This is a genomic window from Parashewanella tropica (genome assembly GCF_004358445.1).
Lineage (GTDB): Bacteria > Pseudomonadota > Gammaproteobacteria > Enterobacterales > Shewanellaceae > Parashewanella > Parashewanella tropica.
The window spans coordinates 585,647-643,317 of sequence record NZ_CP037951.1 but is presented as its reverse complement, the minus strand read 5'-3'; the positions used below and the strand labels follow the sequence as shown (position 1 = coordinate 643,317).

The 57,671-nt window shown below is 41.6% G+C and carries 44 protein-coding genes (2 of these 44 running past the window's edge); 14 read left to right on the top strand and 30 right to left on the bottom strand.

Translation table 11 applies throughout. The features are described 5' to 3' along the window. The 8 genes from E2H97_RS02700 to prpF form a co-directional block, all read left to right on the top strand. A protein-coding gene (locus E2H97_RS02700; protein ID WP_133405702.1) for a YifB family Mg chelatase-like AAA ATPase crosses the window boundary here: on the top strand, positions 1–1,441 show its 3' portion. Its footprint begins 86 nt before the window's first position; the window shows 1,441 of its 1,527 coding nt (coding positions 87–1,527); the start codon falls outside the window, past its left edge; it ends in the stop codon at positions 1,439–1,441. A 93-nt stretch (positions 1,442–1,534) separates the two neighbouring features. Further along, positions 1,535–2,410 (top strand): acyltransferase, encoded by an 876-nt coding sequence (locus E2H97_RS02695; RefSeq protein WP_425466797.1) that lies wholly within the window; start codon positions 1,535–1,537, stop codon positions 2,408–2,410. Positions 2,411–2,427: 17 nt separating this feature from the next. Next, on the top strand, positions 2,428–3,327 hold the full coding sequence (locus E2H97_RS02690; RefSeq protein ID WP_133405700.1) for an acyltransferase: 900 nt from the start codon (positions 2,428–2,430) through the stop codon (positions 3,325–3,327). A 268-nt stretch (positions 3,328–3,595) separates the two neighbouring features. Then, positions 3,596–4,300: a GntR family transcriptional regulator gene (locus tag E2H97_RS02685; protein WP_133405699.1), complete on the top strand. Its 705-nt coding sequence runs from the start codon at positions 3,596–3,598 to the stop codon at positions 4,298–4,300. Next, positions 4,297–5,175, top strand: coding sequence for a methylisocitrate lyase (prpB, locus tag E2H97_RS02680; RefSeq protein ID WP_133405698.1), 879 nt, complete (start codon positions 4,297–4,299; stop codon positions 5,173–5,175). Before E2H97_RS02685 ends, prpB begins: the two co-directional genes overlap by 4 nt. Before the next feature lie 116 nt (positions 5,176–5,291). Beyond that, a complete protein-coding gene (gene prpC, locus E2H97_RS02675) occupies positions 5,292–6,416 on the top strand; it encodes a bifunctional 2-methylcitrate synthase/citrate synthase (protein ID WP_133405697.1) in 1,125 nt (374 codons plus the stop codon). A gap of 258 nt (positions 6,417–6,674) precedes the next feature. Continuing rightward, positions 6,675–9,263, top strand: coding sequence for a Fe/S-dependent 2-methylisocitrate dehydratase AcnD (gene acnD, locus E2H97_RS02670; RefSeq protein ID WP_133405696.1), 2,589 nt, complete (start codon positions 6,675–6,677; stop codon positions 9,261–9,263). 351 nt (positions 9,264–9,614) lie between these two features. Further along, positions 9,615–10,784, top strand: coding sequence for a 2-methylaconitate cis-trans isomerase PrpF (prpF, locus tag E2H97_RS02665; RefSeq protein ID WP_133405695.1), 1,170 nt, complete (start codon positions 9,615–9,617; stop codon positions 10,782–10,784). On the opposite strand, the gene E2H97_RS02660 is transcribed toward prpF, so the two are convergent. The 3 genes from E2H97_RS02660 to E2H97_RS02650 all read right to left on the bottom strand — a co-directional run bounded on the left by E2H97_RS02660 (position 10,781) and on the right by E2H97_RS02650 (position 17,799). After that, positions 10,781–11,986, bottom strand: a complete 1,206-nt coding sequence (locus E2H97_RS02660) for a hypothetical protein (protein ID WP_133405694.1) — start codon at positions 11,984–11,986, stop codon at positions 10,781–10,783. The genes prpF and E2H97_RS02660 overlap by 4 nt on opposite strands. Before the next feature lie 289 nt (positions 11,987–12,275). After that, positions 12,276–14,396, bottom strand: a complete 2,121-nt coding sequence (locus E2H97_RS02655; protein WP_133405693.1) for a hypothetical protein — start codon at positions 14,394–14,396, stop codon at positions 12,276–12,278. Between the two features lie 70 nt (positions 14,397–14,466). Further along, a complete protein-coding gene (locus E2H97_RS02650; protein ID WP_170308229.1) occupies positions 14,467–17,799 on the bottom strand; it encodes an ankyrin repeat domain-containing protein in 3,333 nt (1,110 codons plus the stop codon). Between the two features lie 155 nt (positions 17,800–17,954). Here E2H97_RS02650 and E2H97_RS02645 point away from each other — a divergent pair, with 155 nt between their 5' ends. The 3 genes from E2H97_RS02645 to E2H97_RS02635 all read left to right on the top strand — a co-directional run bounded on the left by E2H97_RS02645 (position 17,955) and on the right by E2H97_RS02635 (position 21,098). Further along, complete coding sequence (locus E2H97_RS02645) at positions 17,955–18,515, top strand: isochorismatase family protein (protein WP_133405691.1); 561 nt, start codon at positions 17,955–17,957, stop codon at positions 18,513–18,515. A 36-nt stretch (positions 18,516–18,551) separates the two neighbouring features. Then, a complete protein-coding gene (locus tag E2H97_RS02640; protein ID WP_133405690.1) occupies positions 18,552–19,676 on the top strand; it encodes a PQQ-dependent sugar dehydrogenase in 1,125 nt (374 codons plus the stop codon). 276 nt (positions 19,677–19,952) lie between these two features. Further along, positions 19,953–21,098 carry an ankyrin repeat domain-containing protein gene (locus E2H97_RS02635; RefSeq protein ID WP_170308228.1) on the top strand — a complete coding sequence of 382 codons (1,146 nt, stop codon included), beginning with the start codon at positions 19,953–19,955 and terminating at the stop codon, positions 21,096–21,098. On the opposite strand, the gene E2H97_RS02630 is transcribed toward E2H97_RS02635, so the two are convergent. Together E2H97_RS02630 and pmbA are read right to left on the bottom strand one after the other, a co-directional pair. Beyond that, the gene (locus E2H97_RS02630) at positions 21,095–22,258 is read right to left on the bottom strand and encodes an ankyrin repeat domain-containing protein (protein WP_133405688.1); all 1,164 of its coding nucleotides are present in this window, start codon (positions 22,256–22,258) and stop codon (positions 21,095–21,097) included. The two genes, E2H97_RS02635 and E2H97_RS02630, sit on opposite strands and share 4 nt — an antisense overlap. Before the next feature lie 82 nt (positions 22,259–22,340). Next, entirely contained in the window at positions 22,341–23,684 is a 1,344-nt protein-coding gene (gene pmbA / locus E2H97_RS02625; protein ID WP_133405687.1) for a metalloprotease PmbA, read from the bottom strand. A gap of 112 nt (positions 23,685–23,796) precedes the next feature. Between pmbA and yjgA the strand changes: the two genes are divergently transcribed. Beyond that, complete coding sequence (gene yjgA / locus E2H97_RS02620) at positions 23,797–24,330, top strand: ribosome biogenesis factor YjgA (protein WP_133405686.1); 534 nt, start codon at positions 23,797–23,799, stop codon at positions 24,328–24,330. 37 nt (positions 24,331–24,367) lie between these two features. Here the strand turns inward: yjgA and E2H97_RS02615 are convergent, their stop codons facing one another. Both E2H97_RS02615 and E2H97_RS02610 read right to left on the bottom strand, forming a co-directional pair. Beyond that, positions 24,368–25,927, bottom strand: coding sequence for a PepSY-associated TM helix domain-containing protein (locus E2H97_RS02615; protein WP_133405685.1), 1,560 nt, complete (start codon positions 25,925–25,927; stop codon positions 24,368–24,370). Further along, positions 25,927–26,220 carry a hypothetical protein gene (locus E2H97_RS02610; RefSeq protein ID WP_133405684.1) on the bottom strand — a complete coding sequence of 98 codons (294 nt, stop codon included), beginning with the start codon at positions 26,218–26,220 and terminating at the stop codon, positions 25,927–25,929. Before E2H97_RS02610 ends, E2H97_RS02615 begins: the two co-directional genes overlap by 1 nt. A 452-nt stretch (positions 26,221–26,672) precedes the next feature. Here E2H97_RS02610 and E2H97_RS02605 point away from each other — a divergent pair, with 452 nt between their 5' ends. Continuing rightward, on the top strand, positions 26,673–28,739 hold the full coding sequence (locus E2H97_RS02605) for a TonB-dependent receptor (protein WP_133405683.1): 2,067 nt from the start codon (positions 26,673–26,675) through the stop codon (positions 28,737–28,739). 67 nt (positions 28,740–28,806) lie between these two features. Here the strand turns inward: E2H97_RS02605 and E2H97_RS02600 are convergent, their stop codons facing one another. The 9 genes from E2H97_RS02600 to E2H97_RS02560 form a co-directional block, all read right to left on the bottom strand. Then, on the bottom strand, positions 28,807–31,101 hold the full coding sequence (locus E2H97_RS02600) for a hypothetical protein (protein WP_133405682.1): 2,295 nt from the start codon (positions 31,099–31,101) through the stop codon (positions 28,807–28,809). A 328-nt stretch (positions 31,102–31,429) separates the two neighbouring features. Continuing rightward, positions 31,430–32,872, bottom strand: a complete 1,443-nt coding sequence (gene tldD / locus E2H97_RS02595) for a metalloprotease TldD (RefSeq protein ID WP_133405681.1) — start codon at positions 32,870–32,872, stop codon at positions 31,430–31,432. Between the two features lie 5 nt (positions 32,873–32,877). Then, entirely contained in the window at positions 32,878–33,714 is an 837-nt protein-coding gene (locus tag E2H97_RS02590; protein WP_133405680.1) for a carbon-nitrogen hydrolase family protein, read from the bottom strand. A 1-nt stretch (position 33,715) separates the two neighbouring features. Continuing rightward, positions 33,716–37,816 carry a YhdP family protein gene (locus tag E2H97_RS02585; protein ID WP_133405679.1) on the bottom strand — a complete coding sequence of 1,367 codons (4,101 nt, stop codon included), beginning with the start codon at positions 37,814–37,816 and terminating at the stop codon, positions 33,716–33,718. 14 nt (positions 37,817–37,830) lie between these two features. After that, positions 37,831–39,336 (bottom strand): ribonuclease G, encoded by a 1,506-nt coding sequence (gene rng / locus E2H97_RS02580; protein WP_133405678.1) that lies wholly within the window; start codon positions 39,334–39,336, stop codon positions 37,831–37,833. Between the two features lie 89 nt (positions 39,337–39,425). Continuing rightward, positions 39,426–40,004, bottom strand: a complete 579-nt coding sequence (locus E2H97_RS02575) for a Maf family protein (RefSeq protein WP_133405677.1) — start codon at positions 40,002–40,004, stop codon at positions 39,426–39,428. Then, positions 40,004–40,492 carry a rod shape-determining protein MreD gene (mreD, locus tag E2H97_RS02570; RefSeq protein ID WP_133405676.1) on the bottom strand — a complete coding sequence of 163 codons (489 nt, stop codon included), beginning with the start codon at positions 40,490–40,492 and terminating at the stop codon, positions 40,004–40,006. Before mreD ends, E2H97_RS02575 begins: the two co-directional genes overlap by 1 nt. Further along, on the bottom strand, positions 40,489–41,346 hold the full coding sequence (mreC, locus tag E2H97_RS02565; RefSeq protein ID WP_133405675.1) for a rod shape-determining protein MreC: 858 nt from the start codon (positions 41,344–41,346) through the stop codon (positions 40,489–40,491). Before mreC ends, mreD begins: the two co-directional genes overlap by 4 nt. A 73-nt stretch (positions 41,347–41,419) precedes the next feature. Next, positions 41,420–42,472 (bottom strand): rod shape-determining protein, encoded by a 1,053-nt coding sequence (locus E2H97_RS02560; RefSeq protein WP_133405674.1) that lies wholly within the window; start codon positions 42,470–42,472, stop codon positions 41,420–41,422. A 346-nt stretch (positions 42,473–42,818) separates the two neighbouring features. On the opposite strand from E2H97_RS02560, the gene E2H97_RS02555 reads away from it, so the two are divergent. Further along, complete coding sequence (locus tag E2H97_RS02555; protein WP_133405673.1) at positions 42,819–43,343, top strand: hypothetical protein; 525 nt, start codon at positions 42,819–42,821, stop codon at positions 43,341–43,343. Between the two features lie 50 nt (positions 43,344–43,393). Here the strand turns inward: E2H97_RS02555 and E2H97_RS02550 are convergent, their stop codons facing one another. The 14 genes from E2H97_RS02550 to mshL form a co-directional block, all read right to left on the bottom strand. Beyond that, a complete protein-coding gene (locus E2H97_RS02550) occupies positions 43,394–46,552 on the bottom strand; it encodes a DUF6701 domain-containing protein (RefSeq protein WP_133405672.1) in 3,159 nt (1,052 codons plus the stop codon). Positions 46,553–46,554: 2 nt separating this feature from the next. Continuing rightward, complete coding sequence (locus tag E2H97_RS02545; RefSeq protein WP_133405671.1) at positions 46,555–46,977, bottom strand: MSHA biogenesis protein MshP; 423 nt, start codon at positions 46,975–46,977, stop codon at positions 46,555–46,557. Continuing rightward, positions 46,967–47,806, bottom strand: a complete 840-nt coding sequence (locus E2H97_RS02540; protein WP_133405670.1) for a PilW family protein — start codon at positions 47,804–47,806, stop codon at positions 46,967–46,969. Before E2H97_RS02540 ends, E2H97_RS02545 begins: the two co-directional genes overlap by 11 nt. Next, a complete protein-coding gene (locus tag E2H97_RS02535; RefSeq protein ID WP_246029043.1) occupies positions 47,806–48,309 on the bottom strand; it encodes a type II secretion system protein in 504 nt (167 codons plus the stop codon). The genes E2H97_RS02540 and E2H97_RS02535 overlap by 1 nt, the downstream gene beginning before the upstream one ends. Then, the gene (locus tag E2H97_RS02530; protein ID WP_133405669.1) at positions 48,299–48,805 is read right to left on the bottom strand and encodes a prepilin-type N-terminal cleavage/methylation domain-containing protein; all 507 of its coding nucleotides are present in this window, start codon (positions 48,803–48,805) and stop codon (positions 48,299–48,301) included. The genes E2H97_RS02535 and E2H97_RS02530 overlap by 11 nt, the downstream gene beginning before the upstream one ends. A gap of 139 nt (positions 48,806–48,944) precedes the next feature. Next, entirely contained in the window at positions 48,945–49,436 is a 492-nt protein-coding gene (locus E2H97_RS02525) for a prepilin-type N-terminal cleavage/methylation domain-containing protein (RefSeq protein WP_133405668.1), read from the bottom strand. 192 nt (positions 49,437–49,628) lie between these two features. Next, the gene (locus tag E2H97_RS02520) at positions 49,629–50,147 is read right to left on the bottom strand and encodes a pilus assembly FimT family protein (protein ID WP_133405667.1); all 519 of its coding nucleotides are present in this window, start codon (positions 50,145–50,147) and stop codon (positions 49,629–49,631) included. A 20-nt stretch (positions 50,148–50,167) separates the two neighbouring features. Then, a complete protein-coding gene (locus tag E2H97_RS02515; protein ID WP_133405666.1) occupies positions 50,168–50,674 on the bottom strand; it encodes a type II secretion system protein in 507 nt (168 codons plus the stop codon). 274 nt (positions 50,675–50,948) lie between these two features. Then, the gene (locus E2H97_RS02510) at positions 50,949–51,476 is read right to left on the bottom strand and encodes a hypothetical protein (RefSeq protein ID WP_170308227.1); all 528 of its coding nucleotides are present in this window, start codon (positions 51,474–51,476) and stop codon (positions 50,949–50,951) included. Between the two features lie 8 nt (positions 51,477–51,484). Beyond that, positions 51,485–52,702 (bottom strand): type II secretion system F family protein, encoded by a 1,218-nt coding sequence (locus E2H97_RS02505; protein WP_133405664.1) that lies wholly within the window; start codon positions 52,700–52,702, stop codon positions 51,485–51,487. A 2-nt stretch (positions 52,703–52,704) separates the two neighbouring features. Continuing rightward, positions 52,705–54,465: a GspE/PulE family protein gene (locus tag E2H97_RS02500; RefSeq protein WP_133405663.1), complete on the bottom strand. Its 1,761-nt coding sequence runs from the start codon at positions 54,463–54,465 to the stop codon at positions 52,705–52,707. Further along, entirely contained in the window at positions 54,462–55,538 is a 1,077-nt protein-coding gene (locus tag E2H97_RS02495) for a tetratricopeptide repeat protein (RefSeq protein ID WP_170308226.1), read from the bottom strand. The genes E2H97_RS02500 and E2H97_RS02495 overlap by 4 nt, the downstream gene beginning before the upstream one ends. Further along, positions 55,535–56,443, bottom strand: coding sequence for an ExeA family protein (locus E2H97_RS02490; protein ID WP_133405661.1), 909 nt, complete (start codon positions 56,441–56,443; stop codon positions 55,535–55,537). The genes E2H97_RS02495 and E2H97_RS02490 overlap by 4 nt, the downstream gene beginning before the upstream one ends. Continuing rightward, positions 56,443–57,671, bottom strand: the 3' portion of a protein-coding gene (mshL, locus tag E2H97_RS02485) for a pilus (MSHA type) biogenesis protein MshL (protein WP_133405660.1). It continues 475 nt past the right edge of the window; the window shows 1,229 of its 1,704 coding nt (coding positions 476–1,704); its start codon lies beyond the right edge, outside the window — the gene reads right to left on this strand; its stop codon occupies positions 56,443–56,445. Before mshL ends, E2H97_RS02490 begins: the two co-directional genes overlap by 1 nt.

Here is a 57,671-nt window from a genome sequence, read left to right as displayed (position 1 = left end):
ACCCGCGTTTAATTTAGTCGGCCTACCTGAAACATCAGTAAGAGAAGCCAAAGAACGGGTTCGTAGTGCCCTGATCAACTCAGGCTTCGAATTTCCAATGCAAAGGATCACCGTAAACCTTGCCCCAGCCGATCTCCCCAAACAAGGTGGACGTTACGATTTACCGATTGCTATTGGCATTTTAGCGGCTTCAAACCAAATTCCACCACAAAGCTTAAAAAACCATGAATTTATTGGAGAGTTGGCGTTATCAGGTCAAGTTCAAGCCTGCACCGGTATTCTTCCCGCCATCATTGCCGCTAAAGACAGCGATCATATTTTACTAATGCCACAAAACAATCGCCATGAAGCCGAATTAGTTGATTATCAACGGGTTAAATTTGCTCATCAGTTGAGTCAAATTTCGGCTTATCTTCACGGTCAGCAGCCACTACCGGGAATAGAGAACGGCGCAGATTGGTTATCGACCGATGATGAAATGACGACTCAAACTTGTTTAAGCGAAGTGATTGGGCAATACCAAGCGAAACAAGCGTTAGAAATAACTGCCGCTGGAGGTCATAACCTTCTAATGCTCGGTCCTCCGGGCACAGGCAAAACCATGCTTGCCAGCCGCATTATGTCGCTGCTACCCAAAATGAACTATGAAGAAGCATTGGAAGTTGCCGCCATTCATTCGGTGGCAGGAATGCATTTATCCCCTAAGCAGTTTTTTCAGAGTCCATTTCGTGCCCCCCATCATACCAGTTCTTCAATATCTTTGGTTGGCGGTGGTAGTGTTCCAAAGCCCGGTGAGATCTCCTTAGCACACAGAGGAATTTTATTTTTAGACGAAGTGGCTGAATTTCCTCGTAAGGTGCTGGACTGCTTACGAGAACCAATGGAGACAGGGGAAGTAATCATTTCTCGTGCCGCCGCTAAGTTAAAGTTTTCCAGCCGCTTTCAACTGATTGCAGCTCTTAATCCGAGCCCTTGTGGTGATGCCGAAGGTAACAGCCGAGCATCACTCAATGAAATTAAACGTTATTTAGGGCGCTTATCAGGGCCATTCTTAGATCGCTTCGATCTCACTATCGATGTTCCAAAACTTCCTAAAGGCACGCTAAATCAAGTACCCACCAATAATGAGACCAGCGCTGAAATTGCCAAGCGAGTACTTAAGGCAAGAGAAACACAATTAACACGAGCAGGTGTACTAAACAGCCAATTATCTGGTAAACAATTAAAACAAACAGGAGGATTTAATGGTGATGATTTAGTGTTTTTAGAAAACAGCGTTAATCAACTTGGGTTATCTGTTCGCAGCTACCATCGCTTACAGCGCGTAGCCAGAACCATTGCCGATTTACAAGGGGAGCCAACAGTGAGCCGAAGCCATCTTGCTCAAGCACTGGGATATCGAGCCATGGATAAATTACTGGCACGTTTGAATCAGCAGTGATATTGATTCAATTGCTCCAACCAGAACAGCATACCTTTATTGGGTGGTGCATAACGGTTAAACTAGTCGTTTTTAAAATTAAGAGTGAAATCCGTGCCAATTATTCGAGGTTCGTTAGCCTTTAGCTGCTACGTTATCAACACCCTATTTTGGATGTGCCCTATCCTTGCTTTCGGGCTCTTGAAACTGATCCCATTCAAGCCTTCCAAAACCTTGGGCAATTATGTACTCGATCATTGTGCTTCAGGCTGGATCACGGTTAATGGTCTTATTGAGCGCCTGTTTCACTCGGTTCAAATTGATATCTCTGGCACCCAACAATTTCAAAAAAACGATTGGTATATGATCACCGCGAATCACCAATCTTGGGTGGATATTTTGATCTTGCAGCGGGTGTTTAATCGCAAAATCCCGTTTATAAAATTCTTCCTTAAAAAAGAACTGATATACGTACCCGTATTGGGCTTAGCTTGGTGGGCATTAGACTTTCCATTTATGAGACGCTATACCAGCTCACAAATTCGTAAGAACCCGAAGTTGAAAGGCAAAGATATTGAGGTGACTCGTAAGGCTTGCGAAAAATTTAAGCACAAGCCTGTGAGTATCATGAACTTTGTTGAAGGAACACGCTTTACGTCTGAAAAGCATCAACAACAAAAGTCACCTTACCAACATTTATTAAGACCGAAAGCCGGTGGGTTAGCCTTCGCACTTTCCAGCATGGAAGGTTGCATGAATAAGATGATTGATGTCACCATCTACTATCCAGAAGGCATTCCGAGCTTTTGGCAATTTATCAGTGGGCAGATGCAACACGTTAAGGTTTATATTGAAATGTCCGATATTGATCCGAGCCTAATTGGTGATTACGCCAACGACAAGCCATTTAAACAATACTTTCAACAGCAACTCAGTCAGCGTTGGGAGCATAAAGACACCATTTTACAGAACTTTAAAACACACCCATAGGAAGGTCATTTTTTATTATGTTGCGTTTTCTACCAGCCCCAATTTTATTTTTTCTCAGTGGGTTACTGTTAGCCATAAATACGGCAATGTGGTCAATACTCATCATTGTTGGCGGCATAGTTAAGCTTCTTTTACCGATTAAACCAATACAAATCGCGCTAAGCAAACTGATGGATAAACTGATGTGGTGCTGGGTATGCTGCAACGGTGGTATTCTAAAGCTGACATCAAATATTGAATGGGATATTCAAGGGTTAGACAACCTCGATAAAGAATCATGGTATTTGATCATTTGTAACCACGTCAGTGGCTTTGATATTGCTGCGCAAACTTATGCATTACGAAATAACATACCTATGCTTAAGTTTTTCTTAAAGAAAGAACTTCTGTATGTGCCATTAATGGGGTTGGGCTGCTGGGCACTTAACATGCCCTTTATGAACCGAACCAGCCCAGCTAAATTGAAGAAAAATCCAGCACTTCGTGGGAAAGACTTTGAAACCACCAAACGTTCATGTGAGAAGTTTAAAAATCTTCCGACTTCCATTATGAATTACTGTGAAGGCAGCCGAGTCACACCAGAAAAACAAAAGCGACAAAATTCACCGTATAAGCATTTATTACGCCCTAAAGCAGGTGGCGCCGCATTTGCGATTTCAGCCATGGGGGAACAATTCAGTCATGTTCTTAATATGACATTGGTTTATCCTGATGCGGAAAAAGATGTATTAAAAACAGCAATGAGCGGCAGACTGAAAAAAGTGATCATTCGAATTGAGACGCTGCCAGTGCCAGAAGTTGACCATGTGAAATACGTGAGTGATAGCGAATATCGTGTCGAGTTCCAACGCTGGCTAAATGGCATTTGGGAAAAGAAAGACAATCAAATAGAGCAGCTACTAAACCCTCACAAGTAACTTTCTACCCGATTAGAATCCTAGCCTGTCCAAGTGACAGGCTTTTCTTTTATTCCATTCAACCATTCCACAACTCTTTCATAAAATTGTCGACAATCACACATAGCGATTGTAAACAATTACAACATAAACCCTCAAAAAACACTTATAAATATCGACAACACAACAACAATTTAACGTTAACGTAAACTTATTGTTGACAATCTAATCTATAATCAATATTGTAATTGCATCTTAATTGAACGATTTGTTTAGGAATCAGGCCAATATGACCGAAAAGTCACTCACTCTAGCGGATCAAATTTTGACGAGAATTCAAAATAGCATCATCACAGGTGAGATTGAGGCAGGCAGTAAGATTAATGAACAAAGCATTGCACAGAAGTATGGGATCAGTCGTGGCCCGACCCGTGAAGCCCTGCAAGCCCTTGAACGTCAAAGACTTGTTGTTCGAATTCCTCATGTCGGTGCCAGAGTCGCAAAACTATCCGTCAGCGAGCTAAATGAGCTTTATCAACTTCGAAGTGTATTAGAAGCCACCGCCTGTGAACTGACAGCTCACAACATCACTCAAACTCAACTCGATCAAATGCAAGATTTGTTGGATCGTCAACAACAAGCCTTGAATAAAGGTGACGACGAATTCCTGTTTATGAGTGATATCGACTTTCACTATCAAATCATTCAAGCCTGCGGTAATCGATATTTACAAGAAACTTTGATCGCGGGTGTTTATCACCTGATCCGTATGTATCGCTATCAATGCCGTGGCAAGAAACGACCCGAGCTTGCGATCAAAGAACACAGACAAATTTTTGAAGCCATTGCCACTGGTGATGGTGAACTCGCAAGCTTATTAATGCGCCGCCATATTGAACGTGGTCGTCGCAATACCGAACAAAAATTGATTGAGCAACAACAAGCTCAAGATTCTCTCCTTACCCCCTACAGCCAGAAGGAAATCATTTCATGAAGACCAGTGCCGGATTCCGTTTTCGTCATGCCTTAGCTAATTCAAACCCTCTACAAATTGTAGGAACCACCAACGCCTACTTTGCCTTAATGGCTGAGCACACAGGCTTTAAAGCCTTGTACCTTTCTGGCGCAGGTGTGGCTAACGCTTCTTACGGTCTGCCTGATTTAGGTATGACTTCAATGAACGATGTGGTAACCGACGCCAGCCGTATTACTTCAGCAACTGACTTACCTTTGCTTGTCGATATTGATACGGGTTGGGGCGGCGCATTTAACATTGCTCGTACCATCAAAGAGTTCGAAAAAGCCGGTGTTGCAGCAGTTCACATGGAAGATCAAGTGGCACAAAAACGTTGTGGTCATCGTCCAAACAAAGCCGTTGTGAGCACAGAGGAAATGGTGGATCGCATTAAAGCCGCGGTTGATGCTCGTACTGACGAAAACTTTGTGATCATGGCTCGTACCGATGCGGTAGCGGTTGAAGGACTTGAATCAGGTATCGAGCGCGCACAAGCCTATTTAGAAGCGGGCGCTGACATGATTTTTGCTGAAGCACTCACTGAGCTTGATCATTATCGTGAATTTAAAGCAGCGGTTAATGCCCCGATTCTAGCGAACATGACAGAGTTTGGTAAGACACAACTGTTCAATAAAGAAGAGTTAGCCGAAGCGGGTGCAGATATGGTGCTTTATCCACTTAGTACCTTCCGCGCCGCAAACCAAGCCGCATTAAACGTGATGCAAGCACTGATGAATGATGGTCATCAGCGCAATGTGGTCGACACGATGCAAACGCGTGCTGACTTATACGAGCACCTTGGTTATCACGACTTTGAAAATAAATTGGATGAACTGTTCAGTTCAGATAAGTAATTCATTGTTAGAGTGATTTTAAAGGGCTGTTCAAGTAATACAGCCCTAAGCACAACAAGAATTGTCACAAAAAGACGATCAAAATTCATAGAACACAACCTTAAAGGGCATTTGCAATGGTAGATAAAAAACTAGGCGGCGCAGGACTTCGCGGTCAAAGCGCTGGTGAAACAGCACTCAGTACAGTTGGAAAATCAGGCTCAGGCTTAACCTACCGTGGTTACGACTTAAAAGATTTGGCTGACAACGTCAGCTTTGAAGAAGTCGCGTACCTTATTTTAAAAGGCGAGTTACCTAATCAAGCTCAGTTAGATGAATATCGAGCTAAAATCAAAGCAAATCGTGGCTTACCTCAAGCATTAAAAGAAGTATTAGAGCGTATTCCAGCATCTGCACACCCAATGGATGTAATGCGTACAGGCTGCTCCATGCTCGGTAACCTAGAAATTGAGAACAGCTTTGACGAGCAAGGCGATGTAGCCGACCGTTTACTCGCTGCATTCCCATCTATCATTTGTTACTGGTACCGCTACAGCCACGACGGTGTTCGCATTGAAACCGAAACCGATGATGACCATATCGGCGCGCATTTCTTACATCTATTGCATGGTAAAAAGCCAAGCGATCTACACGCAAAAGTAATGGATTCGTCATTGATCCTTTACGCTGAGCATGAGTTTAATGCATCAACCTTTACCGCTCGTGTATGTGCCTCAACCCTTTCTGATATGCACTCTTGTATCACTGGTGCGATTGGCTCATTACGTGGTCCACTGCATGGTGGTGCCAACGAAGCCGCAATGGAGCTAATTGAAGATCTGAAAGACGAGCAACACGCCCGTGACACACTAATGGGCATGCTTGAGCGCAAAGAAAAAATCATGGGCTTTGGTCATGCCATCTATCGCGAATCCGATCCTCGCAACGCCATCATTAAAGGCTGGTCTGCAAAGCTAGCGGACGACTTTGGTGACGATCGCTTATACAAAGTGTCAGTTGAATGTGAATCTGTCATGTGGGAGCAGAAAAAACTCTTCTGTAATGCTGACTTCTTCCACGCCAGTGCGTACCACTACATGGGTATTCCAACCAAGCTGTTCACACCAATCTTTGTGTGTTCACGCTTAACAGGTTGGGCAGCGCACGTAATGGAGCAACGCTCGAATAACCGTATTATTCGCCCAAGTGCGGATTATGTCGGTGAAGAGCCACGTGCAGTTAAGCCAATCGCGGAAAGATAAAAACAACCTTATTCGTGAATTATTGAAAATACATCAATAACACAGACAGGAGCAATAGTGTGATAAGGCAACCGTCCGTGACAGGACGTCACGGTCGTCAGCACATGGATGTGCGCTTCTGTTGACGTTCACATTATTGCTCCTTGTTAAAACTAAAAATAATTCACCAATGAGTTAACACCGCGTTCCAACCCCGTGGCTGGCAGATGTTTCCCGTGTCTGACCAGCCACACTTTTAGCAATGTTGTGGAAAGATCTATGAATTCTCAATACCGTAAAGCGCTTGCTGGTACTCAGCTCGATTACTTTGATACTCAAGCTGCGGTTAATGCCATTAAGCCTGATAGTTACAAGCACCTACCTTACACCTCTAAAATTCTGGCAGAACAATTAGTCCGCCGCTGTAGTCCTGAAACCCTAACTGATTCCCTAAACCAACTTATCGAGCGCAAACAAGATTTAGACTTTCCTTGGTATCCGGCTCGTGTGGTTTGCCACGACATTCTTGGTCAAACAGCATTAGTTGATTTAGCAGGCTTACGTGATGCCATTGCCGAAAAGGGTGGTGACCCTGCGTTAGTTAACCCTGTTGTTCCAACCCAACTGATTGTTGATCACTCTTTGGCTGTTGAAGCGCCGGGCTTTGATCCAGAAGCCTTTGATAAAAACCGCGCTATTGAAGACAGACGTAACGAAGATCGCTTTCATTTTATCGAATGGACAAAAACCGCCTTTAAAAATGTGGATGTGATCCCAGCTGGCAACGGCATCATGCATCAAATCAATCTTGAAAAGATGTCACCTGTTATTCAAGCGCGTGACGGTGTTGCGTTCCCAGATACTTGCGTAGGTACTGACAGTCACACTCCACACGTTGATGCCTTAGGTGTTATTGCATTAGGTGTTGGTGGTCTTGAAGCAGAAACCGTGATGTTAGGTCGCCCATCTATGATGCGTCTGCCTGATATTGTCGGTGTAAAACTCGTTGGTCAACGTCAACCGGGCATTACTGCTACTGATATTGTATTAGCATTGACTGAATTCTTACGTGAGCAACGCGTAGTCTCCGCTTATCTTGAATTCTTTGGTGAAGGCGCTCGCTCTTTAGCTATTGGTGACAGAGCCACGATTTCTAACATGACACCAGAATTCGGTGCTTCTGCGGGCATGTTCTACATTGATGAACAAACCATTGATTATCTAAGGCTCACAGGTCGTGAACCAGAGCAAGTTGCTCTCGTTGAACACTACGCTAAAACCACGGGTTTATGGGCTGACGATATGGTTGAAGCTCAATACGAACGTGTACTTGAGTTTGATTTATCTAGCGTTGGTCGCAACATGGCTGGCCCATCAAATCCGCATCGTCGTTTACCAACCTCAGATCTTGCCGATCGTGGTATTGCGAGTGAATGGAAACAAGAAGGTGATTTAATGCCTGACGGTGCAGTGATCATCGCAGCTATTACCTCTTGTACTAACACGTCGAATCCTCGTAACGTGGTTGCCGCAGCTTTGCTAGCCAAAAAAGCCAATGAGCTTGGATTAATGCGCAAACCTTGGGTGAAAACGTCTTTTGCTCCGGGTTCAAAAGTGGCCAAGCTGTATCTTGAAGAAGCAGGTTTATTACCGGAGTTGGAAAAGCTTGGCTTTGGTATCGTTGGCTATGCTTGTACCACTTGTAACGGCATGAGTGGCGCACTTGATCCGAAAATCCAACAAGAAATCATCGATCGCGATCTGTATTCAACTGCGGTACTTTCAGGTAACCGAAACTTCGATGGTCGTATTCACCCATATGCAAAGCAAGCTTTCTTAGCGTCTCCTCCACTCGTAATCGCCTACGCCATTGCTGGTACGATTCGTTTTGATATTGAGCAAGATGTATTAGGGCATGATCAACACGGTAATCCGATCACGCTAAAAGATTTATGGCCGAGCGATGAAGAGATCGATGCGGTTGTAGGCAGTGCTGTGAAACCTGAGCAGTTCAAGCAAATCTACGTCAAGATGTTTGACTTAGGTGAAGCCGAGCAAGCATCAAGTCCACTGTACGACTGGCGTCCACAATCCACTTACATTCGTCGTCCTCCATACTGGGAAGGCGCATTGGCAGGTGAACGTACCTTAAAAGGTATGCGCCCACTTGCGGTATTGGGTGACAACATCACCACCGATCACCTGTCACCATCAAATGCGATCCTTGCCAGTAGTGCCGCTGGTGAGTACCTAGCCCACATGGGCCTGCCAGAAGAGGACTTTAACTCTTATGCGACCCACCGTGGTGATCACTTGACCGCTCAGCGTGCGACCTTTGCTAACCCTAAGCTTCTAAATGAAATGTGTCTTGATGATAAAGGCGAGATCATTCAAGGATCGCTGGCTCGTATCGAACCAGAAGGTCAGCAAACCCGTATGTGGGAAGCGATTGAAACTTATATGGATCGCCGACAAAACCTGATCATCGTAGCGGGTGCGGATTACGGTCAAGGCTCATCCCGTGACTGGGCGGCAAAAGGTGTTCGTTTAGCAGGTGTTGAAGCGATCGTTGCCGAAGGATTTGAGCGTATCCACCGTACCAACTTAGTGGGAATGGGCGTACTGCCATTGGAATTCCATCAAGGCATGAACCGTAAAGTCTTAGAACTTGATGGTAGTGAAATGTACGATGTTGAAGGCACCCCAGCACCTCGCGCAGAGTTGATGTTACACATCACTCGCAGAAATGGTGAAACGGTCACAGTCCCTGTAACTTGTCGTTTAGATACCGCAGAAGAGGTCTCGGTCTACAGTGCAGGTGGTGTACTGCAACGCTTTGCTCAAGATTTTTTAGAAGCAAATGCTTAGTTAGTTAAGTCGATTTAGACGAGAAAAAGCAGACAATGAAACGCTGACACGCTGTGAACCCATCCATGGGCGCTCAACCTCGGCATCCATGCCTCGGATGGTCAGCTTATTCATCATCTGCTTTCAACTGTGTACTGAACAACTAATACTTAAAACTGCCAGTGATATAGATAAAAGTAAAAGTGCGGTAAGACAACCGTCCGTTACAGGATGTAACGGTCGTCAGTACATGGACGTACGCTTCTGTTGTCGTGCGCACTTTTACTTTTGTAGAAATACTGAAAAAATCAATAGTTGCATTCATTCTTGATTTACTCAGTCATTATCAATGAATGCCAAGGGTAAATTAACATGACATTTGCTCCACAAATTAAAGTACCTGCCACTTATATGCGTGGTGGCACCAGTAAAGGGGTTTTCTTTCGCTTAGAAGACTTACCTCAAGCCGCTCAACAAGCGGGTGAAGATAGAGATCGATTACTACTCAGAGTGATCGGAAGTCCTGATCCTTATGCCAAACAAGTTGATGGTATGGGTGGTGCAACATCAAGCACCAGTAAAACCGTAATCGTCTCCCCCGCCACTGATGGTGAACACGATATTAATTATCTATTCGGGCAAGTGGCGATCGATAAAGCCTTTGTCGACTGGAGTGGCAACTGTGGAAACTTATCATCAGCCGTTGGTGCCTTTGCTATTCATAGTGGTTATGTGGCTAAAGAAAAACTCCCTGAAAACGGCATTGCTACGGTTAAGATTTGGCAACAGAACATTGGTAAAACCATTATCGCTAAAGTGCCAATGACCAACGGTGAAGTTCAAGAAACGGGTGATTTTGAACTCGATGGTGTGACCTTCCCTGCCGCCGAAATTGAGCTTTCATTTGTTAAGCCTGTTGATGAGTCAGAGAGTTTATTTCCAACAGGTAATCTGGTGGATGTTCTTACCACTCCTGAGTTTGGCTCTATTAGCGCTACGATGATCAACGCGGGTATCCCAACGATTTTTGTCAATGCGGCAGATATTGGTTATACAGGCACCGAGCTGCAAGATGACATCAATAACGATGTCGAAGTACTAGCAAAATTCGAGTCCTTACGTGCTCATGGCGCAGTGAAGATGGGATTGATTTCTGATATCAAAGAGGCCGAACAACGTCAGCACACACCAAAGATTGCTTTTGTTGCTGAGCCAAGAAGTTATAAAGCCTCTAGCGGAAAGAATATTTTAACTGAGGATATCGACCTACTGGTTCGCGCCTTATCTATGGGCAAACTTCACCATGCGATGATGGGTACGGCCGCTGTTGCGATTGGAACTGCAGCTGCGATTCCCGGCACTTTAGTTAACCAAGCCGCAGGTGGCGGACAACGAGATAGTGTTCGTTTTGGTCACCCATCTGGTACATTAAAAGTTGGTGCAGCAGCGAGTTTCAATGGTGATGTTTGGAAAGTGGAAGAAGCGATTATGAGCCGTAGTGCTCGGATTTTGATGGAAGGTTGGGTAAGAGTTCTTCATTAATGCCAACTGTTATCGCGTCCAAAGAATGTATAATTCAGCTGTTGCATAAAGTCTAACTTACGAGCTTTTATTTGCAGGTCGTCTGAAGGATAAGGTTGATAAACAAGTTGTGTGAAAGTGTGATAATCATGCTGACTGGATCTCAGTTTTTGATACTGAGTATCAGTCAGTTTTGATCTTATTTTCATAACAGCAGGGTGATTTATAGCGTAAAGGTTTCTCGTCGGTACGAAGCTAAAAAGCTCATCGTCAAAATGACTATTAAACATATCAAGGATTAGTTGAGCTCGTTGTTTTTGGAATATTGCGATCTCATCAGCAGTCAAAACGGATCCCTCTACTGAGGGACGAGTATACGTAAAGCTTGGTATATTATAATCCCTTAGTTCCTTTACCTGTTGTTGAAATTCAACAAATGCTTCACGACTAAGTAGTGTCGCTCCCATAACTCCTTTTACAGCCAGAAAAAATGGGGGACGCTGTAAGAACTGATCGTCAATATCGTGATAAATTAGGCTTTGTTTTCCAAGCGCTTTTAATCTTGAAACAAAGTCTAATTTTTCTTGCTTGATAGCTTCTTTTTCGAGAACATCAAACACTTCGGGATAATCCATCAAAACAGACAATCTCAAACCGTCAATATCAAACGTTTCACCATAATCGTCTTTAGGTCTGCATTCTTCAGAATAAGAAAAAACCATGGGTAAGTGAGACAAGTGTTTTTCTACACTCAACACCATAATATTTGGATGTTCGGTAAACAATGAAGCCATTTTTTGTTTCTGAACATCAGACATATTCTTTTCGGTATAAACAAGAAATAAAGGAATATCATGTTGTAATAAAAAGTCTGCTTGTTTCGTTATGCGTGATACGTAATCTAAGCATCGAGGGTTATTATAACCATCAAAGAATGATGCCCCGCGCAAGGAAACCCAGATGTGAAAAATAGGTGCAGGAGGGATGACCTGAATATTAAGCTCTTTCGCTTCACTGTGCGTTGAGATACCTGCAAACCTTAATCCTAAGGACATATTCCGTAATGAATCATTATCAATAGCGTCGAATCTTGCACCATCATCACAACAAAGATCTCGGACAATACCAATTTCAGCCTCAAACCCAATTGGGAAATTATCTATTTGGGCCTGAGTTAGTACTGGCTGAGTTTTCTCGGGAAAAAGATAATCGAAAACGGTCATCAAGCTCGTACTGCATGAAATCACAACGGCTTACCTTCCTAATTACGGACTAATCTTAATATTTCAGAAAGATGAAATATACTTTCATATTAATAAACTAGTTCAACTTCTGTTTCATTCAACATTTATGAATCATAGTTAACCTCATGTTTTATTTAAGGTTAACAAGCATAAAAAATGAACCTAAGCGCTTGAGGTTATAAGCTGTAACGTTTGTATTTTATTGGAAGGTTGAGTAAAAGTGCCTTTCTAATAGCAACAGAGAATGGCGGCATTTATGCCGCCTTCTTTACAGTATTTCCAGCCAATAGTTATGGTACTGATTAACTTTCACACCTTCTTGAATCACCAATCTCTCATCTAGTTTAATCAGCTCATCATACAATTTCGGTTTAAATCTCTTTAAACGTGCAATTCGACTGCGATGATTGGGCTCTAACTTTTTAACAAAAGGTAAAATCGAACTTATCGACGTATTAACTTTATCTTTGTTAAAAGCATCCTCTAGTGCGACATCCAGCACATCCATACCCAATTTATGAAAGTCTGGTCTGTGCCCAATACCAATTAAGAAATCGAACACTTCTTTTGAATTCATCGTGGCCATATCGAGTAAGGTATTTTCAGCACGATCTTTTACTGTGAAATCAAACCCTGCTTGCCTGAGTTTTTTCCAACGCTCTATCGATAGCCGTGAAAATGAAAACAAATTCTGTGGAGGAATTGGGCTAGTTCGAGCCTCCCAAATATCTACGTATATTTCAGGTTCCTGCCACGCTCGTAAAAATAAAGAGTCAGTTTCAGATCGAGATAAAGGAGTTGTTGAACTGTGAGCTAACAATTGTTGGTAGTTGTTTTCTTCAATCAACTGGTCAACACTGCCTGAACTTAAATTTCTTGTTGAATATTGCTTTTGAAAGCCATCCGAGCGCTTCCATACATTCACCAAAGCAGGGTCTAACGAATGTAAATTTGCCTCTGTATCACCACCTTGTTGTTGAACTTCATGAATTAGCTTGTCCAGTTTTTCTCTACTTAAAAGTTGTTGAGCAGCCAAGAGATTCAGACTGTTGTTTTTGCATTGCTGACTTCGTTGCTCTTCAATTGCTTTATTTTTTTCAGCTTGTTGTATAGCAAGAGAAATAGGTGAGTCATCTGACGTCTTTTGTTGATTTTTACGTTCTTTCTCAAGCCTTGTTACTTTTGTCAGTAATTGACTCATTACATTATTATCTCTAGCATCAATATCATAAAAACCTGCATATCTAGAGCTAAACCAAATACGAGATCCGTCTTCGTCCTCTACAAAAGATGCATGAGCTCCATATTCCATATCATGTAAATACTTGACGGTTTGATAATACTTACTTGATTGTTGGAATAACTCTTTATCATCGTGCCTAAGTTCAGATAATCCTGAAACAGCTATATCCATTCCTGTGAGCAATCCCGGTTGATTGGTAGGGTGAACCCCCGCTTCAGCCAACACTTTCAATAATTCCACATCGTATTTGTTTACCGCGAAGTCAGCCAGATTATGTAAGAACTCATAATCATCACGTACTAATATTGGTGTCACATCAAGGTCATCAGCGGTTTTGATCAACTCGATAATATGGGAAGTAGGCATATCAGTTTTGATCGCCAACGCAATATCATTGACGGTAAATTTATGACCTGAAATCATCGATTTGAATTCATCGAAAGGCAGTGTTTTAGCGCCTAAGACAAACAAGAATGAAGGAGAGATATATTTTTGCCCCGCAACCGATAGTGGTGAGCGTAAATACGTATTGAAACTATCTTGATTGCTTAAAAGCGCGGATAAATTGGCGGCTAGATTTTGCTGCGACAACTCCATTTGAATCGAGTAACCTCCTCCTTTCGGCATTGAATCAACTTGCTCAGCAAACTCGGCTAAATGCTCGGTTTTGAGTCCTTCTAGAATATTAAGCCCTTGCCACTGGGTTAATATTTTCGCTGATGAGGCAAATTTATAACGTTCTTGGATGATATTTGCGTAAGCAAGAAACACTAAGTCATCGTAACTTTTATAATAGGTTTGATATTGATCGGCGTAACGGAATAACTTCCAGATGGATTTACCTGCTTGGAGTTCACTTTCTATGGCATCAATGATGATATTGTGGTTACTTCTGACTTTATCGCTAAAGTCTATATATCGATTTTTGCATTCCTGATCTAATGCTATCAACTGAGTAACTCTTTCTCTGGCTTGCTCATCAGAGTCTTTTTCAACAGTATTAATTTCTAATCTGGATTGAATGATTCTGTTGTTTTCTGATGATTTCTGTGACGCTTCCTTTTTTGTTTTTATTGGTGTAACAACCCAAGTCATCAACAAACCTGCGAACAACAGCAAACTAAGCACTATCCCTATTTTTTTCATTACATTCCTATTAATTTTGACACTCAAAAATCAGATGTTTATGGCTGTCTATGCTTTTGTGAATTAAATATTACCTACCTGCCAGTGCTAAAGCCATTGATGCCGCCAATCTTAATCGTTGAATGTCTTGTTTTAACCTTTTATTTTCTAACTCTAAACTCTGCAACCTCACATGATCCAATGTAACTTGAGCCAACTGTTGCTGTTGCTCAGCGACAACTTCATTATGCGTTTTGGCTCCTTTTTCCAAAAGGAAAGGTTTGACATCATCACAGGCAACATCAAGTAGTGTAACCTGCATATTTTGATCGCCAACTTCAAATGGCGTATTGATACCATACCCAGCAAGGAATCTCTCACTAAGGAATTCAAAGACCTCTTTATTGCTGTATCTAGCCGCAAAAAATAAAACGGGTAATTCACCATCAATAGGCTTGGTTGGTGTAAAAAAACCACTATTAACGATGAGAGTAACAGCATGTAATTGCATAGCGGCAATCGCTACAGCCAAGACATTTCTTGTTCCTAACGTGATTTCTGTTAAATCTAGATTTCCTTTTTCCCAAACACTTTTAAACACATTCTGATCAGGATTTTTTGCAGACTGCATCAATATATTACAGCCATGTTTATTTCTAAGATTTATTGTTGCCCTCGCCTTTCCTATGGCCTTGAAACAATCAAAGTCTGAATGCTCTGCGGCAAATAAGATTGGCGTATTACCGTCTGAAGATGCGTATTCAACTAGCTGAAATTCATCTTTAATAAAGTAACCCACCATAGGTAGATGTTTTACTTTGGCCGCATAGTGAAGTGCACTTAAACAAACATCATGTTGATCTTTAAATACATCTTTTACATCGGCTCCGGCTTGAATGAGCCATTCTACTTTTTCCGTAGATTGAGCTTGAATGGCCATGGAAAGAGGAGAGTTACCTGAATGAGTTTTAGTATTAATTACCGATGAAGATATCGGTAATACGCTTTTTGTAAAATTCGGATCACGCAGTCTAACTGCAAGAAAAAGTATACTTCTCCCACTTGAATTAATTAAGGAACCATCAATTTTGTTTAGCTCCAATAAATAGGTTAATGCTTCATATTTTTTACTGAACTCATGTTCTGAGTTATAGCAATGGATCAGAACAATATGGATTAGGGTATTTTTATCATGGTCGACGACTAATACTTCCGCGCCAATCTCGACAAGCTTTTGCATCAATGATTTATCGACTGTTCTCGCCGCTTGAATCAAGGCAGCATCTTTGACTTGTTGGCTACAGGTCTTTAGAAACTGTGGAGAGATTTGTTTCAACACTTCAACATCATGGTAGCTTGGATCATTAAGCGGTGTTGCACCAACACTCGCTAAACACTCAAGTCGAATGACATTGAGTTCCGGTGACTTAAAGCCAAGCGAGAAGTATTCAAGAGATTGGATATTTGTCTCAGCCTTTAGCATCGTAGCTAACTCTTCATTCGCACCTGGAACTTCTACTATAAGGTAATCCGATACGTGTTTGACTTGCTGTTTAATTCTATCTGTTTCAGATAACTTACTTTGATATTTTGTGAGTAAAGATAGCAACTCGAATAGTTGTTGGATATCTTGGATATGTTCTTGGTTTATGAAATTGACTATTTTAAATTGAACAAGTTGTGCGATATTCGATTTTGCTGTTGCACCAGCATCTACATCTAACCATTTCAGTAATAACGGCAACTGCTTTAGATCTGAGATGTTGAACTCTTTCAGTTTATCTACAAATTTTGATGACGCTCGACTCATTAACTCAGGATTATCTTTGAGAGGAATAACACGACGGTGATAGCAGTTAAGTAATTGATCAAGCCTATGTATTGGTTCAAGCTCTTGTTGTAAATTGAAAAGATAATGTTCCCCAAAGACATCAAGTATATATTTATCACATCGATTTTCAGCTTTTCTCAACTCCAGCATCTGATTTGTAGAGTCTTCGCTACTGCTATAAACACGCTTAAAGGCTTTAGCCAACTTCTCTTTACGACTGGTAAGCATATATTCGCGAGACTCTGGGATATTTAAATAAAAGGATGCTCTTCTAAATAATGTCTGCCAGTTCAGTTGTTCTGATCTTAAATCCATTACACATACATTAAGTTTGATAATCTCCATCATACGCTGTAAGGACATTATCGGTAATAGACGAACAATCGACTCACCTCTGCAATTAACCATAAATGTAATTTTGTTTGATTTAGTGAGCAATTCTAATCGAGCACGAACCACTGAGGTTAAATAGGCACCATTAACCCCAGATAACTGAAGGAGTGAGGTATGCTTATCAAAAAAAACCTCAAACTCCGCTAACTTAGTAAACGAATTCACACACTGAGCAGCAATGAGTGCCCCCCTTTCTTGCGGTGACAAACGTGATAAATCGAGACATGTTAAATCATTAGCCGTTACTTGCTTAAGTTGGCCATTTTGCTTAACAAAGTAGCCCCCAAGGATTTCAACTAACTCCGATGTGACGAACGTGCTTTGAGGGGCTCTTGCAAGCACTGCTATATGCGTATGAGGGAATTTATAGAATAGATCGAACTCCAATGATACTTGATCGACTAGGTTAGCTCTTTGCTCAACATAAAGAGAACCTATATTCTCCAATAAATTAAGACGCTGTAATTGATGGTAGGGTGAACACCAAATTTTAGCCCATTGATGACATATAGCTTCAGCATTGGTCAATGCCGTTGAACGGTACAGCATTACTGGTTTATCTTCAGGACCACTCACCATGCAACATTCATAAGCGGTCACCCTTAAATGGCGTTTTTCATTGTCGCTTAGACTGGGGAACCTAGTTGATACTAACTGCTGAAGCGCTTCATCAATCAGTCCACCTTTTATTTTATTTAATGACTCTAACCGCGAAGATGAATGCCAATATACAAATACAATCGCATCATCAGGGAAAGGAAAAGCTGAATTCATTTTAAGATTGGTTGGTGATAGCCACAATTTCAGCACATCATTTAAAAAGTAATTGTCTAATGGCTTTTTAATCGCTTTATTAAGTAAACACATTACCTTCTGAAAATACCGAACTTGCTCAGCTGAAGGCTGGAGGATTGAATCGGCACTCCGCTTTAATGCCTCTAATGTTTTGATCAACTTGGCGTCAATCTTGATGCAACTCCCTCGCATTCGTTGTACTAAAACGAGAGTATCGGCAATTTTACGAGATGTACTTTGTAACAACTCAACTTCAGGGCTAGGTTTACTTTCAAGCTCAACCCCTTTAGCACTTGATAGTTCAGGGGTAATAATGAAATCTTCATTCATACCCTCACTATGGTAGACACCTTCATCATAAATCTCGGTGCCTAGCTTAGTGGCTGCCTCTGTCGATACCGCCATCAATTTCATTCCGGTTGCATTATATTCAGGCGAATATAAGCCCTTGATACAATTTAGGCGAGTGAATAAATATTAATCAGAAAAATGAGTGATGATCTTTTTTTATTCAATATGTTACTTTCAAAGCCACTGAAACAAAATTTGGAAGGTACGCCATGAATCAAGCGACACCATTTATCACGACTGAAAATACAGGGTTATTAATTATTGATGTGCAAGGAAAACTTGCTCATTTAATGCAAAACAGCCACCAGCTTCATCAACAAATATCCACCTTGATACAAGGAACAAAGCTACTTGAAATACCTATTATTTGGGTTGAGCAATTACCCGATAAACTGGGGGAAACCAGCCCGGATATCAAACAGTTGTTATCACCAGAGATCAGCCCAATTGAAAAACACACTTTTAGTGGTTGGCATAATGATAAATTTCAGCAAGCAGTCAAAAATGCGAATAGAGACAACTGGCTACTGGCTGGTATTGAAAGTCACATTTGCGTGTACCAAACCTGCAAAGCCATGCAATTAGAAGGTTATCAAACCCACGTTGTTAGCGATGCTGTTTCTTCTCGCACTCAAGAACATAAAGAGTATGGAATTCAAATGATGCTAAGGCAAGGCGCACTTCAAACCAATGTTGAGTCAGCCTTATTTGAACTGCAACAGTGCGCAAACAACGAAAGGTTTAAGTCACTCGTTAAATTGGTAAAATAGCTTAAGGAAAAAACGACCTCCAAATAAGGACAAAAAATGTTAAAACCATTTACTCTTGCGCTACTGTCTACACTGGCATTTTCAAGTCAGGCGGTCGATTACGAACAGCTTAAATTTATTCCTGTTCAAGCAAACGTGGTAACCATCACTGATGATGTCAATGTACCTTGGGGAATGGTTCAGCTACCAAACCAAGATATTCTAGTCACCGAACGAAGTGGCGAACTTAAGCTTATTAAAAAAGGCAATGACAAAGCGATTAAGATTTCTGGATTACCTAAAATCACTGCAAGAGGTCAAGGTGGGTTATTAGATGTCGCATTACATCCTGATTTTGATAAAAACCAACTTATCTACCTAACCTTAAGCTCACCAGAAGGTAAACGAAAAGGCAGTAATACGGCTCTGATTCAAGCTAGGTTAAACTCTGAAAAACGGCAAATAGAGAATATTAAAACTCTATTTAAAGCTAAACGAAATACCACCAGCAGCCGCCATTTCGGCAGCCGTATCACATTTGATAACAATGGCTACCTGTACTTTTCAGTCGGCGATCGCGCTAACCGAGATGTGAACCCACAAAATCTCACGAAAGACGCAGGCAAAATCTATCGCCTTCACTTAGACGGTAGCATTCCTAAAGATAACCCATTTATCAATCAAAAAGATGTGAGTCCCGCCATCTTCAGCTATGGGCATCGAAACCCTCAAGGGTTAGCGCTTAACCCAGTAACAGGGTCTATTTGGTCACACGAACATGGTCCACGTGGCGGAGATGAAATCAACCTGATCAAAAAAGGCCTAAACTATGGCTGGCCTGTGGTGAGCTACGGCATTAACTACATTGGTACCAAGTTTACCAATTTGACTGCAAAAGAAGGGATGGAGCCACCACTTTCCCAATGGACACCTTCCATTGCGCCTTCTGATATGGTGTTTGTTACTTCCGATAAATACCCAAAGCTCAAAGGTAAACTGTTGGTTGGCTCACTCAAGTATGGTTTTGTTTCTGTGGTCAGCTATCAAGGCGATAAAGTGATATCACAAGCTAAGGCCTTTAAAGATATCGGCCGTTTACGCAGTTTGATGCAAGGCAACGATGGCTATTTATATGTAGGTGTTGACGGTAAAGGGATTTTACAATTACAACCCACTAAATAACCTCAGCTCTGCATAAGCCAACCTCTACAGCACAGCTACTTATGCGTATTTCGGTGTTAGAACAGCCCGTAATAGGCCGACTATTACGAACTGTTCTGCCTTGAACTACACAAAATTAGCCGCACTGTAGATAAAACTTTAGGTTTGTACTGTAAATCATAATGTTATTGATTTCGTTATACAGAGTTGAGGTTAAATAGCCTTTCTAGCAAGATTTGTAGAACTTCCATTGTTGGCTATGGTTATTATTAACTAGTCTAGGCAATGGAAGACATCATGGCCGTCAAAGCTGAAGCTCAACCTCATTTTCTACTTGAGTATGATTCTAGAAACCAAACTTATAAAATTAGCAGTCAGCAGCTGTCTGAAATGTCTCGGCTACGAGGTCAAGCCTTCACTCTTGAAACCGTAGACGGCAGTGAACATTTTTCATATCAATATAAGATGAGTTTTAGCCCAGGGCCTTTAACAAGTTTCTGGAATGTCCTTCCTCAATCAACATTGTTTTTAGGGAGGTTATTAAATCCAGTGCCTTCTCCCCCCAAGGCTCATAAAGCAATGGTTAAACAATTAGAGCAGCAACTAGAAACCAGTTTTTCTATCTGGTCGATTATCAAAACCAAAGAAACTCGACATCTTACAGATGACATTGAATTACAAGCAAAAGGCGACACCGAGGCAGCACTATCAGTCAGACATCAAACTCTTGTTGATTTCATCAAGCAAGGGCATAGTTTAGAAACCCCGCAACACGGGTGGTCGGATCAAAAATATACGCCTCTCCAGTACTGCTGTGATATTGGAGATGGCCAAGCCGCCCTTCTTTTATTAATTGGCGGAGCAAGTCAGTCATATCATTTAACTGGTCGTGATGCAGACCCAACCCCAGCTCTCCACATTGCTGTGGCTAGAAACAGAGAAACCACAATACAAGCACTAAAAAAAGCCAGCATCGATCTTAGTATCATAGATAAAAATGGCAGAACAGCTCTACATGTAGCAGCGAAAGAGAATTCACTGAGATCTATCCATGAACTGTTTAGCGAGGAGGTTGACGTAAATGCTAAGGATGACTCAGGACAAACACCGCTTCATCTTGCCGTAGAATATGGCCATAACCAAATTGTTGGTATTTTACTTGAGCATAATGCTTCCCCAGATTTGCAAGATAATTCAGGGCAAACGCCTTTACACAAAGCAGTTCAAGCTGACAACTTGGAAGCTTTCGAAATGCTTCTAAAAAAAGGCGCTAATTTCGAACAAAAAGATAAGCGTAAACGAATGCCGCTCGATTTTACGACAAAACAAAATAAAGCCGAATTTAGCAAACTTGTTGAAGATGATTTAGGCACTAAAACAAAGGTAGAAGATGACAATGGATTTGATGTGATCACCATCGAACACGATAAGCCTGAAAATTAGCGACTCTCAGAGCGACCAAAACTTTGCTGTAGACTCAACACTAAATCGAAAATCGAATGGTTCTGATGGTTGGTAATACTCGGCTTTGTTCCCACTCCCATCAACATACGGAATACTTGGGGATTGCTCTCTAATACAGCAACGTGAGCGGCTGTATTACCTTGATGATCTTGTTGATTTACATCTCTGACAGTTGCCGCATCTAATAGCTGCTCCATCACTGCCAGACTTTCTTGCTTAGCGGCAACATGAACTGGCGTCTCACCATTGTGATTAGACTTAAACATCTGATCCCCTGAAGCGGCCATTAATACATTCACAGTTTCTGGTGATCCACTGTTTACCGCCCAATGCAAAGCGGTATTGCCGTCTTCATCTTCAGCTAACGGATTAATACTAGGGGAAGTTTTAGCTAATATGGGTTCGCAAATATCAGCTTGCCCTTTCATGCTCGCTAAATGCAATACATTACGCTGTAGTTCATCTAGATCTGTTACGGGTAATTTAGCATTACTTACACTGAGTAATCGACGAGCAACATCAAATTTGTTTTCTTCAATCGCCACTAATAATGCCGAATGTTCAGCTTGTTTGGCTTGATAGTCCGCTAACTGACGAGCATTTTCTTGCGCTTTTTTAAGACACTCTAACGCCATCTGAGTACAGTATGCTATCCACGCACTTCCGTTATCGCGTTCAGGTAAAAATAAAATCATGGCTCTAAGAATATCTTGACTACTCAACTCTTCACCGTTTTGGCTTAGAAAATCAGCAAACTCACCAAAATCCTCTTTCACACCAGTATAAATATACTCCATCAATTCATCATCGGAAAACACGCTAAATCGCTTAGCGCTCGTGTCCAAAGCATTCACTATATATCCGTCTAACAGCGACGACATTACGGCTTTTTCTTCTAATGAACATTGAGGTAATAACTGTTGGATATGTTGTTTGATGACTTCTTTTTGCAAGCGATATTCACGAGCAAAATTTTTGAATTCTTCTGAGGCTTTGTATTCAGCCATCGTCATGATAGAACCTGACGCCAAGAGTTCCTTAACGCCTTCTCTATCGATGAGATACTGCTCTTGCTCTGGCCTACGCTGATTTTTAACGTGTTCGCCATAAGGGTTGGCAGAGATAGGAGTTATGCCCATGAAAAGCCTTTACAAAAAAATGATGCTATGACTTTCAAGTTAGAACAGGTCTCTCCTATCATCAATGAAATGTGAAGAAAGGTTAATTACCAGCAACCTGTAAATCGTCCAGTAAAATACCGCCTGTGCGTACCGAGGAACGTAAATCGCGATCTTTAGCTACAGCCTGAATCCCTGAGAACATAGACTTTAAGTTTCCTGCGATGGTGACTTCCTCTACAGGATGCACAATTTCACCATTTTCCACATAAAAACCACCAGCACCGCGAGAGTAATCACCCGTTACAGGGTTAACGCCTTGCCCCATCACTTCAGTGACGATAAGACCTGTACCCATTTGTTTGACTAATTCGTCAAAGGTTTGCCCACTATCACTTACGGTCCAGTTATAAATGCCACCAGCATGCCCTGTATTCGGCAAATTCAACTTTCGAGCCGAATAACTGGTAAGCAAGTAAGTCATTAGCTGCCCCGCTTCAATGATGTTGCGCTCCGTGGTTGCCACACCTTCGGAATCATAGTTTGCACTTGCCAGTCCACCTACAAGATGAGGTTGCTCATGAATACTGAACCACTCAGGAAAGATCTGAGTATTAATTGCATCAAGTAAAAACGTCGACTTTCGATACAAACTGCTACCGCTGATCGCTCCGACAAGATGTCCAATAAGCCCAGTTGCAATATCAGGTGTAAGTAGTACAGGCATTTTCGCTGTTGCGATTTTACGCGCGCCTAAACGATTCACGGTTTTTTCAGCGGCCTTCTTACCTACCACTTCAGGCGTCCATAATTCACTAAACTTACGCGCGACAGTGTAATCATAATCACGCTGCATTCCACCTTGTTCATCTTCACCAATACCTACACAGCTTAAGCTATAACGAGAACTGCAACGGCCTTGTATAAAGCCATGGCTATTACCATAAACTTTGATGCCCGTATGTGCATTGGCGGAAGCCCCATCAGAGGCTTTCATACGTTTATCAAAATCCAGCATCGCGGTTTCAGCATCAATGGCTAACTGGGTCAGCTCAGCCGCATCTAACTCTTGTGGATGATACAAATCTAACTCTTTAAACTCAGTTGCCATCAATTCTGCATCAGCCAAACCGTGGCAAGGATCTTGGCTGGTAAGCTTTGCAATATCATCCGCGGCTTTTACCGCCTGCTTAATAGCCTCAGGGCTAAGATCTGAAGTCGAAGAGCTGCCTTTACAACCATCTCGATAAACAGTGATCCCAAGCGCGCCGTCTTTATTAAACTCAACGGTTTCCACTTCTTTATTTCGAGTACCAACAGAAAAACCTTGCTGTTTACTGATAGCCGTTTCGGCGGCGGATGTCCCTAGTTGCTTTGCACAATCTAATGCCATGGATACAGCATCTTGCAAATGAGAAAGTTCTGAATCTAATTGATGTTGAGCCACGAAAATACTCTGCTTTTAATACGATTATGATGAGTAGCCTAGCATAACTTCGCCTTGTATTTTTAGTAACGTGTTATCATAAGCGATATTTTGTTAATTCCTGCGGAAAACCATGAACGTAATTGATGAAGCTCAGCTGAATAAACAGCCATTTGATCATGATGATGACTACATCAGCCGTACTGAGTTCAAACACGAAAGTGCTGAAATCCAAAAATTTGGTGAGCAATTAGCAGCCTTGTCTAAAAAGCAGTTGCAAATGATGGAACTCGATGAGTTTTTGTTTGATAACTTAGTCAAAGTTAAAACCATCAAACCCAAAACTGAAGCTTATCGCCGCCAAATGCAATATATTGGCAAACTGATGCGTACAGCAGATTTGGATGAAGTTAAACAGAAATTTCAGAAGCTGCACTTACTTACTGGTAACGAATCGGTTCAAGTACAAAAGTTTGAGCGTATTCGTGATGAAGTATTAGCTGAAGGTGACAGTAAAATTCATGAGCTAATTTCAGAGCACCCACAGCTGGATCGTCAAAAGCTAAGACAACTGGTTCGCCAAGCAAAAAAAGAGCTGGCTAAAAATCCTGATACTGAATCTAAATCGAATAAAGAGTTATTTGTCTACTTAAGACAGAATTGGTAACGTTTAGGGGCATTCAATATGCCCCTAATTACTTCTGCTATTCTGGCTGTTTAAGCTTACGTGCCTGCCTTATAAACACGACGGCAAATAGCAATACCACCGCATCTACCCAGTAATAACTCAGTACTTCTGGTGCGACCATACCCATACTTGGGAACAACCATGCCAAAACACTCGTGATTGGAATAGATAAGCAAAGCAATCCTGAATACATCAACAAACCTTTACTGGCTTTGTATGTCCCCCAAACAAAAGCGGAAATGACTGCACCCATAAACACTACATAATAGAGGGTCAAATAGTCACGATTGATGTTGTCAAAAAACAGTAACAACCACTTTGATAACGCCATGCAGGTGGCAATACCCGCAATCGCTCCTAGACATACACCAATATTTAATTTAGCCAAATTATTCCAAGAACGGCTTTGAGTTGGGTTCGGCTCTGATGTTGTCGGTTTAGTTTTTCTTTTTTCCAACCATAATAAGTTGCCTGAATAAAATAAGAAGGCACCCGCTAGCCCTAGAGCAAAGTAAATCCAGCGAATATAAGGACCACCAAAGCTACCAAAATGCGCCGCAAAAAAGGTCGCCACAATGCGTTTCCAAATGCCACCTTCACCGGGCTTTATAGAGCTGAATTGAATCTTTCCGGTATACGGATGCACAATCAAGTGGTCAGCAATGGCACCATGCATGGTTTGGGTTTCATCATAAACCGACATCATCACCGAAGCATTGGGTTTGGTGAGATTTCTAAACGTCATATCCAACACTTGTGCATTCGGATTAATGCTTAAAGCAATGTCTTTTAATTCAGAAATACTTTTGAGTTGCTCTAAAGGATAGGTTTGTGTTGGCTTAGCACGTTGGAACATGGGTTGATCGCCGTATATTGCCGCTTTCATCGAGTCATACATATCATCATGAAAGGCAAAAACGATGGCCGTAAAGCAAATCACAATATGAAATGGCAATGAGGTTACACCTAGAATGTTGTGACTGTCCAACCAAAACCGTGATTTTCCTTTATTGGTTCTTAGTGCAAATAAGCTTTTCACTAATGTGGGCAATAGAACGATCACGCCAGAAACAATCGCCAAAAAGTAAGCAATCGATACCAATCCCATTATGGTCACACCAAAATAACCATGATCGTTGGTACCCGGAATCCCCCCCGTACGGTGCAGTGCATCGACTAATTCAGAAAAGGCGGTTGGAGCAGAATAAGTGATTTGCAATTGGCTATTATCATCAATCACCCCATATATGGCTTGTTGCTCTAGGTTTAACGTTCGCCCTTTTGCATCTGGATACCAAGTAAAATGAGGCTGATGATTATTGTTAGCATCAAGGTTAACCACAATTTGATTTTTGGCATTTGCTTGCTCGTTCAACACCTGATCAAGCTGAGATTGCATTTGCTCTATCGAAACCTCGCTTTGATGATGCATGGGTTTCACCCAATGCGCCAATGGCTCTTTAAACATGGTTAATGCACCAGCAAAGAACGCGATAAACAGTAACATACCCGTTGTTATACCAGACCAAGTATGCAGAAATTGATAAAGTCTTAAAATGTCACCACGAACTTTCATTAACTGATACTCGCTTTACTGATATAAAGAATAAAATGCAGAACAACACTGACAGAAAACAAGGTCAAAATGGCTTTTTTGCCACTTTGAAATAGATAACTAAAACTGAAGGTCAGCATCCAAATCGGTGTGATCATCCACATATTAAATTGAACTTTGTGTTCGCCACTGATCCCTTGATAACCATGCCAAGCAAACAAACCGACCAACGCTAGGGCAATCAAGTAACCAAACACTAAACCAGCAAGGGTTTTGGACAGCACATCGGGTTTGATTTTGTTTTTCTTATCCATTCAATTTACCTCTTTTAGATGTAAACCAATGGCTTAAAAAGGGCCACACACCGATTGCCAACATAAATATGGCAAAAATTGAAAATACTGCGGTTACTGCACTCATGATTGAAAACCATCCAAGACTTCCCAATAAGAGCAGAACAATGGCGATCATTCGATACCTTTTATTGAGTGGCGATTTCAGGGCAATTTGGTTCTTATTGCTTAGGTAAAAGATCCCAGAAGAAATTAGGATCAACAGTCCAAAAAATAAGGTGTACATAGAAATATTTGCGCTCTTTTGTTTGTATTTTTAGATTGACACTCAAAAAACCAATGCAAATGATAACAATTGTCATTTTTATTGCAATCAGAATGACATCCAATATAATGCAATCCAAATAAATGCTCTAACGGTAACCATCTGAATTGTTGCCATTTATTAAATCTCCCACAAAGGATTGCACACTATGCATAACCCTAAGTTTAAGCTAAGCACCATTTGTTTAGCCCTACTTGGCGCATCATTTTCTGTTTCTGCTGATGAAGCCGAGAAGAAAGACACAAATATTGAAACCATTACCGTTATCGGTGAAAAAATTGAACGAAGCCTGAAAGACACAACTTCGTCAGTTGAAGTCATTGGTGAAAACGCACTAGAAGACGGTCAATTTTTAAGTTTTGGTGATGCGATTGCAGAAGTACCAAACGTAGTTGTACTTTCAGGCCAAGCACCAGATATTCGTGGTGTAAGCGGTAATGGCTCTGCTTCTGGCTTTAATTCTTTTGCCAGTGGCGCCAAACCAAGAGTTACCACTGTCATTGATGGTGTAGCAGAACCTTTTGTTGCTGATCGCACTGGCGATATGGGCATTTGGGATGTTGAACAAGTTGAAGTATTCCGTGGCCCGCAATCTACGACGAACGGGCGTAATAGCATCGGCGGCTTAGTGTTTATTAAAACCAAAGACCCAACCCAAGACTGGGAAGGTGCAGCCCGTGTTGGATACCGTAACCAAGACAAATTTATAGAGACCTCTGCAGTAATTTCTGGCCCTATCTTAGACGACCAATTGGCGTTTCGAATTGCAGGCCAAAGGCTCGATGGAGATACGTTTTCTAACTTATTACTTTCAAAAAGTCCGAAAGCTCCCACACTTAACTTTGATCCTAATGAGCTTAAGTCTAAAAGATTACGTGCCAAGTTCTTATACACCCCTGATTCCATCGAAGGCTTTAAAGCATTATTGACCTACAGCAAAAACCGAGAAAAAGGTGATGCAGGACGAAACTACTACGTTGGCGAAGATCCATTTGAGCATGATACTGACTCAGCACGCTATATAGACACAAATTCAAAGACGATCAGCCTAAAGCTAGACCATCAAATCAACAACAATGTGTCTTACGAAGTTTTACTATCGCACGTTGCCTATGAATGGGGCTTTGATTCTTACCCACGCCCTATTACTGTGAAAATGGATGAAAAAGACAAGACACTTGACGCCAAATTGAATCTTAAAAACGATCAAGGTGATTTATCAGGTTTTGTTGGACTGTATTGGTATAAACGCGACCAAGACTTCATGAGTCCAAAAATCTATGATGGTGATGATGAAAGCAGTTCAAAAGCCATCTATGGTGAGGTCAGTTATGACATTACTGATAAATGGAATCTAGTTGTTGGTGGTCGTATCGAGCGTGAAGCTCAGCTGCGTAACTTTAATCATCAACGCGCTAAAGTGACCTTTGTGATTGATAACGAGAAAACCCTATTCTTACCAAAAATCGCACTGACTTACGACATCTCTGACTCAACGACTTTAGGTGTAAGTGCACGTAAAGGTTACAATGCTGGCGGTGGTACATATAGCTTCTTCCGTAAAGAGTATTACACCTTTGAGCAAGAAAAAGTAAACACTTATGAATTTAGTGTTCGCAGCAACTTGACATCAGATATGAACCTAACGACCAACGTATTCTATAACGATTACGACGGTTACCAAGACGACCTTGTTGGTGCATCGGGTAACCCTAGAGACCGTCGTATTGTGAATATTGATAATGCCAATTCTTATGGTTTAGAGTCTGCCCTTAATTTTTCAATCACTGACAACTTTGAAGTGTCAACGGGTATTGGTTTACTGAAAACTAAAATTGAAAAAATTGATAACGCATACGCTTCTTTAAAAGGAAATGAATTAGGTTCAGCGCCTGATCTAACGGCTAAGCTAGCCATGAAATATTGGCTAACAGATAACTTACACGTCAACTTTAATAATCACTATGTTGGTAAATACTATGCTGATATTAAAAATGATAAGTCTGTAGAATCTGGTGGCTATACCTTGTCTCGCTTAACTCTGAACTGGGAATCCGACAACTGGGTTGTTACTGCTTTTGCCAGCAACTTGTTTGATGTTGAAAAACGCACCAAGAAGTTTGTGCAAGTACATCCTAAAACGAAGGTGGCCAAACATTACTCTGCAATTGTTCGCCCAAGAACGATTGGGGCAACGGTGACATATCGCTTTTAACAACGATTAATGTTTTTGGTGCAGTTTATCTTTCGTGATTATTGTTACCCACAAAGATAAACTGTATCTAACTTTGAAGCGACGGTAAATCCATTTGTAACGTCGTTGCTTTTACCCGCTCATCAACAGACAACATTGTCATTTGAGCTAACATATTTAATTTTTGATGGCTCTCTTCTAATAGCCGTTTATTACTGACCAATGTGGCTTGGGTTACAGAAATACTCGCCATAACTCTTTGGGATAATTGCAAGGCCAAAATAGGGAGTTGCTCAATTTGTTGTGACTTCTCACCACAAGCATCAGTTCCTTTAGCCTCTTTAATTGCATCAATCCTGCTTTGTAATTTTTCGGCCTCAACCATCAACTCATTTAATGCTTTTATGCCCTCAACCCCATTGCTTTCACAAATCTGTAGCTCCATTAATTGACGAGTGAGCGATACACATTCCTCTAATGCTACCTCCAGCTTTACAATTTTTTTTAACTTTTTATCATGACGCAAAGCCTGTGAAGTACATAAAAACATTTCCACACTTAAATGAAAGGCTTCTTGACGCTGGCTTTCTCCCACTATCTTCCATTCAGATAAATGCTTAAGCTGTATTAACAAAGGCTCAACTTCCCTCCAACTATTTTTATCCACTTTTAAAGTCTGCCAAAACGCTTTAACTTGTTTAAGCATTTTTGTGGACAATACCCTAGCTTTGTCCTGTACGGTATCTACTTTTAACATGGCCTCAGACCGAACCGATAGCTGCTCTTTGGTGGACACCTTTCGACTCAACCTCTCTTTAAGGAGTTCTGATTCTGACAGTAACTCTTGATAAATCTTCAAAATTTCAAGATCCGTATCAGTTCTTTTTTCTGCCAAGTCTTTTGCCAATACAGCACAATGGGCAAGCGTTTTACTGAGTATATCTAAGCTTTGAGGATCTCGGTTTCGGCGCACACTTCTCGACAATGTCACTACGTTATTAACGTGAACCATGAGCAATTGCTTAGGATACGCAGAGGTATCTCTATGAATATGTTTATCAAGTAAGTAAATTCCAAGCTCTTTGATTTTTTTTTCGGTTTCTTTGTAATCATCTGACTCGAGCGCTGCCATATCCTCAATTTTTTTCTCTAATTGGCTAAGTAATACCATAAGGTCTGTCGACTTTCGAAGCTCTTCCTTTATCCAAATATAATAGGGCCTATCGCTTTCAGACTCACCGATGACTTGTTGTGCTTCAAAACTAAGACAATCTGCTTGCTCTTGCGCAACTTCTTTTAAAATATTTTCTAAATTAGGCACTGAATCAAACAAGTACCTTCTTTGAGAACAGGCAGGGTAACCCGACTTAGTCACATCAATAAAGTTGGTAAATTTAAATGCCAGAACGGTATAAAATTGTTGCAATAGCTCTGAGTTATCCTGCAATTTTATTTGCTCTAATAATCTGACGAAAATAGAAATAAACTCACCCAATTCCTCTGGCTCTTGGAGAGTATCAATGGTCAAAAGTTGCTGCTGAACACAATACTTGAAACTGGCTTTGATTCGATCATCAGCTTTGCTAACATCTTCTCCATATTGTTGCGCTTTCTTCAAAAACTCTATCGCTGATAACAAAGCAAAGCAGTTTGAGTCCCCCTCATTAGATATGACGAGGTACACATCGACCAACATCATGCAAAGTTGACGCTGAGCTTCACCTACTTGTTTTAAATTTTCGCTTTCAGGTTCAGTTATTCCTATTTCGGTCTCACATTTCATTGCACTGGATGCGCTTGCTTTTGCTTCTGAAATGCCTGAAGCCTGAACTTCCTGAGAAAGTAATGACTTTTCCCTTAACTCTTTCTCTAATACACAAAAACTACTATGTAATTGGTGTAGCTTAGTTAAATACTCCTCAGTGAAACCTTTAGCCATAGCCTTCCCTTTAGCTAATACTTCAAGTTGTTGCATATTTTCCTGTAATGAATGATCAGGCTCACTGCTATAGTCACTTTCTAATTCTGGGTCAACTTGAGAACTTAGTGGGGAGGTAGAACGCGAATGACTCATAAAACTCTCTGTAAAGTCTGAAAGTTTACGTTTTATGAATGAGTTACCAGATTTACTTGTTGCAGATGACTGGCTGGATACGCATTCATTATCAGAATCATCTTTAGATAATTCACGTTGCCATACTCTGGCTCCCTTACATAAACGTTGAACCTCTAAAAGCTCATCCAATGCCTTTTTGATCGGTTGACTCCATCCATACGGCTCAAATGTTACGTAATCAAAACTTTCAAAATATCTCGTTTTATCGCCATGGTCAGTGCTCTCTGAACTGCTTTCAACACTATCAGATGAATCAGATTCACTCATACAAGTGGATACGTAAAAAACATGTATAGGACGAAGGTTTAGGAGAGTGACATCATAGCGGTGCGTTTGGCCATCAATCGTCAACTCCAGTACCTTACGTACCTCCCCACTTAAAGGAAAACCCTCTTGGCAAAATGTTTTTAGACTTTGATTATTGCTTAAAGCGTCTACGGCCATATTTTGGTTAAATCGCTGAGTATTAGGGACAAGAATACCAGTAAGATAGTGATTTATTAGGAGATTGCTCGAAGTCTAAAAGAAGATTAATTTATAGGAAAGGTCATCGGCAGATCCAAAAGAACATAGGACCTGCCAAAGGGGTATGAAATTACGCGGTACCGCCAACGGTTAATCGGTCTAGTTTAAGAGTAGGTTGGCCCACACCTACAGGGACACTTTGACCATCTTTACCACATACTCCAACCCCATGATCTAAGGCTAAATCATTACCTACCATGCTGATCTGGCTCATGGCTTCAGGACCATTACCAATTAATGTTGCCCCTTTAATGGCCTGAGTGATCTCGCCTTTTTCAATCAGGTAAGCCTCTGATGCCGAAAACACAAACTTTCCTGAAGTAATATCCACTTGCCCACCACCGAAGTTAGGCGCATAGATGCCATTATCAACAGACTTGATGATCGCTTGAGGCTCACTGTCACCCAATTTCATGTAGGTATTGGTCATTCGTGGCATTGGTAAATGAGCATAAGACTCACGACGACCATTACCGGTTGACGCTTCACCCATTAATCGAGCGTTAAGCTTGTCTTGCATGTACCCTTTGAGGATACCGTCTTCAATCAATGTCGTTTTTTGAGTTGGTGTGCCTTCGTCATCGATTGTCAAAGAACCACGGCGATGTTCAATCGTACCATCGTCTATTACAGTCACTAATTTAGAGGCAACTTGTTCACCCACTCGACCAGAAAAAGCGCTGCTTCCTTTACGATTAAAATCACCTTCTAAGCCATGCCCTACCGCTTCATGTAATAACACACCCGGCCAACCGTTGCCTAATACTACTGTCATTTCACCTGCTGGCGCATCAATCGCGTGTAAGTTCACTTGAGCTTGACGTACCGCTTCACGAGCAAATTTAAAGCTAACAGGTAACCCTTCGTCATCCGTTTCCAAAAACGCATCATAACTGTGACGACCACCGCCACCTGCGGCACCACGTTCACGTTTACCGTTTTCTTCAATCAATACGCTGCAATTAAAGCGAACTAAAGGACGAATATCGGCGCTTAAGGTACCATCGCTAGCCGTAACAAGGATTTCTTCATAAACACCCGATAAGCTGATCACCACTTGAGCAATACGGCTATCTAAACTGCGAATATAGGCATCCGCTTGCTTGAGTAAATCAATCTTGCGGGATTGCTCCATCGCTTCAATAGGATCTTGACTATTGTATAACGCAGGTTGAACAGTCGCTTTGGCCGCTTGCACTGAATAACTGCTTCCTGAGCTTGCAATCCCTCTTGCTGCTAGTGATGCCGATTCCAGTGCTTCAGGGGTAATTTCATCCGCATAAGCAAAGCCCGTCTTCTCTCCAGTAATCGCTCGAACACCAACACCACGCTCAATATTAAAGCTACCTTCTTTAATAATGCCATCTTCCAGCACCCAAGATTCATGGCGGCTGCCTTGAAAATACAAATCAGCATAATCAATATTATGCTGATGAATAAGGGTTAAATAGTTTGAAAGGGTATCTAAACTTAGCTTATCGCCAAGTAAACTTTTTCCCACTTGGGTTAACATCAAATTTAATTCTCTATTGATTTCAAAGTAGCCGACTGAAAGCGTTTATGCTTTAACACTGGCATTTCATTGCGAATACTGTTCATTTTAGCGAAATCTGGCCTCGCCTGCACCCAGCCTGTATCAGAAAGCTTTTCAGCGACAATTTCCCCCCAAGGGTTAACGATCATACTGTGTCCCCAGGTTTCTCTGCGACTGCTTGGGTGTTGCCCCCACTGAGCAGCAGCAACGACATAGGTTTGCGTTTCAACGGCTCTTGCTTGCAAAAGCGTTTGCCAATGCGCTTTCCCTGTAACCTTAGTAAATGCTGCAGGCAATGCAATAATATCCGCCCCTTGTTCTCGCATTGCCTGAAATAGCTCAGGAAAACGGAGATCATAACAAATGGCTAAACCAATTTTACCTATCGGTGTATCGACTACAGATACTTGTTCACCAGGGCAAAAGGTTTCGCTTTCGCGGTATTGCTTAGTGCCGTCTGCTACATCGACATCAAACAAATGCAGCTTATCATATTGCCCCATAATCTGACCTTGCGGACCGAACACATAGCTTCGACTGTAATAACGGCCATCTGTTGCCAACTCAGGTACGGTTCCCGCCACTAGATAAACCTGATGTTGAGCTGCAAGCTTTGATAGAACAGATACAAATTGATTATCTTCACCCATAGCTTTTATCTGTAAGCTTTCATGGCCGCCAAACAACAATACACATTCAGGCAATACAATTAATTGCTCTTCATCATCGGCTCGATCAAGTGTTTCCATTTGCTCATGTAAAAAGGCTAAGTTTTCATCGAAATCCCGTCCACTTTGACATTGCAATACGTTGATCTGCATCTCAGCCTCCTGTGGGATCAGTGATAGGTTTTGTGAGCTTTGGCTGTTCTTTAGTCGCTGGTTTTGATTTACTTTCTGGCTTAGCTTTCGACGGCTTACTTGAAGTGTCAGGCGTTGTCTCAGCTTCTGGCTTAGGTTCTTTTGTTCGCACTGCACTTGGGTTCACTTCACGTAATACCGCATCTGGAATTTCAATTTCCTTACTTTTACGCTCAACTTCTTCCAGTTTTGGCTTAGACATTGTTCCTGTTAAACGAAAACGAATTTCCGAAATAACTTCAATTACAGGCTCCAATACCTTAGTCAATGCAAATGCGCCCAACCCGATTGCCCAGCCCGGTGTACTGAGCAAGACTACTGTAGGTACACTTGATGCTAGCTTAGGCGAAAAACGAACGTCATAGTTCAAACTTTGCTTGGTTAAGTCAGTATATCCTCTAACCCGCATAGTACCCGCTACCGCATCCATTTCGGTATTTGTGGTTTTGACCACACCATCATCAATCCGTAAATTTCCTTTAAACGAGTTGAAATACAAGCCTTTTCCAAATACATCAGAAAAATCAAACGAAAGTTTTCTTAACAATGAGTCCAAACTGAATAAAGAAAAAATCCTTGCCCCTTTGTCACTCACTTCTGATAAATGCCCTTTACCTAACTGAAAGCTCACATCGCCATTTAATCTTGAAAGATCAAAGTCATAAGGCGCACCCTTCCAGTGAGTCGACAGTGACACTGTTAACGGTGCTTCTTTGATCCCAGGCTTAATATCAAGCTGCTTGGATACCGCTTCAAATTCTTGCGCTTCAATATTAAAGTTAAGTTGCGTAGCTCCGACCGCGTTTGCAGTGGGCGCCAACCAATCACCCGAGCCCACGACTTTTGTTTTTGGAGTGGTCAAGGTAATTTGCTTCAACTTATAGCCTTGTGATTCAGGCTGGCCTTGCAAGCTCAAGCTACCTAATTTATACCCTTTAAATTGGAAATCTTTGGCCGATATCTTGAGTACAGGAAGACCTTGCAGTACATCAAGGTTTTTTGCGCTATCAATACTAGAAGCAACATGAGCGGATTCTTGAGGGTCGTTTTCACTGCTATCTTGGGTTTTGTCATCAGCAAACAAATACAATTTACTCGCGTCAATGCTTATTCCATCTCTTTCCCAATTTTTATGGAAAGTCATCTTACCGGCATAATTATCGGATGATGTATGAAATACCCAATTGCCTTCTTCAGGGTGGGCATTCATTTGTAAATGTTTGAAGGGTTGCCCAATAAAGTCTAATTGCTCAATTTGCGATTGGATCGAAACCAGATCAGGAAAAAAACTTGGCTTTTTCGTACTCTGTAATTCTAGATTCGTCGGTGCTTGTTGGTCGTTAACAGTAAAGGCATCGATCACTGGCATCCAGTTTTCTAAATTTACACGTTTTAACTCTGTACGTAGCTGCCCACCCTTAGAGTTCAACACATCTCCGGGCTGAAACAGTCGACCTATCAGTATGTCGTAAGCTTGAAGCCTGTTTTGATATTTAGGATCAAAACTGCCCCAAAACTCTGCTTGATCCGCTAATTTAACACTCATTGAGAGTTGCTTGTTATCACCAACGATTTCTGCTTGCAGAGGTTTCACCTCTTTGGCTTTTTTCGCTAGCATTTCTGGTAAATCCAAATTAACACCAACTAAATCAGATCCCACAGTTCCTTGTAAGCTGTATCCAGAATCACTAAAGATCATTTTTAGTTTGGCTTTAAGATCCATACTGCCGGAATAAAATGGTGACAATGGGTTTTCAAATTCAGCAGGAAGTTTACTGAGCTTCCAGTGACTCCCTAGTGATAAGTGTAAATGGGTCGCATCAGCTTGAGGCTTGGTATCAAATGAGATCCGCGTTGGTTGTTGATATAACTGAGCCGTGATGCCATCACCTTCAACCACATCATTTTGAAAGCGTACATCTCCCGTCACTTTTTGTAGCTCAATTCCAGGCTCAGAGACGTACACAGGGTTATTCTTAAGGCTGATTTGTCCTCTAATTTGCTCTTTACCGTCTTCATAAAGCGGAATATTAAGATCTAATACACCTTTCACCTTCCCTTGCACTTGGACAATATTTAATACTTCACCGACGGAATCAGACAAAGGGGAGGATTGTAAAACTTCTGTAGCGTCTTCTCCTTTAGGGTAAAGCTCTGCTTGAATACCCAACTTGGAGTTTTCTTCCATGACAGGAATAAATACATGGGCTCCATCAATCGGCACTTTGATCAATTGGCCCTTTTTAACATGTAGATCCATGCGTTCATTTTCAAATAACGCTGACAAGGATAGCTTTTCAATATCAGGCCAATCGGGTTGAAAACGGAACGTTCCATCACTTAGCTCAAAGCCTGCCTGAAACACACCACTGTGATTGTTAAACGGGAAATCACTAAAGTTTCCATTCCAAACAACCTTGGCTTCAGGGATCTTACCGGCAACTAAGGCTCCTGTAAGATAGTCGGTCAAATCTTTACCCATCACTAATTGTGGGAAATACAGAAAAGCATGGCCAATATCATGCACACCAACATTGGCTGCTAAAGCCATTCCCGCTTTCTCTGAAGCGTCTATTTTGGCTTTGCCCTGTATATCAATATCTGAATTATAAAAGCGGAAGTTAGGCACTAAAATCTGCCCCTCAGAGAGGTCAACAGAAGCGGTTAATGGTTCACCTTTAAGGTGCAGTGCTTCAACAAATTCGTCACCAAAATCCAATTGATAACTTTGTTCAGGTAATGCTACAAACAACTTATCAGCTTGCAATTGGACATTGGCATCGAAAGGCGCTGCTCCTAAGCCATTATTGATCGATTTCCAACTGATCTGATGTAACTGACTGTCGAGCTTTATTCCAGAATTCGGTGAATAGATAATTTGTGTTTCGCCAATCAGCCCCTGAGGTTGTAGTTGGTGCCACTGAGTCAGCATTTGATTCGGCAATTGTGGGATCAAAGGAAGTAAAGGCTCCAGCCAAGCTAGATCGATCTTGGAGATCTGCGCAAGTAGCTGTTGATTTTGGTAATCAGCGGCTAGTGATAGCCCATGCCAACTTGAATCATTACTCACAAAGTCGAGACGATCGCTTCTCAGCCTAAAGCCTTTATCCGTATTCAGCCAACTGAATTCACCTTTATTGATTTCAAAGCGCTGGACATCATCATCTAAATTCCACTTAAGCCAACTAGGCTTAAAACGGATCAAGCCAGATTGCCAACGTCGGTCGTTAAAATTAGCCCAAGCCTGTAAATTGACTACACCTTGTAAATTAATCTCAGCCAATTGGTTTTTTGTACTTTGGTGTTTGGCACTCCATTCACCTAAATCTAATGCATTAGCTTCTAAATATACTTGCCCTTTAATGGTTTCAGGCTGGCTACCATCACCATGAAAATCAAACTTTAAAGCAAGATATTCTAGGGCATCAGAATTATTATCTAACTTTAATTCACCTTGACCTCGATGGCGATCACCACGATTTAGCCAGTGAAAATTTTGAATATGAATTGGCTCATACTGACGGTCATGGCTTAATAGCTGAATACTGACATCTGATAAAGAATAGCGATGCAATTGCTCAAACAATAATTGATAGAGCCAGTCTAATTGTGTTGGTGTAGCATTTGAACTGATTTGCTGAGAAATGTCTTTGGTGAGATCTTGTGTGAGCTTTCCTTCTTCATTTTTCAATTGATCAAGCTTAAGCCCAACATGAACACCATCAACTCTCACATTTTCAATCTTTGGAGATAAGGTTAACAGGGTTTGCCAAAAATCCAATTTGACTTGTACCTGTTGCAAGATCAGAGTGGAAGGAAGGTTTTCTTGCTCCGGTAGCACCAGATTATCAACCGTAATTGAAGGTCCATACGCTTGCCATTGAGCCGACAAGCTTCCCACGTAAACTTGTATTTGGTAGGTATCTTCAATCAGCTTTATTAACTCATCACGAGCACCATCCAGTTGCGGTAATAAACCTCGGATCAAGCTGACCAGCAATGCAAACAACACAAGAAAACCAGCAAGAATTTTCCAGCTGATTTGTAAGATACGAGAAAGCATTGCTGTCCATTGCACTAAATCATCACCACGTCGTATTTATTTTGAGGGTACATGGGTTCGACATTTACTCGAATGCGTTTGTTCACGTACACTTCTAATTCTGCCACTAAATGGCTTTCATCACCGGTTAAACTTTGATGCACCGAAGGCGAGCAGTATAAAATAAACTCGTCGGCATCATAGGTTTTATTTAAGCGGATCACTTCCCTAAAAATTTCATAAGAAACCGTATCAACCGTTTTCATACTGCCACTGCCTTGGCATACATTACAAGGCTCACATAACACATGCTCTAAGCTTTCACGTGTCCGCTTTCGAGTCATCTCGACTAAGCCCAATCCCGAAAATCCACTGATACTGGTTTTTACTTTATCTTTATCTAAATTGGTTTGCAGACTGTTAAGCACACGTTGCTTGTGATCTTCATTGATCATATCAATAAAGTCGATAATGATGATACCACCTAAGTTACGCAGCCTAAGTTGCCTTGCAATGGCTTTGGTCGCTTCAAGGTTGGTATTAAAAATCGTTTCTTCTAAGTTACGACGACCAACAAAAGCCCCCGTATTGATATCGATCGTTGTCATAGCTTCGGTTTGATCAATGATCAAATAGCCGCCCGACTTAAGCTCGACTTTACGCTCTAACGCGCGTTTAGATTCATTTTCCACATCGTACAGTTCGAATATGGGTTCAGAGCCATCGTAATGCTCAATCTTATCAGCAATTTGCGGCATAAACTCACTGGCGAACTGCACCAATTCTTCGTAAATTCGCTGAGCATCTACCCGTACTTTCTCTAGGTTGGCTCCGGCAAAATCACGTACGATTCGTACTTGTAATGGTAAGTCTTGATACAGTAAACACGCCCCTTTACGACGGCGGCGCTCGGTTACTTTTTCCCATACTCTGCGTAAAAAAGCCGCATCTTGCTTGAGTTCTTCTTCACCAACACCTTCTGCGGCAGTGCGAATAATAAAGCCACCGTCTTCATCCACAAAAGGCTCGGCAATGGCTTTTAAGCGCTCTCGCTCTGAAAACTCAATACGCTGCGAAACGCCAACATGACTGGCTCCGGGCATAAACACCAGATAACGAGAAGGCAAAGTGATATCTGTCGTTAAACGAGCCCCTTTAGTACCAAGCGGATCTTTAACCACTTGTACCATGATAAATTGCCCTTGCTTAACCAGCTCAGCAATATCACGAACGACAAAGTTTCCTTTTTCTACTTCGGCAACACATTCGGTATGAGGCACAATATCAGAGGCATGTAAAAAGGCGGCTTTGTCTAATCCAATATCCACAAATGCGGCTTGCATCCCCGGCAATACTCGACTGATCTTGCCTTTGTAGATGTTGCCTACTAATCCACGTTTAGTTCGGCGTTCAATGTGTACTTCTTGCAATGAGCCATCTTCGATTAATGCAACTCTGGCTTCACTGGGGGTAACATTGATCAAAAGCTCAGAACTTTTATTCGTTTTGATTTTTGCTTTTGATTTTTCATCTGAATTCATTGTGTTGGTCTCTACTTAACACTCATCCGTATTCCAATGTGATTGCTACAGCATCCTGCAAGTGAGCTTAAATACTTTGATACAAACAATTAAAGTATTTGTTTTAATAAATCTTGAGTTTCAGCCATCGGTAAGCCAATAACTGCGGAGTGACTTCCACTGATTTTTTCAACAAAAGTACCACCAATACCTTGGATACCATAAGCACCCGCTTTATCCATTGGTTCACCGGAAGCCACATAGGCATCAATATCTTCGTCTGATAATTGCGAAAACTGGACTTGAGTTGATACGACATGCGAGTAATAAGAATATTCTTGAACCATTGCAACCGCAGTCAACACTTGATGAGTTTCGCCAGATAGCCTTCTTAATATGGCTTTCGCATCTGCTTCATCTGTCGGTTTACCTAACACTTGCCCATCAATGACAACGATGGTATCTGAACCAATCACGCAAGCCTTGATATCCTCAACCAGTTTCTGCCCCGCTTCAGCTTTCTCTACCGCTAATCTCTCCACCAGCTCAGCAGGAGTTTCATTGTTCCATTGAGTTTCATCAATATCTGGTGAAACACACTCAAACGATTGCTGTGGCCAAAGCTTGAGAATTAAACCTAATAGCTCTTTTCTTCTTGGCGATGTCGATGCTAAAACTAATTTTTTCATTAAGTCACTCGATATTTGTGAGCGATGCTGCGGATCACCCAGTAAGCCCAACGCCAAATCACAAAACTACTGATCGCTGGATAAAACATTGAAACAGACAAGGTTCCAACACCTAAAATAAGCTCAACCCAGTACACCAATAATTGATACAGCGCCACGATGACGAACACCACCAATGATTGCTGCCATCGTGGGAAGTTCATCAGTCGTTGTTGATACATGAGTACAAGATAAATACAAATCGAAAAACTCAGAGCCCGAATACCAATGGTTGCACCTAGCAACACATCTAATATCACCCCTAGCACAAAGCCAGTGAAAATACTGTATCTGTGAGGGAGATACATGGTCCAACAAATTAAGGTGATCAACAGCCAATCTGGTCGCCACGCTTCTAATTCAGTAGGTAGCGGCATGATCTGTAAAACTAAGGCCACCATAAAGGTTACCCATGCGGCAATTCTGCCAGTGGTAGACCGATAACTCATGGCTTCACCTCATTTTTTTTTGGGCTGGAATTCGACTGAGGTTGTTCATCTGGCCAAATTAGTAACACGTATCGAATTCGATCTAATGCCGCAAGTGGTTCGGCTGTGATTTGAGCATACTTTTGACCGTCATCTTTAACCACTGTGACAACTCGAGCAACGGGATAACCTTCTGGAAAGCGGTGACCTAATCCAGATGTGACCAATAAGTCTCCCACTCTAACATCGGTGCTTTTGGCAACAAATTTCAACTCTAGCTCATCGAGCTCGCCCGTACCATTCGCCACCATACGCACATCATTACGTGTAATTCGAACTGGTGTCGCATGAGTATTATCTGAAAGCAGTAGCACCCGACTGGTGTATGGGTTCACTTGGACAACTTGGCCGACGACACCTTGTCCATCAATGACTGGCTGCCCAACAAAGACACCATCTTCTTTCCCTTGATTGAGCACCACATATTCATGAGCCGGATCATTAGCCACTTCAATGACCTCAGCCACTTTAATACGTGTATTCATTCGCACTGGAGACTTTAAAAGAGTCCTTAAACGCTGGTTTTCTTGACGTAAGTGCTCAAAACGCTGCAAGCGCTCACTCATTAACAGCTGCTGATCTAACAATTGTTGATTTTGCTTTTGCAACATATCACGAGTGGCTAACGCTTCGACGGAATAGTTCAGTACTAAATTGGGTAAACTGGCGAGATATTGAAACGGCGTTAACAGCCCAGAAAGCGCACTTCTAAATGGCACTAAATAAGGATTGGCTACTATCAATATGATCGACAACACGACTGCTACTAGCAGTCGTGTTTGAGGGGAAATTCCACGTACAAAAATTGGCTTCATAAATACAGTCGTATAGCAAACGTCCTATATACTCGTGATACCTGAAGATACATCTTCAAGTGTTACTAGTATCTTAGCTGTCTTCTGAGAACAGATCGCCACCGTGCATATCAATCATCTCAAGCGCTTTGCCGCCACCGCGAGCAACACACGTCAGAGGATCTTCAGCTACGACTACAGGAATTCCTGTTTCTTGCATAAGGAGTCTATCTAAGTCACGCAACAGACCACCACCGCCAGTCAGTACCATACCGCGTTCTGAAATATCAGAAGCAAGCTCTGGTGGAGATTGTTCAAGCGCAACCATAACCGCACTGACAATGCCACTTAATGGCTCTTGCAAGGCTTCAAGGATTTCATTGCTGTTTAGGGTAAAGCTTCTTGGTACACCTTCAGCTAAGTTACGACCACGTACTTCAATCTCAAGAACTTCATCACCAGGGTAAGCGGTACCAATCGTGTGCTTGATGCGCTCAGCGGTTGCTTCACCAATCAAACTGCCATAATTACGACGAACATAGTTAATAATGGCATCATCGAATTTATCACCACCAATGCGAACAGAAGATGAATAAACCACACCGTTTAATGAAATGATGGCAACTTCGGTAGTACCACCACCGATGTCTACTACCATAGAGCCCGTCGCTTCAGATACTGGAAGACCTGCCCCAATCGCCGCTGCCATTGGCTCTTCGATTAAGTACACTTCACGAGCACCAGCACCCATTGCCGATTCACGAATCGCACGACGTTCAACTTGAGTTGCACCTACTGGAACACAAACTAAAACACGTGGGCTAGGACGGAAAAAACCATTGTTGTTATGCACTTGCTTGATAAAGTGTTGCAGCATTTTTTCCGTTACATAAAAGTCGGCAATCACACCGTCTTTCATTGGACGAATCGCTTGAATATTGCCGGGGGTTCTACCCAGCATTTGTTTCGCTTCTGTACCTACTGCAGCCACAGACTTTTGACCAGAACCACTACGCTCACCACGAATAGCGACGACTGAAGGTTCATTTAATACTATGCCTTGATCACGTACATAAATAAGAGTGTTTGCTGTTCCCAAATCAATGGAAAGATCATTAGAAAAAACGCCGCGCAGTTTTTTGAACATGGGTCCTGCCTGTCATAAATAAATCTAAGACGTATTTATCTTTAAATGCAAAAGAAAAGATAAATACGCCCTAAATAAGTTTCTCATTTTCAAGCTCTTTGAACCGAGAAACCTATTAACCAGTAAAAAAATAAGAATTCAGTTAACTTTATCAATGCCCTGCCAATTCCACAAGGGCTGATAGAGCGAAATCAAGTCTAATGTAGTTTATTTTAGCGAGCGTTTCTGAAGTTTGGATCTGCTTTTTATTCGTTTACCAAATTGTCGCTCTAAAAACGCTATATTTAGCTTAAATTCAGCATTCATTCGATAAACTTACACCTTCACAATTAATATGGAATTTATCATGAATTCTCTATCTAAATTTATTCCAATGAGTCTTGTCGTTTTATCCAGTATGACTTGTACTCACTTATGGGCAGCCACACAAACTCAATGCACTTCTATCCCTTCAATAATAGACGATGGCAATGCAGACGGAAGTATCGCTCACCCTTATATATTAGCTTCAGATCAAGAAGTAGACATAAACTCTATTAAAGCGGGTACCGACGTTTATCTAGCATTTAACAAAGATACTAAAGGCATGCCTGCTTTTTTAGCAGGACTAATGAAAAATAGTGATGAGAATGTGACGATCACTGAACGCAAAGACTGTCCACCAACTCAGTCTGATTTTGACTTCAACGGTATCACAGTATTCAAATCAAAAGATGTTGGCCGTATATTGGTCTCTTACGTTGAGGATACTCAAGCTGATGCGAATTATTGGTTTAAAATTCACGCTAATACCGACGTTTCAATGATTGGATTTGAGCCTATTTTACAAGGCGATGATTCCACACTTCAGGATATATTAAATTTTCAATAATAAATCCAGAAAGAGAGCTAATTTAAAGCTCTCTTACACCTTGCTGATTGCTATTGAACTTCTCTCCAGTAAATCACTCTGTCATGACCTCTGAAGCGACCGAAAAATACATTTGATCTTGGATCATGTAATTTCAAATCATTGACGCCATCCCATTGCCAATACCACTTCAAATAATCAGGGACAGGTATTGGAGCTACAACCTCTCCAGTATATTTTATTACGCCAGAAGAAGCGTTTGCTCGCCATGTAAGCTTAGATTGACCATTAGCAAAGCGAGTTTGAGAAGCGGTAAACGGTGTTAAGCCACGCTCTATACTCTGCCCATTTAATAGAGTAGGAGAAAACAAGTAGCCCAAAGTAGGATTATTGACCTGAGACTTTAAATTGATGTCAGATCTGTTGAGTCGCGTGCAAACATCAGCTTTATGATCAATCCAATTTGTTCCATTCCAATATTGAACTTTAACCACCATTGGAATATCTAGGTGCTCTGAGCCATAACTATTTTCACCCACTAAACGACCTTGAACAAATCGCTCCGTCGATAATCTTCGCGCTTTACAAGGCTCAGTAGTACAATTGGGAAGAGTGAGATCTTCTCCTTGAACTTTCCCCATAAAACCATCTTGATCATCAACAATTAAACCAATCTGCATTTGATTTACAGGGGAATTCTTTGGCTGTTTATTAGAAGCTGTCGCAATTTCACGAGCAATATTAGGCGTTAATGAGACCGTTTTTCGCCCCCTCAACCAAGGAGTTTGCTCTGCCTGAGTTTCATAGCCATTCACTCTACTTGTGAAATTTAGGGTATTGCCATCTTGAGCCGTAATCAGCAATTTGGCTTTAGCAAAATCACCTTGATAATTATTCACTCTGACATTATCTGCATTACGTGCTTCTAGCGTAATTTTGCTACTAAAAGGCTGTGAGAAGTAGGTAAAATTTGTACTCGGCTCACCCGTTGTTGTGCAAGCTCCTAGCGTCGTATTCGTGATTAAATCAAAACTCGCAGGAACAAAACGGCCAATATTTTTTGTGGTCGAAACCGCAATCGATTTATTGCTGTCCATATAATTAGGCGCGGTTGCGGTAAACGTAAATACGCCCACTTCAGAAACAGATTGTTTTACTATGTTAGCTGAAACTGATGGTTGATAGTCGAAACTAAGATTACTGATGCTCCCGATTTTTCCACCTTCGGCTACAGTCGGTGCAACCAAATTATGTGTTAATTTAATCCCCTGCTGACCATAATTCTTAGTAATTGGGTTATTACAATAGTTACCATCATCATTTGGAAGCCAAGCTCTTGCTGAAAGATTTAAATTAAACGCTTCTCCCGCTTTTTTAAATGCGCTATTTGCATCAAAACCGCCTTTATATTCCCCCTTAGATTCTGAGGGCTTAAAACAAAAACCAACGGGAGAGCGGACAAACTGATCGCTGCCTTTTAGTTGCAATCTATTGTTTTGGAATTGTAAATTAAGTTCAACCTTGCCCGCTTCAGGATAATTCACATTAATGGAGGCTTGCCCTTGCCCATTAAAACGTAATCTTAACTCACTGGGATTATTAGCTTGCTTTGAAATCGGCTGTCCATTGACCGTGACGTTGGCTGTATTAAGTGGTGCACTTGGCTCGATATATTTACTTGAAAATTCAACCCAGCGATGCTTATTTCTAAACAAAGGAACACAACGTCCTTGATTATCTAAACGTTTGGCTTCAACTAGTACAGTTTGAGATTTATTTGCGTACTCATCATCAATCGAAAATATAAAGCCACTGCCTGAAAAATCCATTAAGCATGCTTGTGTACTGGCGGCCCCATTGCCTTTTTTGCACAAGGTTGGAGTTAAGGCCTGCGGAGAAGATGAACTAATACCAATACGAATCGCTTCTGTAGAATAGTAACTCATATCAACCATCGCCCTGCCAGCTGTAAAGTTCACTTGCGATACTCGATTACCATCAATCAACCAACCTCCAAAAGCGCTACTAATGTTTGGGGATAAAGTGGCGGTGACCGCTCCTTGATACAAGGTATTACAACTTTGATCTGCGCAGGCTCTAATGGCTATAGGTTCGGGTTTACAAGTGAAAGGAGAATCACTGTATTGCATTTCAAAGTGATGGATTAATGATTGCTGTTTATCAATTAACTCAAATGCAGCAAAACTATATTCTTCACGAGTATGCCTTCGGTCTGCACCGTAAGTATCCTCATCCACCACCACGCTCACTTGGTTCTGATTTAATCGACAACGACGCAGCCAACCACCATCTCCCCCTTTTCGGGTGATTTTTTTAGCAATTAAAAACGGTGTGCTGCTGAAACCTGTAAGTGGAGTCGTATAATTACATTGCTGTCTCAAATTTTGAACAGCACTAAATTGTAAGTTACTCCCATTACCAAATTGAAACCTTAACCGTTTACTATCATTGTAATCTACGATACCGCTACCAATTTTTAGCCCAAGATACGCAACGGTTTCCTCATTGACGTCTAAATGACCATTGAAAAAAAAGCTTCTTCTACTTGTACAGCGGTTACCAAAAAAAGAACTGTAAAATACTTTCGATGTTTCAAGGTTTACATCACCATTGACTAAACCATTCCGCTGAACTCTTTGACTAACACTAGTTACCCAACAACGGTCGTCATTGTTATCTGTCTGAAGCTGAGTCATAAAGGCATCGTAATCTACCGCATCGTTAGTCACTGTTGTCCAATCAGAACGATTTAAGTTTGTAGCTGAATTAACTTGCGCTGTTCCAGCAAACAACTCTTGCCCATTGGGAAAGGTGTGCGCTCCTGGCGTAATTGCTAACCAGTGAACATCTCTCATTGGTATTGACTGAGAACTCCTTGGTGGTTGCCTTTGCTCCCAAGTAAACCCAAATCGATTGATATTGGTGATATAGATTGATGCTGGTCCATCATTATTTGGATTATTGGCCGAAATCGTCGGCATGATAAAAACCAACGGAATCTGCCCTTGCGCAAAAGGTTTAGCGAAAACCACACACCCACTAGAGCTTTGGCTAACAAAAGTTCGACATGAATTGAAGTTATTAGAGGGCTGTGTTGCACCAAACTTTAAAAAATTTTCCACGTCCATGGCATGGCTTTGCCACGAACATAAGCCAACAAATAACAATAAGACAACTGAGTAAAACTGAGCAAACTTGGTTATTTTCATTATTATCTCGCCATTACTTCAACGGTTCTACTCACTCGGTTTTCGCCATTGCCACATTTGGCTTTGGCGGTTAACTTGTATTGCGTACCAACAGCAGGCACATTGAAACGTTGACAACTCCAAGTAACATCGCATGCCGCAAGTGCAGGATCAGAGTTGATCCAGTCAGGATTAGTTAGATTACAACTTGCCGAACCACCATTAACAGGAAATAACCGCGCTAATCCCGAATCTATTGCGCTGTTCGCTGCAAATAAAGCTCTTGCACCTTGCACCTCAATAGTAATGGCTTGATCTTCGTTTTGTGAAACCTTAATTAAGGTGGCCGCCAGTAAAAACATCACTGTAAGGATAAAAATACCCAGCACCAGCATACTGCCACGCTGCTTTGTTCGGTTTATCAATTTATGATTGTTATGGAACATTCGGCACCTGTACTTGATGTTGATATGACATACTTTGCCCTAGCACTTCGAACCTTAAATTCATTTGAATAATGGCACTGTGTTGCAGTGTGGATGGCAGCAAGTTAAAGGGTCTATCTGAAGCATTACTTATATCGTTTACAAGGCTTTGAGCGATCACACTGCCTGAGCCTCGATTTTGAGGCGTTGGCAACGCCGTATTAAAGCCATAACGTTCAAAACGCTCGACTTTATGTGATACCCCAGATATGCAATAGGTGACCGGAAAATTCGTAAAATAGATTCGTTTTTGTGGCGATGAATATTTAAATCGAGTAGGCGCATTAAATGTAACGGTCAAAGAGGGAGATGAGGCTGGAGGATTACTGGTTCCTCTACTTCCAAAAACCATTGCTGCAATCGAGTTTTGGGTATTGGTAATATAAATTTCGTTAGCGTTTATCGGATACACATAAGCGCGTTGGAAAATGCTAATTTTACTGTTGGTATCATCACGAAACACGATTGCCGTATTCGAAGGTGCTGTTAACGGAAGTTGGATATAACTGGTCGAGGTTATAGTTGGTACAAATTCAATACATTGATAACTGACATTATCAGTATTCACACGAACACTATTAGGTAAAGCTGTGCGTAGCTCTCTTGTCATTCGCTGAATTGCAAAACGACTCTCACCTAAGACTTGGTCAACACTGGTTGAATCTACAAAAATTCGGGTACCAAAGGTGATAAAGCTACTGACTCCAACCAATACAATACCCAAAATCACAATTACTGTGATTAATTCAATAAGAGTAAAACCTATGGCTTTCTTAAAGGAGCGGATCATCAATAATTGCTCCTAATCGCAGTAAACCGAATGGCTTCATTCAGTGGTGTTGTAACAGTGATCACAATCGTCTTAGATACACTTAGATTAGTAGAACTCACCGAAACATTTAATTGATAATTAGGATAACGCTGAGCGTAAGTTTGATTGGAATCTAACATCAAATTGTTTTGGTTTAGGCCATTATAATCATTCAAGTTATCAAAGCTATTACGGCTTTTTACACTTGAAGAGGAGGGACTAGAGCAACTTGTTCCTGAAGGGCTACCACAAGCAGGAATACCTCCAACCCCAGAATTAGGATCGTAACGTTTTGACCAGATCTCATTCATCAGTGACTTAGCTAATTCCGCAGCCCTCATACGATGTATATTCTCAGCCGCACGATCAGCTTGTGGGTATAACATGGTGGCCATTAGTACAAGGCCAATACCGAGTACCATCATTCCCACAACTAACTCAATCAGAGTAAAGCCCTGTTTACTTTTGAATTTAGATCCCACGAATGTACCCTGCCTCCGAAATCTGAAGCCTTATGGCGTCCCCAGCCGTTATGGTTATAGTAATATTCTGAGAAAACGTGCCATTTTTATGTAACGCACCACTGGTTAAAAAATCAAAATAAAACGTTGTTGGAGTAGTAAAAAGGTGAGATGTCACTTCGACATTACTAGGCCAAGAATTGGTTGGAAGAAAAGTTCGATATACACCACAACTACCATTGCTATTTTTATCAGCAACTAAGGCTTGATAGCCCTGCGAGGTCGCCGAAAATCGAAAGCATTGATCAGTATTATTCATTGCTCGTAACTGGGTATTCCGTAAATAACTGATTAACTCGCTGCGAACCGCATAAGCACTGTAACTGCTGGGTCCAAAAAATTTAGGGGCCACACTGACAGCAAGAATACCAATCAACACCATAGTGGCGATCAGTTCAATTAAGGTAAATCCTCTGGTCGTGTGAGATGATCTGTTAATACGGCTAACCTGCGTCATTGTTATTGTTTTTAATCGTATTGCGGCAACTCATCAATAGTGCATTAACTGGCAAAAAAATAACAGTGTTTCAACACTGTTATTTTCCAGTTCAGAAGTTCAGCCAAGATAAAACGACTTATCTAAAGCATCGCTAATATTAACAATCACTGGCTGAAGGTAAGCTACTGTATACAGGGTTAGCAGTAGCCGTTGCCCCTGTATAGGTAATACTGCAACCAGCGGGTGCGCCACGTTGCCAAATGATGGCTTGTCCAGTAGTGGTGGTAGCGTCAATTATCCAGTCATTCGTTCCCGTTGCTGTGGGAGACGTTCCTGCATCGAACTTAAGATCTGTCGCATTTTCTAGTTCAGTTTGTGTCGCTTGCAAATAACCATAATTGGTCGCCGCATTGGTTCCCGTACCAATATCTACACTACCCGTTGCCTTTTTCTCTTCCCCGACTAACAGTGCTTTTGAATACACCATAGCATTGGCACTTTTTAAGCTGCCTTCTACGCCCTTAAGCGCAGACACACGAGCATCGCCTTGAAAATTGATAAATTTAGGGGCTGCCGTCACCGCCAAAATTCCCAAAATAATAATGACAATGACCAGTTCTATTAAGGTAAAACCTTGATGTTGTTTCATAACAATGACCTCGGTTGAGAATCATCCGTGATATGAATTTTTCTTTAGATAAAGAGAGGAAGTTAATTTAGCGGTTTTTATCGGAAGGGTAAAGTTGTTCTAGGAGCCACATTAAAGTTAAATCAAAAGATTAAAACTATTTGTTACTTAAAGAACCTCTAAAACAGAGGCTCTTTAATAATTGCTAACTTACTATAAGCAAGCACTTACATCTTTCGTCACTGAAGCACTGCCTTTTGCCGAAAGGCCATTTGTATACTTCACAAAACACTTTCCAGCATCAGAACTTGCTTTAGGATCTTTTTGACCTTGAGGGTAAAAATAAATAGCATTTTCAGAAGCTACTACCTTAAAAAGCCAATCAGTAGTCGTTCCACTTGCAGCAGCGTTTATATCTAATGCATTTTCTAGAGAACCACTCCAAACAGGAGTTGGATGACCATAATTTAACGCTACTTTCTTGTTTCCAGGTAAAGTAACTTCTGGTCCATTCGTCGAGCTTTTTGCTGTTCCATCATTACCAGCAATGACTGATTTTGAATATACTAAACTATCAGCAGACTTTAAAGCCCCTTCTAATCCAGAAACCGTTGACTTCAAAGCATCAGATTGAAAATTAAGGAACTTTGGAGCTGCAGTTACAGCTAAAATACCAAGAATAATAATAACTACCACTAGCTCAATTAGAGTAAAACCATTTTGTTTTTTCATTTTTTTTTCCCTTAAATAAATTAGCAGTCTGTAGATTTAACTGTATAGGTAGGTGCTGTTGAGGCTGTTGCAGGAACGTATTCTAAGCGACAGTTGTCAGAGTCTTTTTTACCTTGAGGAATAATGAAAAAAGAAGTTGCACTCTTATAAATAACACCAAATTCGTTACCACTAACTGCAGTACCTGCTGTTGCTGTTGCAAAAGTCATATCCATAACTTTTTCAAGATTTGCTTTAACTTTAGCAGTGTCATCTACCGAGTTAAGGTAACCAAAGCTAGCGGTTACGGTTCCACCATCAACGGTGATATCTTGATTAGCTTTACCAGCCTTCCGTTGTATTTGTGCTTTTGAATTAAGCAGTTGATTTGCACCTTGCAGCGCAGCTTGGACACCTTGTAATGTCGACTTTCTAGCATCTTCTTGTAAATCAATAAACTTAGGCGCTGCAGTTACCGCCAAAATACCCAAAATAATGATTACGACCACTAATTCGATTAGTGTGAATCCTTGTTGTTTTTGTTTCATTTCAATTCTCTTATTACGTCCACGTATTTATTAATACCTACTGTTTGCCAAAAAGTCACAAACGGTATACCCCGAATAATCGTATTAGTTATACGACTAACTAAAATCTTCCGTGACGTAATACCAAAGCGAAGCTTATTTATAAAAACGGTCACTTCGGTCTACTACTCCAATTCTTGTTGCTGATGGCTATTTTAGCCGAACAACATTATCAATTGTACAATTAACTTTAATTTTACAAATAGTTTATTTTAAAGTGATGACACTAGAGTTACTACTCTTTTAAAGCCTTTACTTCAATAAATTTCAGCTTTTCAATGGCTAACTGATAAATAATGGTGCCACCACTGGGAACTTTATATTCACAGTGTTGTTTCGATGTATGGTAATCAGTCACAAGCCTGAGGGTTATACGACTTGTTCCCATTAATTGATTCCATAACAACTTACAGCCTTGAACATCATTTGAGTTCAGTAGCGGAAAACCATCTCTAGACAGCTTCACCTTTGTTGTCGCTACGATTTCATTGCTACTGTTTAATGGTTGAGTGATTGCATTCAAATCTTGCCAATTCAAATTAATGGATTGCGGCTTACCCCTTATAATCCATTGATTACGTACCACACCTAACACATGTTGTAGCCGTAAGTATTCTTGCTTAAACGCTTGGTTATCTACCTTTTCAATATCAGGTTCAATGTACGCTGCTGCATAACCAATCACCGCCAGTACGACGCAAATTGCCGCCATTTTTACTAACTGTAGCGAAACATTAGCATCGGCTTTTTGCTGTGTATCCATTCTCACAATCAACCGCCTTTAACTGCATTCATCATGTCCCACATAGGTAAGTAAATACCCAAGGCTAGAATCAATACCATGACAGCTACAATACCAATCAAAATCGGCTCAAGCTTGGCGGTTAGATTTTTTAAATCGTAATCCACTTCGCCTTCATAAAAATCAGCAGCATCGGTAAGCAAATCGTCAATTCGGCCAGTTTCTTCGCCAACAGCCACCATCTGTAATACCAGAGGGGTAAATAGTTTACTGTTGGCTGAGGTTCTTAGCATAGATTCACCCGATTCCACGCCTCGACGCATACCGACGATTTGATCGTGCATGTATTTATTGTCCACCGCATCAGCCACAAGGCTTAATGCTTGTGTCATGGGTACGCCTGAGTTCAACATCATCGCAAAGCTACGACAATAACGAGACAAGGTTGAACGCTCGATGATAGAGCCGACGACAGGTAATTTAAGTTTCCACAAATCCCATTGCTTCTCACCTTTGTCTGTACTATGCCAAGATTTGATCCCGACAATAGAGCCAGCTAATACGGCCAGCATGATCATCCAATGGTTTACAAAGGCATCAGAGGTAGCAATGAGAAATTTTGTCGCCCAAGGTAAGTCTGCACCTAAGCGACTGAACATGGCAGTAAACTTGGGAATAACCAAGATGTTTAGGATCGTGATGGCAATACCGATAGCAAGCATTACAAAAATGGGATAACGCATTGCCGCTTTAATACGACGTCGGGTTTCTTGCTCTCGTTCAATGTATGACGACAGCTGTAGAAAGACTTCTTCAAGCTTACCGGCATTTTCTCCAACATGAACCATAGAAACATATAAAGAATCGAACACATCTGGGTGTTGGTTCATTGCTGTCGATAACTGTCTTCCCGAGGTAAGTTGCTCGTGAATGGCAGTCAGTGCCCGTTTGAGCTTTTTGGAGTTAGTACTTTCTGCCAAGCCTGCAATAGCGCGTAAAATCGGAATACCAGATTTGACCAGCGAATACATTTGCCGAGTAAAGATTTGCAGCTCAGTGAGGTTAATTTGACGTTGAAGTAACCGGCTGATATCAAAACCAGAGTTTTCTTTGGCTGTGGTAATTTGCAACGGAATGGTGCCACGAGACAACAGCATATCAGCGACAGCTGACTCCGAGGCTGCTTCAACTCGTCCCTTAGCTTCATTACCTTGGCTATCACGGCCTTTATATTCGAACCATGGCATAATTAAATTTCAGCGCCTACATTCAGTTCAGCAGATTCATTCAAGTCTTGTGGTGATTCGGCAACGGTTTCTACGAGTTTGGCGACTTCTTCAATCGTCGTCATGCCTTGTAAGAAGTAATCAATCGCAGCTTGTGACAACGGAATAAAGTCTTTCTTTTGCTCAGCCGCATTGGCAAAGGCTTGAATATCCCCAGTACGCATCACCGACATGAGATGCTCATCGAGTTCCAACATTTCGAATACACCAATTCGACCACGATATCCCGTGCCATTACAGGTTTGGCAGCCACTACCGACTTTCAAATTGGCTTGGGAAATATCACGGTTACTGATGGAAGATAGCCACAATTTTTCAGAGTCGATAAGCTTGTAATCAATCGCACAATTTTGACAAACTCGGCGAACTAATCGCTGAGCAATCACCACTCTTAATGCACTGGCAACCAAATATCCCGCCGCGCCCATATCGAGGAGTCGCATGGCACTGGTGATCGCATCATTGGTGTGTAAGGTCGATAATACAAAGTGACCTGTGAGTGCGCCTCGTAAACCAATTTCTACGGTTTCTTTATCACGCATCTCACCCACCATGATGATATCGGGGTCTTGACGTAAAGTGGTACGAAGCACACTTGAGAAATCTAAACCAATCTTATGATTAACTTGCACTTGGTTGATGCGTGGTAATTGATATTCCACAGGATCTTCAACGGTGATGATTTTTCGCTCTGCGGTATTAAGCTCGCTTAATACGCCATAAAGCGTGGTCGTTTTACCACTACCTGTTGGTCCTGTAACCAATAACATGCCGTGAGGACGTTTAATTTGCTGGCGAACTTTTTTAAGGATGTGTGGAGGCATCCCCGTTTCATCTAGCGTTAACAACCCAGCAGACTGATCCAACAAACGCATCACTACCGATTCACCATGATAAATCGGCATGGTTGACATACGCACATCAATTTTATGTTTGCGAACTTCGATATGAAAACGACCGTCTTGTGGGATACGTTTTTCAGAAATATCCAAGCCTGCCATCAGCTTAAGTCTTAATACCAAAGCATTGGCAATATTGGCTTCTTTTAATACCGTTTCTGACAACTGCCCATCAATACGCTGACGGATATAAAGCTTACCGTTGCCCGGCTCGATATGAATATCCGACGCTCGCATTTGTACGGCATCTTCAAAAATCGATTGCAGTAGTTTAACGACCGTTGCTTCACTGTTGGTGTCATCCTGACCAAGCGAAGCTAGATCAAACACGTCATCGGATGCGTATTCTTGCTCTAACTCACCCGCCATTTGGGCGATTTCATGCGTACGGCGATACAAGTTGTCAAACGCGGTAATCAGCTGCTGCTCAGGCACTACCACTAAAGAAATATGCTTAGGCGCTAATAAATCTTCTAGGCTATCTAATGCTTGCAGATCGGCGGGATCGCTCATGGCAATTTTTACCGTATCTTCATTAGCTTCGATAGCTAAAGCACGATACCGACGCGCCTGTACTTCAGGGATCAGGTTAACCACTTCTTCTGGAATGGGGCGGCGACTGATATCTAGATAAGGAATATTCAGCTGTTGCGATAAAAACGCCAGTAATTGATCTTCTGAAATAAAGCTAAGATCGATCAGAGTTCGGCCTAGTTTTTTTCCGCTGGTTCGCTGCTCAGCCAACGCCTGCATGAGTTGAGGCTCTGAAATAATGCAGTTTTCGACCAGTAAGTCACCGAGACGCTTTTTTAATTTTGGCTTCATTGGGCGCTACCGTCCTTTTTGGAAGCTAACGAGTGAGCCGCTAACTGTTGTAACCGTTGTTGAACATAGTTTTCACTGGCTGGTGATAAATTGCTGCTCAGCAGTGCTTGTTTATAAGCATTGCTGGCCTGCGCATACTCAGCCTGTGAATCTAAGTTAAACGCTAATCCTAACCACCAGCGAGATTGATTCGGCTCGATATGTGTTAGCTGCTTATAGGCTTCAACTGCACGAGAATATTGTTTTTGCTGCTGTGCAATACGACCTATTTGCACCCATTTTTGAGTCGAGAGTTCACTGCTGTTGGGAATTTTTTCTAGGCTATATAAGGCTTCAATAGGCTGTTTTACCTGATACTGCACTTTAGCCAACAACAGTGCAAACATACTGTATTTAGGATATTTGTTGATGCCATCACCGAGTAATTGCATCGCTTCACTGTATTGCTGTTTTCCGTATAGGAGCGCGGCTAGTTTCTCTCTTGCCTGATGAAATGCGGAATTTAAATCCAACACTTTGGTGAACAACTCGATGGCTGAATTTAACTCGCCGTCTTCTTGTGCTTGCACCGCTTGTTTATAAAACTTGGCCGCTAATTGCTTTGGCGTTAGCTTTACTTCTTTGATCTGCAATACGGGTTTCGGCTCTGGCTGAATCGGTTTCGAAACGGATTTTTCAACGCTCACTTTAGCCACATCAGGTTTTGACTGAGCTTTATCTTGGGCTTCCACCACTTTTGGTATTTTTGCCGATTCTAATTTTGTAGCAGCAACGGGCGTTGCTTTCGGCTCATTAGCTTTTACCGTTTCTTCTTGTAAAGGAGTTTTTAAAGGCGCTTTGGCAATACTCACTTCCTTGCTAGGTTGAACTTCAAGGTTAGATTGTTGATTGGAATACACCCAATACCCACAAGCCGCTGTGACTAAAACCAATATTAGAGACAACAGAATGATTATGGCTTTTTTCCAAGAGTTATCTTCAGTTTCGGTAACTTGAACTCTGGATACGTTACTCAAATCATGGGGCTGCTGTCTTTGCTCTAGATCTTTGAGCATTTTATTAATCACGCTCATGACGGACCTCCGCTTAACCATAAGCTTGCTGATACACCTATCAGCAATGTCATTGCGATCAATACTGCAATCCACTTTGATCGCCAACCTGCCCATTGGGTATCATCTGTATCTTGCACTGCGGTCTTGATATGAGATTGAGTAACGATGTGCTTACCTTCGCCATAGGCCAGTAAAAGGGCTTTGTGAACCAAAATATTCACCAGTCTTGGTGTGCCTCTGGCCGCTTTAGTGATGGACTTCGCCACCTTATCACTCACAGGACTTGCGCCAGTTAACCCAGCCACGCGTAATCGCTTTTGAATGTAGTTATTGACCTCATTTTCGGTCAGTAATCTCAGATCGTAGCTAAAACTGATCCTCTGCCTTAATTGTCGGAATTTATCCTGCTTTAAACGCTGATCTAATTCTGGCTGACCAAAGAGGACGAAGCGTAATAACTTTCTTTGCTCTGTTTCTAAATTGGTAAATAAACGCAAGGCTTCTAATGTGTCATCAGGAATCGCTTGCGCTTCATCCAGCACAAGCACGACCGTTTTTCCAGCAGCAGCTAATTCGATAAGACGATTTTGGATCAAGCTGTTTAGGGTGGCTTGATTAACTTCTGATTGCGCTTCTATTTCCAGTTCGGCAGCCAAAGCCCAATTGAGTTCACTTGGCGTTAAATAAGGATTGGGGATATAAGCGCACTGAAAATCGTCTGGCAGCTCATTCATCAATTTACGGCACAACAGGGTCTTACCACTGCCGACTTCACCCACAACTTTAATAAAGCCTTCACCCATTTGTAGTGCTGTTTGTAGCACTTGCATGGCTTCAAGGTGAGGCCCCAGTTCAACAAAGTAACTGGTATTTGGGGTTAAGCTGAATGGCAGCTCTGTAAGACCGAAATGCTGTAAATACATCAGTTTTCTGGATACCAGCGATCAAGCAATTGCTTAGAACGTTCGAGTTCTGTTTTCCAAGTGCTTTCATCAACCACAGTGGGTTTAAGTAAAATAATCAACTCTGTCTTATGAGTCACTTTTCGACGATTGGTAAAAGCTTCACCGATAAGTGGAATGTCACCCAATAATGGTACTTTTGAAACTTGATCACTGGTTTCTGATTTCATTAAGCCACCAATTACGACCACGTCACCGGTTTTGGCTTTAATGACGGTATCTGATTCTCGAATTTCAGATTGCGCAAGTGGCAAGACTAATGGATCACTTCCAATATTAATGCTTTTCGTTTGCTCATTGATGTTTACAACAGAGGGGTGAACGTGAAGTAACACGCCACCATTATCATCAATTTGTGGGGTCACATCTAACGCGATGCCCGAGAAAAATGGCGTCAATTCAACATCAGGCTGTGATACGGCGCCACCATTACCAGTCGTCACCACGTTGGATGAAACATTAGTGACAAAGTATTCGTCGTTACCGGCTTTTAATACTGCTTTTTGGTTATTCGATGCCGTTACTCTTGGACTTGATAGTACATCTACATCCCCTTGAGTTTGCAGTAAATTCACTACCGCAGAGAAATCGGTACCAGTGAAAGATAATGAGGTCACACCACCTAATGCACCGCTGATGGCATCCCCAATACCTTTGGCTGGAGCGCTGGTGCCAAAGTTCACTCTGGTACTTCCGCCTTTACCTATCGTATCGGTTAATTTGCTCCATTGAATACCTTGCTGGAAGCCATCAGAAAGTGTGACTTCGATAATTTTCGCTTCTAAGATCACTTGGCGTTGCAGATGTGATTCAGCGGTATTTAAAAAGGTTCGAACTTGACGCAATTCGTCAGGATAGGCGCGAATCGTCACTAATCCTGCTTGAGGCGTTACCACAACTTGGCGGCCATTTTCACCACTGTGCACTATGGTACTTAAGGTTTTTTCTAAGTCTTTCCAGAAATCAGTTTCAGTGCTAGAGCGAATAAAGGTGCCGTTGGAAGAGCCATTTCCATTGGCGTTATTACCATTGTTATTGCCGTTATTATTAGCGTTGTTACTGTTGTTATTGCTGTTATTCGAGTTGTTATTATTAGAATTGCCGTTGCGATTATTATTATTGTTTTCTGATAAACGCCCTGAATTCACTGAGGTTAACGATAAGCCTTGGCGTTTCATAAACAGATAGT

Bases quoted from the DNA above. Each gene is read 5' to 3' on its own strand.
- yjgA (WP_133405686.1), top strand. From the start codon at position 23,797: ATGAACGTAATTGATGAAGCTCAGCTGAATAAACAGCCATTTGATCAT.
- E2H97_RS02690 (WP_133405700.1), top strand. From the start codon at position 2,428: ATGTTGCGTTTTCTACCAGCCCCAATTTTATTTTTTCTCAGTGGGTTA.
- mreC (WP_133405675.1), bottom strand. From the start codon at position 41,346: ATGAAGCCAATTTTTGTACGTGGAATTTCCCCTCAAACACGACTGCTA.
- E2H97_RS02615 (WP_133405685.1), bottom strand. From the start codon at position 25,927: ATGAAAGTTCGTGGTGACATTTTAAGACTTTATCAATTTCTGCATACT.
- E2H97_RS02630 (WP_133405688.1), bottom strand. From the start codon at position 22,258: ATGGGCATAACTCCTATCTCTGCCAACCCTTATGGCGAACACGTTAAA.
- E2H97_RS02525 (WP_133405668.1), bottom strand. From the start codon at position 49,436: ATGAAACAACATCAAGGTTTTACCTTAATAGAACTGGTCATTGTCATT.
- E2H97_RS02585 (WP_133405679.1), bottom strand. From the start codon at position 37,816: ATGCTTTCTCGTATCTTACAAATCAGCTGGAAAATTCTTGCTGGTTTT.
- E2H97_RS02545 (WP_133405671.1), bottom strand. From the start codon at position 46,977: ATGTTCCATAACAATCATAAATTGATAAACCGAACAAAGCAGCGTGGC.
- E2H97_RS02540 (WP_133405670.1), bottom strand. From the start codon at position 47,806: ATGATCCGCTCCTTTAAGAAAGCCATAGGTTTTACTCTTATTGAATTA.
- E2H97_RS02495 (WP_170308226.1), bottom strand. From the start codon at position 55,538: ATGAGCGTGATTAATAAAATGCTCAAAGATCTAGAGCAAAGACAGCAG.
- E2H97_RS02685 (WP_133405699.1), top strand. From the start codon at position 3,596: ATGACCGAAAAGTCACTCACTCTAGCGGATCAAATTTTGACGAGAATT.
- E2H97_RS02590 (WP_133405680.1), bottom strand. From the start codon at position 33,714: ATGCAGATCAACGTATTGCAATGTCAAAGTGGACGGGATTTCGATGAA.
- E2H97_RS02600 (WP_133405682.1), bottom strand. From the start codon at position 31,101: ATGAGTGAATCTGATTCATCTGATAGTGTTGAAAGCAGTTCAGAGAGC.
- mreD (WP_133405676.1), bottom strand. From the start codon at position 40,492: ATGAGTTATCGGTCTACCACTGGCAGAATTGCCGCATGGGTAACCTTT.
- E2H97_RS02645 (WP_133405691.1), top strand. From the start codon at position 17,955: ATGAATCAAGCGACACCATTTATCACGACTGAAAATACAGGGTTATTA.
- E2H97_RS02655 (WP_133405693.1), bottom strand. From the start codon at position 14,396: ATGAAAAAAATAGGGATAGTGCTTAGTTTGCTGTTGTTCGCAGGTTTG.
- E2H97_RS02610 (WP_133405684.1), bottom strand. From the start codon at position 26,220: ATGGATAAGAAAAACAAAATCAAACCCGATGTGCTGTCCAAAACCCTT.
- E2H97_RS02650 (WP_170308229.1), bottom strand. From the start codon at position 17,799: ATGGCGGTATCGACAGAGGCAGCCACTAAGCTAGGCACCGAGATTTAT.
- E2H97_RS02555 (WP_133405673.1), top strand. From the start codon at position 42,819: ATGAATTCTCTATCTAAATTTATTCCAATGAGTCTTGTCGTTTTATCC.
- prpF (WP_133405695.1), top strand. From the start codon at position 9,615: ATGACATTTGCTCCACAAATTAAAGTACCTGCCACTTATATGCGTGGT.
- E2H97_RS02640 (WP_133405690.1), top strand. From the start codon at position 18,552: ATGTTAAAACCATTTACTCTTGCGCTACTGTCTACACTGGCATTTTCA.
- E2H97_RS02500 (WP_133405663.1), bottom strand. From the start codon at position 54,465: ATGAAGCCAAAATTAAAAAAGCGTCTCGGTGACTTACTGGTCGAAAAC.
- E2H97_RS02660 (WP_133405694.1), bottom strand. From the start codon at position 11,986: ATGACCGTTTTCGATTATCTTTTTCCCGAGAAAACTCAGCCAGTACTA.
- E2H97_RS02520 (WP_133405667.1), bottom strand. From the start codon at position 50,147: ATGAAAAAACAAAATGGTTTTACTCTAATTGAGCTAGTGGTAGTTATT.
- E2H97_RS02505 (WP_133405664.1), bottom strand. From the start codon at position 52,702: ATGCCATGGTTCGAATATAAAGGCCGTGATAGCCAAGGTAATGAAGCT.
- E2H97_RS02550 (WP_133405672.1), bottom strand. From the start codon at position 46,552: ATGAAAATAACCAAGTTTGCTCAGTTTTACTCAGTTGTCTTATTGTTA.
- E2H97_RS02515 (WP_133405666.1), bottom strand. From the start codon at position 50,674: ATGAAACAAAAACAACAAGGATTCACACTAATCGAATTAGTGGTCGTA.
- E2H97_RS02510 (WP_170308227.1), bottom strand. From the start codon at position 51,476: ATGGATACACAGCAAAAAGCCGATGCTAATGTTTCGCTACAGTTAGTA.
- rng (WP_133405678.1), bottom strand. From the start codon at position 39,336: ATGAATTCAGATGAAAAATCAAAAGCAAAAATCAAAACGAATAAAAGT.
- acnD (WP_133405696.1), top strand. From the start codon at position 6,675: ATGAATTCTCAATACCGTAAAGCGCTTGCTGGTACTCAGCTCGATTAC.
- tldD (WP_133405681.1), bottom strand. From the start codon at position 32,872: ATGTTAACCCAAGTGGGAAAAAGTTTACTTGGCGATAAGCTAAGTTTA.
- E2H97_RS02605 (WP_133405683.1), top strand. From the start codon at position 26,673: ATGCATAACCCTAAGTTTAAGCTAAGCACCATTTGTTTAGCCCTACTT.
- E2H97_RS02530 (WP_133405669.1), bottom strand. From the start codon at position 48,805: ATGACGCAGGTTAGCCGTATTAACAGATCATCTCACACGACCAGAGGA.
- prpB (WP_133405698.1), top strand. From the start codon at position 4,297: ATGAAGACCAGTGCCGGATTCCGTTTTCGTCATGCCTTAGCTAATTCA.
- prpC (WP_133405697.1), top strand. From the start codon at position 5,292: ATGGTAGATAAAAAACTAGGCGGCGCAGGACTTCGCGGTCAAAGCGCT.
- E2H97_RS02575 (WP_133405677.1), bottom strand. From the start codon at position 40,004: ATGAAAAAATTAGTTTTAGCATCGACATCGCCAAGAAGAAAAGAGCTA.
- E2H97_RS02635 (WP_170308228.1), top strand. From the start codon at position 19,953: ATGGCCGTCAAAGCTGAAGCTCAACCTCATTTTCTACTTGAGTATGAT.
- E2H97_RS02560 (WP_133405674.1), bottom strand. From the start codon at position 42,472: ATGTTCAAAAAACTGCGCGGCGTTTTTTCTAATGATCTTTCCATTGAT.
- E2H97_RS02490 (WP_133405661.1), bottom strand. From the start codon at position 56,443: ATGTATTTACAGCATTTCGGTCTTACAGAGCTGCCATTCAGCTTAACC.